Below are 55461 nucleotides of genomic sequence, written 5' to 3'. Positions count from 1 at the left end.
CCAGGCGCTCGTAGTTGGCAAACCAGGGGTTGGCTTCCTCCAGCTGGGCGGCCAGTTGCAGCAAGCCGCCTTCGCCGCCGTGGGCCGCACCGAACTGAACGCCCACCGGCAGCCCGTCGCGGGTCCAGTGCATGGGCACCGATATCGCCGGGGTTCCGGTCAGGTTGGCCAGCTGGGTGAAGGGGGTTCGGGCGAGGCTTTCCAGGGCCATCTGGTCTACCTGTCCTGAACGGTGTACCAGTTTGCCGGCTTTCAGGCCCAGCATCAGCCGGGCGACCAGCTTCAGGTGCGCCGGGGTGTCCATCTGGCCAATCTGTGCCGGCAACTGGCCGGTGGTGGGACAGAGGTACAGGTCAAAGCGGTCGAAGAACGCCCCCAGGGCCCGGGCAAAGTCATTCCACTGCTGGCGCCTCCGAACGTAGTCCGGCAGCGGCATGTTGCGGCCGAGCATTCCCAGCAGGCGGGTTTCCAGTTCAAAGTCTTTATCCGTGGCGCCGAAACGTTCCCGGGCGCTGTCCATCAGGGCCGAGACTTCCCCGAAATACAGGGACAGGTAGCACCGGGCCAGGGCCATGCCGTCAAAGTCCGGACGGGCGTATTCCACCTCATGCCCGAGCCCCTCCAGCATTCTCGCGGTTTCTTCCACCGCCGCCACGCACTCAGGGGCCACTTCGGTGTCGTAGGGTGAGGAGGTGAATACTCCGATTTTCAGCTTACCGGGGGATTGCTGCATTTGTTCGAGAAACGACGATTCGGGCGCAGGAATGCGGAACGGGTCACCGCTGGCGGGGCCGGACAGCACATCCAGCATGGCCGCGCTGTCTCGCACGGTGCGGGACACCACGTGATCGGTGGAGGCGCCTGTCCAGGCCTCACCCATGTGCGGGCCCACCGAGATGCGGCCCCGGGATGGTTTCAGGCCGAACAGGCCGTTGTAGGCCGCCGGAATACGGATGGAACCGCCGCCATCATTGGCACCGGCCATGGGCACAATGCCGGCTGCCACTGCCGCACCGGAACCACCGCTGGAGCCTCCGGGGGTAAGGTCAGTGTTCCAGGGATTGCGGCTGGGGCCCCAAAGCTCGGATTCCGTCACCGCCTTCAGGCCGAATTCCGGCGTGGCCGTGCGCCCCAGAAACACCAGCCCGGCATTTCGGGCCCGGCGCACGAATTCCGAATCCCGGGTTGGCACATTGGTGCTCAGAGCCCTGCTGCCATAGCTGCAGGGATGGCCGGCCTGCTCCTGGGCCAGGTCTTTCAGCAGTATCGGCACGCCGGCAAAGGGCCCGTCTTCAGGGAAACCCTGTTCCATGGCTTCGGTGAACTGCGGATGGCATATCGCGTTGAGTTTGCCATTCACCCGGTTGGCCCGGTCAATGGCCGCTTCAGTCGCTTCCCGGGCGCTGACGTCGCCCCGGCGAATCAGGTCAGCCAGTGCGGTGGCATCAAAGCTCAGATATTCAGACTGTTTCATCGGCAACCCTGCTTGTTGTTTTGTGGTGCAATCCGGCTGGACATTTCGGGTGTAATCCGGAAACTCCGGAGCTTACGACAATCGTTAGGTGAGTGCCATGGATCTGCTGTTCCCGGAAGCCCTGAGCACGGGCGCGGGATTATTCCTGCTGGCGGCCTCCGCCGTTACCTCCATGCTGACTGCCGTGCTGGGCGCCGGTGGCGGTGTATTGCTGCTGGTGCTGATGGCCACCTGGATGCCGCCAGCGGCGATTATTCCTGTCCACGGCATGATCCAGCTGGGCTCCAACACCGGCAGGGCAGTACTGACTTTTCGCCATATCGACTGGCGAGTGATTCTGGCCTTTGCGCCGGGTGTTGTGGCAGGGGCTGCCCTGGGCGCCTGGTTGCTGGTCAACCTGCCCGCTCACCTGTGGCAACTGACCATTGCCGGCTTCGTGCTGTATCTGTGCTGGGGCCCGAAACTGCCCAAGGCCTATTTCGGGCCGGCCGGTATATTCCTGGCCTCGGCTATCACCAGTTTTATCAGCCTGTTTGTCGGCGCCACCGGTCCTTTGGTAGCCGCATTCATCAAGCAGATCCACACCGACCGTTTCAAAACCGTATCCACCTTTGCCGCCGCCATGACCCTGCAGCATGCGCCCAAAGCCCTGGTGTTCGGCTTTGCTGGCTTTGTGTTCTCGGAATGGCTGCTGTTCATTGTCGCCATGATCGCCTGCGGCTTTGCCGGCACCTGGCTGGGGCTGCGCCTGCTGAACACCATGACCAACCGCTGGTTCAGCCTGGCGTTCAACGTGGTGCTGACCCTGCTGGCGCTGCGGCTGTTGTGGCAGGCGGCGCAGTCAGCCGGCTGGTTCGGCTGACACACCTCCGCACTGTTTCGAAAGCAGCCAGCCCGTCGCAACACATTCGCATTCCCACTTGTAATTCTAGTGATAATCGTTATTATTTAGTTCTGTTTTCATTCTTCCGAGTGTTGCTTCATGGACCCCATCAGCGCCGTACCCGAGACCCTTACCGAACTCAGCCCGTTAAACCAGCTGGTCGACATGGGCGGCCCGATCATGGTTGTGCTGATTGCCCTGGCGGTGATCGGTACCGTTACCTTTGTCTACCTGATGCTGTACGGCAGCTTCTACGCCCCGCGACACACCCGCAAGCTGCGCACCCTGGTAGACCAGTGGCAATCTGCGCCGTCGGACACCCGCCCGGAACAGGTGCGCCAGCAAGCCGGCTTTTTCGGTCGCGGCAACCCGCTGATGCACCTGCTGGTGAATACCATGAGCGCCTGCCAGACCAACCCCAACACCCCGGCCGTGCGCGAGACCGCCGTGCGGGATGCCCAGGGTGCACTGGAACCCTTTGAAGCACCGCTGAAAATCATCGAAGTGATTGCCGCCCTGGCTCCGCTGCTGGGCCTGCTGGGCACCGTCATGGGCATGATGGAAGCCTTCAGCGCCATGGCCGCCACCGAAGGCCGGGCCAACGCCAGCCAGCTCAGTGGCGGTATCTACGAAGCCCTGATGACCACCGCTGCAGGCCTGATAGTCGCCATTCCCTTTGCCGCCCTGGCCGCCTGGATCGAATTCCGCCTGCGCCGGATTCACAAGACCATCAACAGCGCACTGGTCAGTGTGTTCAATGTGGTGCCGTCGGGTGAGGCCGCCGGCGCGCCGCAGGCTGTCCCAGCGGATGAACCCTCAAAAGCCGCTGACACCCGTAATTATTCCGGCAACGATAGCCCGCGCTTCGCCCATGCAGCTGGTTGAACCCCGGCCGAACCGGCCCCTACCGATCCGGATTACACCGCTGATTGATGTGGTGTTTATTTTGCTGGTGTTTTTCATGCTGACCACCCGCTTGCTGCCCGTGGACTACCTGGAACTGGGCAATAACACTGAAAGCCGCAGCAGCGTGACCGGCGAGCCCCTGCCTGAGCTGCAGGTAACCGCCAGCGGTCAGGTAGTGTGGCAGGACAACCGCTACAGCCTCGGGGAATTACTGGAAGCACTGAAGGCAGCCGGCATCCGGGAAGCCAACCTGGGCACCAGCGCCGATAGCCGCCTGGCGGATTTCACCCGCACCCTGAGCGCCCTGGACAACGCCGGCGTGGAAGCGCACTGGAATCGCCAAAGCACCAACGACCTATGACAGAACTGGTTCCTCCTCCATCAACCTCCGGAAAAGGCCTGCTGGACCGGGTTGAAGATGCCCTGCTGCCGCTGATCAACCTGGTGTTCCTGCTGCTGATCTTCTTTATCGTGGCCGGCCAGCTGACCAACGAGCCCCTGCCCGAGCTGCCCGGTGCAGCCCGACAGCAACAGGAACGTGCCCCCGAAGCCGACCTGATGGTCGCGGCCGATGGCCAGTGGAAAGTACAGGGCAAGGTGCTGGGCGAAGAACAGCTGCTGGCCGCCCTGCCGCAACCCGATGACAACAATCCCCTGAGAATTGCCGCAGACCAGTCGCTTACCATGTCCGACCTGGAAGCGCTGCTGTCCGTCCTGGAGCAGGGCGGCTACACCGAGGTTCTGCTGCTGACGGAGCCCGGACAATGATGCCGGAACACAAGGGCCCCAAGTTGTTGTTTCTGGTGCTGGCCATAGCTGCTACTGGCTTCGGGCTGACGCTGGCGGCACCGGACAAGCCCGTGCAGCTGGCTACCCTGGGCGACAGCGCTGTGAACACCGCACCGGCTATCAAGATCAGCCTGGCTGGCCGGAAAACGCCTGCGCCGGTGGAAAAGCCCGCGGCTCCCCCTGCCAAGCCAGAGCCCGCGCCGGAACCGAAACCCGAACCCAAGCCAAAACCCAAGCCAAAACCCAAGCCAAAACCCAAGCCAAAACCCAAGCCAGAGCCCAAACCCGATCCCAAGCCCGAACCGGCTCCGGAACCCGAACCTCAGCCAGAACCTGAACCCGAGCCAACACCGGAGCCTGCTGCGGAACCGGCACCCGCGCCGGCAGAGCCTGCCCCTGCGGCCGATATTTCAGAAGCTACGGAGACATCCGGGGAAGAGGGCGATGCCTCGGAAAACCAGGATGCCGTGCCTCTGCAGACCGCCGGCAACTCCGCCGACGTGAACAGCTATCTGAGCAAACTCAGCCGCCACCTGGCACGCTACTACGACTACCCGCGCCGGGCGCGACGGCTGGGCCAGCAGGGCACGCCGGTGATCGTGTTCGAGTTCACCCGCGACGGCGAGCTTCTGGGCCACTCACTTCGGGACAGCTCCGGCCACCGCCTGCTGGACGATGCCGCCCTACAAATGCTGGAACAAGCTGCACCGCTGCCCGCCGTGCCGCCGGAAATGCGGGGCCGAACCTTTGCCTACGCCCTTCCGGTTCGGTTCAGTTTGCGCTGAAAATGCACCAGTGCCACGCAGGCTGCACTGCATCGGTGCTGCCGGCCGCGCCAGAAATAACCGGCCAACCTCGATCACACGTCCGCTTTATTATTGAAATCACTACCTTTTCTTAAAAACTGCCAGAGCTGGCACGAACCCTGCTGAGAACCCTTCAGCAGACCAGCACTCTGCCACACCGAAAATGAACAACTTCAGGCGACGGCGTCTGCTCACCTTTGCTTTCAAAGCGAATCGTGAGCGGCGCCTTTTTTTTGGCGCCGGCAACCGCGCCAAAAAATCAGGAGGAATCCCTTATGTCTTACATTCTGCCTTCCGAGTTCGTCACCAAGATGGTCGACGCCGGAGAAGCGAAAATCTATATGGCCACCCGGGATGTCCTGATCCGGGCCTTCATGGCCGGTGCCATCCTGGCCCTGGCCGCGGTCTTTGCCATCACCGTCACCGTCCAGACCGGCAGCCCCCTGGCTGGTGCGATGCTGTTCCCGGTCGGCTTCTGCATGCTCTACCTGATGGGCTTCGACCTGCTCACCGGCGTCTTCATGCTCACGCCCCTGGCCCTTCTGGACCGGCGCCCGGGCGTGGATACCCGGGGCATTCTCCGCAACTGGGGCTGGGTGTTCCTGGGTAACTTCGGCGGCGCCCTCACCGTGGCCGCCATCATGGCCTTCGTCTTCACCTACGGCTTCAACACCGAGCCAGGCGTGGTAGGCGAAAAGATCGCCTCCATCGGCAAAGCCCGCACCCTGGGTTACGCCGAACACGGCGTAGCGGGCTGGTTTACCATCTTTCTGCGGGGCGTGCTGTGTAACTGGATGGTGTCGATGGGCGTGGTCGGTGCGATGATCTCCACCACGGTGCAGGGCAAGGTACTGGCCATGTGGATGCCGATCATGCTGTTCTTCTACATGGGCTTCGAGCATTCCATTGTGAACATGTTCCTGTTCCCGTTTGCCCTGCTGATGGGCGGCGAGTTCGGCATCATGGATTACTTCGTCTGGAACGAAATTCCCACCGTACTGGGCAACCTGGTGGGCGGTTTGTCCTTCACCGGCCTGACCCTGTACGCCACCCATATACGCACTGCGCCCAAGCGCACGCTGGCAGCGGACTACCGCGCACCAGCCAGCACCCGCAGCGCCTGATCACGGCTGAAGCCCCCGGTGCCGCACACACCGGGGGCTTCACTGGTTCATATCCATGTCCAGCACCCAACAGCTCACGATAGAAGCCGGACAGTTCAGCAGCGCCGGCCGGAAACCGGTCAACCAGGATTTCCACGGCCTGTTGATACCAGACAATCATCAGCGCCACAGCAAAGGCATTGCGGCGGTGATCGCCGACGGCATCAGCTCCAGCAATGTCAGCCAGGAGGCCAGTGAAGCGGCGGTGGCAGGCTTCCTGAGCGACTACTACTCGACCCCCGAGAGCTGGTCGGTGAAACAGTCGGCCGAACGGGTAGTTCGGGCCACCAATGCCTGGCTGCACGCCCAGACCCGGCAAAGCCGTTATCGCTACGACCAGGACCGGGGCTACGTCTGCACCTTCAGTGCCCTGGTGCTGAAATCCGCAACGGCGCACCTGTTTCATGTAGGAGACGCCCGGATTTACCGGCTTCAGGGCAACACCCTGGAACAATTCACGACCGACCACCGGGTCTGGCTTTCGGCCGACGAAAGCTGCCTGAACCGGGCTCTGGGGCTGAGCCCGCAACTGGACATCGAATATCGCAGTGTCACCCTGCACCGGAGCGACGTATTTCTGATGATGACCGATGGTGTATACGAACAACTGTCTGCAGGGGATATCACCAGATGCCTTGCAGACTGCGGGGACAATCTGTATCACGCTGCCCGGGCATTGGCCAACCTGGCACTGGAGCGGGGAAGTGAGGATAACCTGACCGTTCAGGTACTGCGCGTACTCCAGTTACCCTCTCGGACACAGGACGTCAGCGCCCAGGAGGCCTATCGCGAACTGCCCTTCGCGCCCGAGGCCGCACCCGGACAGGTGCTGGACGGGTACCGGATCATCCGGGCCCTGCACATCAGTAGCCGAAGCCACGTTTACCTGGCCGTGGATGAAAGTTCCGGGAAGCAAGTCGCAATCAAGTTTCCCGCCATGGAGTTACGACAGTACCCGGACGAACTGGAGCGATTTGCCACCGAACGCTGGATTGCCCAGCGCGTGCAGAGCCCCCATGTGGTCGCCATCTTTGCCCCGGAGCGCCCGCAAAGTTGCCTGTACCTGGCCACTGACTATGTGGAAGGCTGTACCTTGCGGCAATGGATGCTTGACCACCCTCAGCCAGACCTGGAAACCGTGCGACAACTGGCCGAGCAGATTATCCGGGGACTCAGGGCCTTTCACCGGCTGGAAATGGTGCATCAGGACCTGAAACCGGAAAATGTCCTGATCACACCCGATGGCCAGGCCATGCTGGTCGATTTCGGAGCTACCCGGGTCGCCGGTCTTGAAGAAGCCGGCAAACCTGCCACCGACTATCCGGTTGGCGCAGCCCTCTACTCGGCCCCGGAACTGTTTCTCGGCGAGCCGGGCACCTGGCAGTCGGATCAGTACGCCCTTGGCGTGATTGTCTATCAGCTGTTGACCGGGCACCTGCCCTACCACACCGATGTACCCCGAATCCGCACTCGCAAACAACTGCGGGCCCTGACATACCGGCCAGCCAGGGCCTGGCGCGAAGACCTGCCACCGTGGCTGGACGCCACCCTGGCCCGGGCCACCCACCCGGAACCCCATCGTCGCTACCCGGCGTTATCGGAACTGCTCTATGAACTCCGACACCCCGGGCAGGACTGGCACGCCCGACACCATCCTCCTCTCATGGAACGGCACCCGGTACGTTTCTGGCAAGGCGTCTCAGCCCTGCTTCTGCTGGCGCTATTAACTTCCCTGGCCGGAGGCTCCTGGATCTGAGCTCCGGGCCATTTCTTGCCCGGCCAGCAAAAGCTCGCCCGTACGCCAGGCAACGCGTTGCCCGAAGGCACTCAGGAAACGCCATAAAAACACATAACTATATGTTTTATATAAGAATTAAAAAACTGGCACGGGGATTGTTACCAGTTACGCCGTCCAGGGAACAACCTTGGGACACTCACTCACACATTGTCATGGAGCAGACTATGCCAACTCCTTGTTATATCAGCATCGAAGGTAAAACTCAGGGCAACATCACCGCCGGCGCATTCACTTCCGATTCCGTAGGCAACATCTACGTTGAAGGCCACGAAGACGAAGTGCTGGTTCAGGAATTCAGCCACGTTGTCACCGTTCCGACTGATCCCCAGTCCGGCCAGCCTTCCGGCCAGCGCGTTCACAAGCCGTTCAAGTTCACTTCCGCCCTGAACAAATCCACCCCGCTGATGTACAACGCCCTGGCTTCCGGCGAAATGCTGCCGAAAGTAGAGCTCAAGTGGTACCGCACTTCCGTGGAAGGCAAACAGGAGCACTTCTTCTCCACCATCCTGGAAGATGCCACCATCATCGACATCGACTGCAACATGCCCCACTGCCAGGACGCTGCCAACGCTGACTTCACCCAGCTGGTAACCGTTTCCCTGTCCTACCGCAAGGTAACCTGGGAGCATGCCGTTGCCGGCACTTCCGGTGCAGACGACTGGCGCTCGCCAATCGAAGCCTGATTTTTCAGGTTCGATCCTCGGAAAACGGCTGGCCTTCGGGCCGGCCGTTTTTGTTTCCGGGCTTCATTGTCAGGAACAAACCATTGTGTAAACATACACAACAAAATCGCTAACACTCTGTGTGGCATTTATCGTCAGGCCGGGTGGGACTTGGAGGTAAACGTGCTTTATCCCGTATACGTACACAAGGGCGACGACGAGCACGCCCACGGCGCCGAAATTCCGGACTTCCCCGGCTGTTTTTCCGCTGCCGACCAATGGCAGGAGTTGCCGGGAAAAATACAGGAGGCCATTGAGCTTTACTGCGAAGACGAAGACATGGAGCTTCCCTCGCCATCCTCCCTGGACGACCTGATGAATAACCGTGACTATCAGGGTGGTCTCTGGATGATGGTGGATATAGACGTTAACCGCTTGAAAACCCGATCTGTCCGCCTTAACGTCAGCCTTCCGGAAGGCCTGTTGCGTCGCATTGACGAGGAGGCCCGGAGCAGACATATGAGCCGGTCAGCCTTTTTGGCAATGACAGCTCGCAAAGAACTGGAAGCCCGTTAACTCGTGACATCTTCACTCCCCGAATTTACAAAGACACTCGGCACTCTCATGTGCCAGGCCACCCGGGACATTCTATGGGCGCCGGCTGCAAGCTGGGTTCGAAAACAGAACCAGTGTGCAGGACTGGTGCTGCGCGTAGGCTCCGGGCAAGCCACTTACCACCGTTATGATCCCCGCAAGAAGCAACACTTGATCACCTACGGGGCCAGGATGATTGCCGCCAAGCATCAACCGGAAACCGCCCAGGGCTGGTTATCCACCCGGGAAATCCGGAGCCGCGGCTATTTTGAGGGGGAAGTGAGTGTGCTGAACCTGCTGGCGCACACCTGCTGCCATGAGTTCGCCCATTTGCTGCAGCACAGCGCCGGGCAACGGCATTACGGCTCGGTGCATAACCGGCATTTCTATGAAGCGCTGGATGAGTTGCATAACAGCGGCGCCGCCGGGGCTACCCGACAGTATCTGAGTGAACAGGCAACGTTGGCCGGTATCGAACTTTCGGGCGCAGCCTTTGAACTGCCGAGCCCGAAGCAGGCCCGGCAGCAGTGGCAGGTCGGGGATGCCGTGCGTTTTGGTGACGGGCGCAGCGAGAAGAAAGGTGAGGTCATCCGGGTTAACCGCAAAACCTGCACCGTTCTGGTCAGCCACCAATCCCGCCTGTTGCGCTATCGCGTGCCTCTGCAGCTTTTGAGCCCGGCGGCTTGATTGCCAATCACGGCGGACATGGACATCAACGCCCGGGCCACTTCTGGCAAGCGTTTACCCTGATCCATCGCCAGTTTCCTCAGTAACCGGTGGGCTTCGTCGTTGCTGATGTTGCGGTGTTCCATCAGCAGCAACACAGCTTTTTCCTGGATACGGCGGTCTTCCAGGGCTTCTTTGGCACTTTGGAGTTCTTCGGACATCTGGCGCAGTCGGCGGGTTTGCGCCTGAACCAGGTCAAAGATCGACCGGCCTGCCTGTTGCCCAACGCCATCGCCGGCCCAGGCATCCACCGTGCGTGCGTCCACGCCATTATCACAGACCACCAACACCGGAGTTGCCGGGGAGCTTCGTTGTTCCAGTGAGGCCAGCAAGGTTTCCTGGTGAGCCAGTGTTCGACGGGCTTCGGTGTAGCGTTCCACGCAGCGATGATGAAAGGCGCTTTCGATCGAGTCTTCAATTTTCTTGAGATCGTCCATACGCTCAGTCATCAGATGGAACCAGTGGTCCGCCAATCCTTCATCCAGCGTTTTAAAGCGCCCGACAGACACTGCCTTCTGCCGCATCCGTTCAATCTCCAGCTCCCGAGGGTGAGCGCGAAGGGTTTGCCAGAGCCCAAGGCTCTCTTCGTGGGCGAAGTTTACAAACACCTCAAAACACCGTTCCTGCGCCTCAACCAGGTGCATCATGCGCCGTGACAGTGCACTATCGAACTGGCCGCTGGAGAACCCGGCCGAGCCCGTGGCCCGTTCCTGGCCACAGTATTCCTTGCCATTCATTACGTGCACCATGGCCACCAGCAAGCCGGCGATAGAGGGTTCAGCCACGGTTTCAGCGGCTTCAAATACCACTGTGATCAACTTATGGATGGTGTCGCAGTACCAGTCCGTGGCATCCGCCACGCTGGCAGACTGCTCTGCTACCCGGCGCCGCATTTCTGGAAGTTGATCGAGGCAGTGCAGGGCACCAGCAATGTGTCCAAGCAACGGACTGCTGACCGGGTGGTCGGTCAGGTCATGCTGGATGTCCGCCAGCGCCTCCCGGAAGATTGAGGCCAGCTGTTCGTTCTGTTTCAGCACCAAGTCCCGCTGCCTAGCGAAGCGCTGACACCCGGAACCCAGAAACAGGTTGGTAGCACCCCGCTCCCGTTGCAGCCCGTGCACCAGGTTGCCCACGCTTTGCACCAGCCGGCCCATCCGCAGAAAGTGCTCCAGGTTGCGGATCTCGCACTGCCGGGAGGCGATAAGGAAATCCGCGGCAGTCGCCGCCGCGGTCACGTGGGGGTGGCGTTGGGTATTCATGGTGCAGCTCCTTGTGTCAGCACACAGCGTGTTCGGTCTAACCGGTGTGCAGCAATTAACAGGCCAGAACCGCCAGCCTCAACATCGGGCATGTCGCCCCATCCCGGGGCACCTTTTCGCCTGCTACGAGCTGGGGCAAACGGCCAGAACCGCTAACCCGCTGAATTTAAACGCTTTGAAAAGTTGGCACGGAGATCGCTTTGGCCTAACCAAGGACGACTGTCCCGGCCAAGGAATCAGGCCGGACCATCAGATCATTGTTGTTGGCATTGGCGCCGGACCATCTGTTCTCCTCGGAGGACATGATGCTCCGGCTTTTTTCGTTTGGAGAGGCAGCCCATGAGCAAACAAACCCTGATCGTGATCGGCAACGGCATGGTTGGCCATCACTTCCTGGAGCAATTCACCCAGTCGCCGGCTGCCGGGAGTTTTAACATTCTGGTGTTCGGGGAAGAGAAGCAACTGGCCTACGACCGGGTGCATCTGTCGGAGTACTTCAGCGGCTCCAGCCATGCGGATCTCGCGATGGGCACGGCAGACTGGTATGCGGAGCAGGGCGTTGATCTGCACCTGAACGAGCCGGTTACCGCCGTCGACCGGGACGCCCGGGTGATAACCACCGCCAAGGGCGTCTATCCCTATGACGAACTGGTACTGGCCACCGGCTCCTATCCGTTTGTACCGCCGATTGAAGGCAACGACCGGGACGGATGCTTCGTGTACCGCACCCTGGACGACCTGGACGCCATTCAGGCCAGCGCCCAATCGGCAAAAACCGGCGTGGTGGTGGGCGGCGGTCTGCTGGGGCTGGAAGCAGCCAATGCCCTGAAAAGCCTCGGCCTGCAGGCCCATGTGGTGGAATTCGCCCCGCGCCTGATGCCGGTGCAGCTGGACGACCAGGGCGGCGCCCTGTTGCGTCAGAAAATCGAAGACCTGGATGTGCAGGTGCACACCAAGAAAGCCACCACCGCCATTGTGCCGGGCAGCAGCGCCCGGTTGCGGATGAATTTCTCGGATGAGAGCCACCTGGAAACCGACCTGATTGTGTTCTCCGCCGGCATCCGCCCCCAGGATACCCTGGCCCGGGCCTGTGGCCTGGAGGTGGGCGAGCGCGGTGGCATTGTGGTCAACAATCAATGCACCACTTCCGACCCGAATATCCACGCCATCGGTGAATGCGCACTCTGGAACAATCGCATCTTCGGACTGGTGGCTCCGGGTTACACCATGGCGCGCACCCTGTCGGCCGCTTTGAACAAAGACACCGGCGCGGCCTTTACCGGTGCCGATATGAGCACCAAGCTCAAGCTGCTGGGGGTGGATGTGGGTTCCATCGGCGATGCCCACGGCCAGACCCCGGGTGTACGCAATATCCGTTTTCACGATGAGCAGGCCGGCCTCTACCGGCGCATGGTGGTGAGCCAGGACGGCAAGACCCTGCTGGGCGCCATTCTGGTGGGCGACAACGGCCCCTACGACACCCTGCTGCAATACGCCCTCAATGGCATTGAGTTGCCGGCGAACCCGGAAGCGTTGATTCTGCCGGAGAGCGAAGGCGGTGCCCCGGCCTTAGGTGCCGACGCCCTGCCGGATACCGCGTCCATCTGCTCCTGCCACAACGTCACCAAGGGAGATATCTGTGGCGCCATTGACGCCGGCTGCACTGATCTGGGCGGAGTGAAGGCCGAAACCAGGGCCAGCACCGGCTGTGGTGGCTGTGCCGCTTTGCTCAAAAAGGTGGTGGACAGCGAGCTGGAAAAGCGTGGCGTAGAGGTGTGCACCGACCTTTGCGAACACTTCCCCTACACCCGCCAGGAGTTGTTCCACCTGGTGAAAGTGAACGGCATCCGCACCTTCCGGGGCCTGCTCAAACAATACGGCAAAGGCCAGGGCTGTGACATCTGCAAGCCGACCGTGGGTTCGATTCTCGCCACCTGCTGGAACGAACACATCCTGGCCACCGACCACGTGCCGCTGCAGGACACCAACGATACCTTCATGGCCAATATGCAGAAGAACGGCACCTATTCCATCGTGCCACGCATTCCCGGTGGCGAGATCACGCCGGACAAGCTGATTGTGCTGGGCGAAGTGGCCAAGGAATACAACCTGTACACCAAGATTACCGGCGGCCAGCGGGTGGATCTGTTCGGCGCCACCCTGAGTGAGCTGCCGGAGATCTGGGAGAAGCTGATCGCCGCCGGGTTCGAGACCGGCCACGCCTACGGTAAGTCGCTGCGCACGGTGAAGTCCTGTGTGGGCAGCACCTGGTGCCGTTACGGCGTGCAGGACAGCGTGGGTATGGCGATCACTCTGGAGAATCGCTACAAGGGCCTGCGGGCGCCCCACAAGGTGAAGATGGCGGTGTCCGGCTGTACCCGGGAATGCGCGGAGGCCCAGTGCAAGGATTTCGGGGTGATTGCCACGGAGAAGGGCTGGAATCTGTACGTGTGTGGTAATGGCGGGATGCGGCCGCGCCATGCGGATCTGTTTGCCACCGATCTGTCGGATGAAGAGCTGATCCGCACCATCGACCGGGTGGTGATGTTCTATGTGCGCACGGCGGACCGGCTGCAGCGGACGTCGGTGTGGATGGAAAACCTGGAGGGTGGTCTGGCGTATCTGAAGCAGGTGGTGTTGGAGGACAGCCTGGGTATTGGTGAGGAGCTGGAGCAGCATATGGCGGATCTGGTGGATACCTATCAGTGCGAGTGGAAGACCGCCGTTGAGGATCCTGAGAAGCGCAAGCGGTTCCGGGAGTTTGTGAATGCGCCGTTGCAGAAGGACCCGGTGCAGCGTTGGACTTCTGAGCGGGGGCAGCGTAGGCCTGTCTTGGAGGTGGCTTCTTCGTAGCCTTCTGGCTTGGGGCTGAGCACGGGGGCCGGGGTAATTTTCTTCTGGAAAAAATAACTCGCTTTGCTCAGACATCTTTTTTCCTGCCAGAAAATTACCCCGACCCCCGCGCTCACAGACATAAGTGGGATAGGCAAGTTAAAGACATTGGGATTCAGGAGAACGTTATGAAAGCTCGGACTTGTTGGGAAGCGGTTTGTACGGTGGATGATCTGGTGGCGGATTCCGGCATTGCCGTCTGGACGGAGGACGGGCCGGTGGCGGTGTTTTATCTGCCGCATCGGTTGCCGGCGTTGTTTGCCATCAGCCATACCGATCCGTTCAGTGGTTCGAACGTGCTGGCCCGGGGGATTACGGGGGATTTGAACGGGGAGCCGGTGGTGGCTTCGCCGTTGTACAAGCAGCATTTCAGTTTGCGTACCGGGCGGTGTCTGGAGGATGCGGGTGTGCAGGTGAAAACCTATCCGGTGCTGTTGGATGGCAACCGGATACGGCTGGAGGTGCCGGTGGCTCAGGCGGCGTCGGTGGCGGCCTGAGCCCCTGGGGTCGCTGAACGGGCGTCAGCCGGGTTTGTTTGGGTCAATCCGGTGTCGGGCAAGTTGCGGTAGTATCATCTCTATCCTCAACAACACGAGATGCACCGTGACACCTCTCAGCCCCACCGACCAATTGTTCCTCTGGCTGGAAAAGCGCCAACAACCCATGCACGTGGGCGGGCTTCAGCTGTTTTCCTTTCCCGAAAACGCCCCGGACGATTACGTTGCCCGGCTGGCGGAGCAGTTGCGGCAGCAGCATCAGGTAACCGCGCCGTTCAACCGCCGGCTGAGCTACCGGCTGGGCCAGCCGGTGTGGGTGGAAGACGATCAGCTGGACCTGGAGCACCACTTCCGCTTTGAAGCCCTGCCAACGCCGGGACGTATCCGGGAGCTGCTGTCGTTTGTGTCGGCCGAGCACTCGCACCTGATGGACCGGGAGCGACCGATGTGGGAAGTGCACCTGATTGAAGGGCTGAAAGACCGGCAGTTTGCCCTGTACACCAAGGTGCATCACTCGCTGATCGACGGGGTTTCCGCGATGCGCCTGGCCACCCGGATGCTGAGCGAAAACCCGCACGAAACTGGCATGCCGCCGATCTGGGATATGACACCAAGGGCGCGTTCCGGTGGCGATGATGGCAGCCTGTCACTCTGGCGCAGCGTTGCCCACCTGCTGGGCAGCTCCGGCAAACAGCTGGGCACCATTCCCACGGTAGCGAAGGAGCTGCTGAAAACCATCAACCAGGCCCGCAAAGACCCGGCCTACCACTCCATCTTCCACGCCCCGCGCAGCGTTCTGAACCAGAAAATTACCGGTTCCCGCCGCTTCGCCGCCCAGTCTTACTGCCTGAAACGCATCAAGGCGGTGTGTGAAGCCTACGGCACCACCGTGAACGACGTGGTCACCGCCATGTGTGCCTCAGCCCTGCGCACCTACTTGATGAACCAGGATGCCCTGCCGGCGAAACCGCTGATCGCCTTCGTACCCGTCTCCCTGCGCCGGGACGACAGCTCCGAAGGCAACCAGGTCGGTGTGATCCTGGCCAACCTGCACACCGATGAAAACAATGCCGGCCAGCGCCTGATGAAAATCCACCAGAGCATGGAGGAAGCCAAGGACCGCTACCGGAACATGTCCTCAGAGGAAATCGTCAACTACACCGCCCTGACCCTGGCCCCGGCGGCCTTCCACCTGCTCACCGGCATGGCGCCAAACTGGCAGACCTTCAACGTGGTGATCTCCAACGTACCGGGCCCCTCCGAGCCCCGCTACTGGAACGGAGCCAGGCTCGAAGGCATGTACCCGGTCTCCATCGCCATGGACCGCCTGGCCCTGAACATGACCCTGACCAGCTACAACGGCCAGGTAGAATTCGGCCTCATCGGCTGCCGCCGGACATTGCCCAGCATGCAACGAATGCTCGACCACCTGGAAGAAGGCCTGGCCGAACTGGAAACCGCCGCCAGCCTGTAATCAGCCGAAACGGACTTCGTGGTTACGTTCGGAAACCTGGTTATTCAGGGTCCAGAAGTCGTACAGCACGCCGATGAAGAACAAGCCGCCAGTCAGCAGGTAGATCAGCCCGGTAATCCACTTGCCCATGTACATGCGATGGATGCCGAACACCCCCAGGAAGGTGAGCAGAATCCAGCTGATATTGTAGCTGACCTCGCCTTCCTGAAAACGCCGGTCGGCCTGTCGGTCCATACTCGGGATCAGAAACAGGTCGATTATCCAGCCGATGAAGAACAGCCCTAACGTGAAGAACCAGATGGTGCCGGTGATCGGTTTACCATAATAAAACCGGTGCGAGCCCAGGAATCCGAAGATCCAGAGCAGGTAGCCTATGACTTTGCTGTGGGTGTCTGGTTGTCCGTTCATCCTGGTTCCTTTTTTTGAGTTTGGGTTCGGCTTGGGCCCTAGCCTGTTGGTTTTGGGGGCGGGACTGGGGAGGTTGGATTATTTTTCCCTTGGAAAAAACAACTCGCTTCGCTCAGACATATTTTTTCTGGCGGGAAAAATAATCCAACCTCCCCGTCCGTCACAATATCGGGGCATAGGCGGGGAAGACAACTGCCAAAAACGGCAAAGAACAATGAAAATAATGTTCAGAAACAGTCCTGTCCCCTGTATTAACGGGTACGCCATCTAAAAGGCCAGCAGGGCGTGGGGTGGTGCCAGAGTTTTTTCTCTGAAAAAGATGTCTGAGCGCAGCGAGTTGTTTTTCAGAGAAAAAACTCTGGCGCCACCCTGCGACCAAGCTCCCAACCCAGAGGCGCAACAAACCAACTATCAAGGCCCAACATCAGGCGCCGGATCCACCCCACCTTCCCGAAATTCAGATGCAGACTTGCCGGTCCACTTGCGAAACGCCCGGCTGAAGTTGGACAGGTCGGCGTAGCCCAGTTCATAGGCGATCTCGCTGACGGACTGGGTGGTATAGCGTAACAGCTGGATGGCCCGGTCTTTCAGGACGGCTTCTACGATTTCCCGGTAACTGGTATCCCGGTCCGCCAGCCGGCGCTTGAGGGTTCGGGATGAGACGTGGAATCGCTCGGCCATGGCTTCCAGGGACGGTAGCGGCCCCGGGGTCATTCTAAGCATGTTGCGGATGGCCAGTACGATGTCGCCTTGTTCTTTCAGGGCCTTTTGCAGCTCGAACTCGCATTGGTCCCGGGCCATTTGGGAGGCTTCGGCGTCGGCCAGGCGCATTCTTACATCCAGCATCTGGCGCGGGAAGATCAGCATTTCTTCCGGCTGGCCGTAGTCGAACCGCACCGGCAGCTGGCTGGCAAACGCTGGGTAATAGCCGGGTTCCGGGGCGCTCAGGCGTACCGAGACGCCGGGCAGTTTGCCGTCGGACAGGGCAAAGCCTTTGGCCTCGGCGTCGCTGCGGTCCAGTAGCTGCTCGGTCAGCAGAATCAGGGTGGCGCTGACAGTTTCGGCCAGGAAGTTGTACAACCCGGGCACATCGAATTCGGTGCACAGCTGCACCAGTACCTGATCGCCAGCAACGGACTGTTTCATGCTCAGGAACGGCGCCCGCAGTTGCAGGTAGCGACGGACGGAATCCAGGGCGCCTTCAAAGGTGGGGCTGGTGAGGGCGGCAAAGCCGAGGGTACCGTGAATGGTTACCCGCAGCTCCCGCGCCAGCTGGAAGCTCAGGCCATCCTTTCCGGCCAGTTCCAGTGCCCGCTGGGCCATGAGGATGGCGTCGGTGACAAACACGCGGCTGTCGTTGGCTTTCAGGTCTTCAGCGGTGAAGGCCAGCCCCTGATACAGGGAGCGGTCGTTATGGCCCAGCTTGCGTACGGTTTCTGCCAGTACCCGCAGGTAAACGCCCGGCACCAGAAACAGCCCTAACATCTGCTTCTCGGTGTCCGCTCCCGTTGCTGCCATAGTCTGTTCCTGAATTGATAAATGTCTGGTTACTGACTGTACCAGAACCCCATCAAAGCAACAGTGGGGCTGCGGGCCGCATGTTTGCCGTCATACCGGTCAATGCGGGGCTCCGGTGGCCCATTGTGAACGATGGCCGGCCCGTTTGCGCATTCAGCTTGTTGGTTGACTGGCCCACACTGGAGCCATGACATCAGCCAAAGCGTTCAAACGCACAGGAGTAACAACATGCTGACCACCGCACACGCCAACGGCCAGGCCAAGGCCTCACATACCCCGGACAACGTCGCCATCAAGCCCCAGCGCATGGGCTTCGAGTTCGATGAGAAGGTGCCCCGCTACTGGCTGGACAATAACTATCTGATCAGCCACACCATGAATGCGCTGTCTGTGCTGTTTCCGGAAGGCGAGCAGTTCTTTGTGGATTCTGTGCGGGCGTTCCGCGACCAGATCAACGATCCGAAGCTGAAAGCCGAGGTTCGGGGTTTTATTGGCCAGGAGGCCATGCATTCCCTGGAGCACATCACCATGAACCAGCATGTTCGCGATCAGGGCATGCCGGTGGAGGAGATGGAGAAGGATCTGAAGGTGATTCTGGACCTGGCCCGCAAGCTGCCCAAGCGGCACCAGCTGGCGGTGACCTGTGCCCTGGAGCATATCACGGCGATGATGGCGGATATGCTGCTGGAGCGGGACGATGTGCGTGAGGATATGCACGAAACCATGCGCCCGTTGTGGGTGTGGCATGCCATTGAGGAAACCGAACACAAGGCGGTGGCCTATGATGTGTTCCAGCAGGTGGGCGGCACCTATGCCGAGCGGGCTTTCTACCAGTTGTTCGCGACGGCTGCACTGGGCGTGGTGGCGACCTGGTTCACCGGGCGGATGGTGATGAAGGATCGCAAGCACTTTTCGGTGAAGGGTGCGGCGAAGGGGATGTGGCGCATGTGGGGTAAGGATGGCGCTTTCTCTAGCCTGATTCCGGCCTGGGCGGAGTATTTCAAGCCGGATTTCCATCCCTGGGATAAGGACAATAGCGAGCTGATCGGGCGGTTCAAGGCGCAGATTCAGCAGTACATTGCGCCGCAGTATAAGAGTGGGAATCGGCGGACTCTTCAGTAAGCCCTGGTTCTGGGTATGTTGGGAGTTACGCGGGCGATCGGGTGGGGAGGCCTTTCTTCCGGAAAAAACAACTCGCTTCGCTCAGACATCTTTTTTCCTGCAGAAAGGCCTCCCCACCCGCTCACCTGCTTGATCTGACTGACGAATTGTCTCCGACTGAACTGATGTGTGTTCTCCGGGCCCTTTGGGGCCGGAGTTATCTTACCTGGGCCTGCTTTGTCAGGCCTGACATCACCACCTCTCCTTTTTTCCACAGCCTCCATTCGCCGGGCTGGTAGACATCCCATTTTTCATCAGTGGTCAGGGGTTCTGTCACGATCACGCTGACGATGTCGTTGGGGGTGGTTTCGGATTCAAAATCGACGGTGACGTCGGCGTCTTTCAGCCGGGCCGGGCCGAACGGGGCCCGGCGGGTGATGCTGGCCATTTTGGTGGTGCAGTAGGTGAACAGCCAGTCGCCGTTGCTGAGCAGCAGGTTGAAGACGCCTTCGCTGGCGTAGGCCTGGGACAGGCTCACGAGTCTGGCGACGACGTCTTCGAGCGGGGTGTCGCGGCTGCAGTGGCTGCGCAGGTGGTTGAGGATGTCGCAGAACAGGGCTTCGCTGTCGGTGTCGCCGACGGGTTCGTAGAAGCCCGGTTCGGGGCGGAAGCCAGTGAGTTGGCCGTTGTGGGCGAAGACCCAGTATCTGCCCCAGAGTTCGCGGATAAACGGATGGGTGTTGGCCAGGCAGATTTCGCCGACGTTGGCCTGGCGGATGTGGCAGATGGCGACTTCGCTTTTGATGGGGTGGGTCTGGACCACTTCGGCGATGCGGGAGTTGGCGCTGGCGTCGGCGTCGTGGAAGCTACGCACGCCCTTGCCTTCGTAGAAGGCCACGCCCCAGCCGTCTTTGTGGGGGCCGGTGTCGCCACCGCGGCGGGTCAGGCCGGTGAAGCTGAAGCACAGGTCGGTGGGGGTGTTGGCGCTCATGGCCAGCAGTTCGCACATGGCAAAGCGATCCTTGGCTGATGGTAATTCAGCCAAGGATACCGCAATTTGACGGCAGCTCCAGTGCTGCCGGGGGCTTGTCAGGTCAGATGTACAGGTTCTTGCGGGAGAAGCGTTCTACCAGCGGCTGGTAGGCAGAGCCGAGCAGGCGGTTGATGGCGTCGATGCCCCAGGCATCCGGGCCCACGAGGATGCGGGATTCGTTTTTCAGGATGCCTTTCACGATGATTTCCGCAGCCTTGTCCGGGGTGGTCATGGCAATCTTGTCGAAGCCTTTGCGCTGGGCTTCACCGTTTTCGGATTTACCCATGCGGGCGGAGTTGGCGATGTTGGTGCGGATTCCGCCGGGGTGCACACAACTGACCTGCACCGGCTGGTTTTCCAGTTTCATTTCCTGGCGCAGGGATTCGGTGAAGCCCCGAACGGCAAACTTGGCCGCGTTGTAGGCGCTCTGCTTGGGCACGCCGATCAGGCCAAATACGCTGGAGACGTTCACCACATGGCCCTCACCGGATTCGATCAGGTGGGGCAGGAAGGCGCGGGTACCGTGGGCCACGCCCCAGAAGTCGATATCCATCACCCATTTGAAGTCTTCGTCGGTCATCTCGCGAACGGAGGCCGACAGCGCCACGCCGGCGTTGTTGATGACCAGGTTAACCTTGCCGAAGTCCGCCCGTACCTGTTCGGCGTGGGCGTAGATGGCTTCGCGGTCAGAGACATCGAGAAGGTACGAACGCACGTCGGCACCACCGCAGGCGGCCACGGTTTCCGCCAGCCCGGCTTCGTTAACATCAGACAGCGCCAGCCGGCAGCCTTTAGCGGCCAATACACTGGCAAGGGCCCGGCCGATTCCGGAGCCGGCTCCGGTTACCACAGCCACTTTGTTCTTGAGATCCTTCATGATTACGACCCTCTGTCTTGTTTTTGCTACTGATGCAGGTACTTTAGAACTCCGGTACTGTAACAGCTGGGCCGCCATGCAAAATGGCATCACACGCCCCCTGAAACGGGCGCTCCGGCCACTTGATTCGACGACGGGATAAAACTGACTATGGAATGGAGTCTTACCCACTTCTGGCTGATTCTGGCCCTGGCCCTCAGCCTGGCCGAACTCACCTCCGGCGTACTGCTGTTGCTCGCCCTCGGCGTGGCGGCCGCACTGACCGCACTAGTGGCGTCTCTCGGCGCACCGTTTGAATGGCAACTGGTAGCGATGGGGGTTCTGTCCGGCATTCTGGTTCCGGTGGCCATTCTCTGGATACGCCCCAGGTTCTCCCCCAAAGGGGTCGCCTACGGCACCACCGGCACCGGCGTGGAACACGGCAAGCTCTACCACTCTCAATTACGTGACTTTGACGGCGCCACCGGCATTGAGGTCAATGGCGACTTCTACCGCCTGAAACTCGCGGGCGGCAGCAGCCCTGCACTGCCGGAAGGCACGCCAGTGATTTTTGAAACCTTTGATGGCACAACCGCCATCGTGCACCTCGCACATCCCAACAAGGAGCAGTAAACATGGAAGCATTGATTACCCCGGGGCTGGTCATCAGCCTTATCGTTGTCGCTGTTGGCGTTTTCGTTATTGCCAAGGGGCTGGTCATTATCCGGCAGTCCGAAGTCATGGTGATCGAGCGCCTGGGCTCGTTTAACCGGGTGCTGGAGAGCGGCATCAACATCATCATTCCGTTCATCGAGAAACCCCGCCCGATCAGCATGATCCGCTACATGCGCATGGGCGATGAGTATCACCCGGTCACCACTGACGAAGTCCGCATTGACCGTCGCGAAACCGTGATGGACTTTCCCGGCCAGCCGGTGGTCACCACCGACAACGTTACGGTGAAAATCAACGGGGCGCTTTACTACCAGATCATCGACCCCCGCCGGGCCGTATACGAAGTCGCCAATATGAGCCAGGCGGTGGAGGTGCTGGCCAAGACCACGCTGCGTTCGGTGGTGGGCAAGATGGAGCTGGACAAGCTGTTCGAATCCCGCAGCGAGGTCAACAATGCCATCCAGGCGGAAATGGAAGATGCCGCTTCGAAATGGGGCATCAAGCTGACCCGGGTGGAAGTGCAGGACATCAGCATGCCCGAAGAAGTGGAAGAAGCCATGCGCCTGCAAATGGCCGCTGAGCGTAAGCGCCGGGCCACCGTAACCGAGGCGGAAGGCGAGAAATCCGCCGCCATTGCCATGGCCCAAGGCCAGCGCGAGTCCGCGATCCTGAACGCCCAGGGCGACAAAGAATCCGCGATTCTGCGCGCCCAGGGTGAGCAGGAGTCGATCCGCCTGGTACTCAACGCCATTGGCGATTCGGAGGAAAACAAGCGCACCGTTGTCGGCTACCTGCTGGGCCAGAGCTACATCAAAGCCCTGCCCACCATGGCGAAAGACGGCGAGCGGGTCTTCGTACCTTACGAATCCTCCGCCCTGCTGGGCTCCATGGGCATGTTCCGGGAACTGGCCGGCAGCCCTGAAGATGCCGTTCGGGACGCTCTGAGCCGGGACGGCCTGCGTGGTGGCATGGTGGCCTCAGCCGGCAACAGCTAAGCCATAAACCCGGTTACGGCACTCGCTAGCCCAGCAAATGGTCCAGCGGGCGCTCGTAACTGGGTGCAAACACCTCCAGAAAGTACAGCACTTCCGGCAGGGCCTGCTGTTGCAGGCCATGGAGTATCTGCTCAGCCGCCGGCTCGAATTCCTTGTTGCCGGTCTGGATCTCGGCCCGGCATTTCAGCAGGGCTGACAGCCGGTCTGCTGCCTTGATCAGCTCTTTCTCCACCTGGCCCAGCTGCGACTCCCGCACGTAGGGAGCGAAATCCTCCCGCAAGTCATCGGGTAGCAGTGCCAGCAGTTCCGCTTCGGCCTTGTGTTCAATATCCCCGAAGGCTTCCCGCATCACTTTCGAGTGGTACTTCACCGGGGTCGGCATATCACCGGTAATTACCTCGGTAGCATCGTGGTACAGCGCGGCAGCGGCGATGCGGTCGGCATTCACCGCCCCGTCAAAGTGCCGGTTGCGGATCAGCGCCAGGGCGTGGGCGATAGTGGCCACTTCCCAGGAATGGGTGGCCACGTTTTCTTCGATGGCATTGCGCATCAGGCCCCAGCGCTTGATCCAGCGAAGGCGCGACACATAGGCAAAGAAATGACTGGCAGCACGTGCCTTTAGACTGGCCATAAGCCTTCCTGATCCGGTGGTTGTTCAGCGTACATCCAGGTTGAACGGTACGGTCACCTGGCCCTGATCATCCACGGCCGCCTGCCGGGACGGCTCCAGGGTGAACAGCTGGTCAGAGGGCACACCATGGGTGTCCTGCAGCAGGCGGCGCACCGCCACCCCCCGGTCTGTGGCCAGTTTGCCCAGTGTCTCCGGTGGCAGCGACAGCTCACCATTGCGATAAGCCTGCTGCGCCTGCTCCCAGGCTTCACCGGTTACCGGTTCACCCTGGGCTTCACGCTCGGCTTTGAGCAGGGCCAGGCCATCGGCTTCGGCGGCTACGGCGCCACGGATGTTCAACAGCAGGTCCGGCCGGTCATTGAGGGCGCCTGCCAGGGCAGACAGCTTTTCCGCTTCGCCACCGGCCAGCTGCACACTGCCCGGCACAAAGCTCACCTGCCCCAGCTCTTCGCTGCTGAAACCGGCCAGGTCCGCCAGGGAGCCGAGCATGCTGAACGGCGAGGCCGCCGCTTTCACCAAGAGGTTCACAAAGGCCCGCATGACAATCTGGCCCACGCTGAATTGCGGGTCCGACAGGTCACCCTCGATGGGCAGGTCCACTTCAATCACGCCCTGGCGATCGGTCAGCAGGGCGAGCCCGAGCTTTACCGGGGCGTTGACCGCCTCCTCACTGGCCACCGCCTGGCCCAGTTCCATTCGGTCCAGCACCACCTGGTTCGAAGCTTTCAGCCGGGTTCCGGTGAATTCGTAGTCCAGGTCCAGTTTCAGTTTGCCGCTGTCCACGCCGTAGCCCAGAAAGCGGCCAAAGTAGGGAGACAGCACCGGCAGGGCCAGGTCGTCCATATTCAGTTGCAGCTCGCTGGGGTCTTCCGTACCCAGGGCGCCCAGGGTGCCTTTGAAGGTGACCGGCGCCACGCCCGCCAGCCGGCCCTGCAAGTTCACCGAGCCCTGCTGGGGTGGCACGTTGCTGATGCCGGTTACGCTGCCGCTCAGGGTGTCGAAGGTGGTGTTAAACACCGGCTCCATGGTGCGGTCGGTATAGGCTACGGAGCCTTCCTCCACCAGCAGCTCGCCAATGCGGAAGATAAACCCTGGCTCGCCGGATTGTTCGGCTGCGCTATCATCTTGCGCCGCCCCGGCTTGTTCCGTGCCGGCATCGGCGCCGGTTTTGACAATGCGCTCCACGTTATGGGCACCGCCGGTATCCCGCACCAGGTTAAAGGCCGGTTGTGCCAGGGTTACTGTGCCGATTTCCAGCCGGGCCGGGTTGACGTTGAATTCCACCGGCGCCAGTCGCAGCAACTGCCAGGACACCAGTTGCCCGTCCTGGTCCGCCAGCCGCAGGTCCAGGTCGGCAATTTGCGCGGTACCGCTGAAGGTACCGGTCATGGGGTCATCCTGGCTGTCCAGGTCCAGGTTGCCGTCAAAGCCGAGCCGGCCTTCGTTTACCGCCAGGTTGGCGCCCAGCTGCAGATAGGGTTCTACCGCCGCCAGCGCGATGTCTGTGCCGGCCAGGGCCCCTTCAAAATTGAACGGTGCGGGTGTCACCTGGCCGTCTGCACGCAGGCTGCCACCGCTGGCTAATCCCGCCGACAGGCTGTAGGGCACAGGCTTATCCATCTGCTGGGACAGCCCGCCCAGAGTGACCGCCAGGTCAGTCAGGGCCAGTTCCGCCGGGGTTTCCGGAACCCGGTCACGCCATCGAACGCCACCTTCGGTCAGTTCCACACCCTCAACAGACCAGCGGAAAGCCGAGGCGGAGCTTGCGGGTTCTTCCCCGGCGGCCTCCGCCGCTTGCTCACCGGCCGGCAGCGAGGTTACCCAGTCGACCATACCTTCGGCATCACGGCTGGCGGCCACGAACGGTGCCTCGATGGTCACCATGCCCACAGAAGCTTCCCGGGCGGTGAGATCAAAGCCAATATCATTCACGGTCAGGGCCCGGGTTGTGAGGGCCGGCTCGTCGTCACCTTCGTTCAGGGCCAGGGCCAGGTCACGGATCGACAACGTGCCACCGGAGGTAATCAGTTCAAACTGGTCACCACCGGCCAGCTGGTAGCGGGATTCCACGGTGACGGCGCCATCCCTCAGTTGCCAGGGCAAATAGGGAGCCAGGAAGTGGGCCAGGGTGTCGTGGCGAACATCGGCAATACGCAACCGGCCTTCGGAATACAGCGGCGTTACGCTCAGGTCGCCCTGCCAGTCGACGTGCTGGTCCCCGATAGCGGCGGTGACAGAGTACTGGCTGTCAGACCCTTCCCTCTGCCAGGTGGCCAGGTCGTTCAGGGCAAGATCCAGAGGTTCGATGAGGAATTCGGCCGCTTCCGGCTGGGAGAAATCCCGGAACAGCAGCTGGCCACCTTCAATGGCGATCTGCCGGAAAAACAGCCTGGGTGGTTCCGAAGGCTCCGACGGCTCCTGAACCGGCTCAGGTTCGCTGGCGGGCGGGTTGGCGTTTTGCCAGTCCCGGGCGTAGTTCACCGAGTAGTCTTCCAGCAGATCCAGGCGGATATCCGGTTCGGTCAGGCGGATTTCCTCGAAGCCGATAATGCCCCGCACCAGCTGGAGGAAACTCACATCCACACGCAGTTTTTCAAAGGCCGTGACCGGTTCGTCTGCCTGGTCACGGGCGGCAAAGCCATCGGCTTCCATGCTCAGGGCAAACGGATTAACCCGAATGCTTTCCACCTGCGCCTGCCAGCCCATACGCTGTTCCAGCTGTTCGGGCAGGGCTTTTTCCAGCCACCAGGGCAGCAACAGGAACCCCGCCAGTGCGTACAACCCCACCAACACCGCCAGCACGATGGCACTATTTCGCGCCAGATGACGTTCTGCCTTTTGCTCGGCCACAGACCACTCCCTCTGAAACAGCACTGAAATTCCGGATACTCCTTCAAGCATACCGCCGGGCGCCAGTCTTTGTCAGCCAGACCTGACAGCCGGCACTGAACCCGATATCCTCGCAAGACGTAACACTCCCTGTGCAACCCAACGGAGAGAGCAGTATGGACATCGGCGATATGCGTCGGGATTTTGAAAGTGAAGGGCTGGATCGCGAACACCTGAGCGACGACCCGGTTTTGCAGTTCCAGGCCTGGTTTGAAGATGCCCGCACCGCAGGCATTCTTGAGCCCAACGCCATGTCGCTGGCCACCGCCGGTACCGACCAGATGCCGGACCTGCGCACCGTGCTGCTGAAATACTTCGATAACCGGGGCTTTGTGTTCTACACCAATTACGGCAGCCGCAAGGCGCTGGAACTGGAGCAGAACCCCAAGGCAGCGCTGCTGTTTCCCTGGATCGGCCTGAACCGTCAGGTACGTGTTCAGGGGCCGGTGGAAAAGGTCAGCAAGTCGGAATCCCTGAAATACTTCGCCTCCCGGCCACGGGGCAGCCAGATTGGCGCCTGGGTATCGGAGCAGAGCAAGGCGATTACTTCCCGGGGCCTGCTGGAACAGAAAGTGGCGGAGATGAAACGCAAGTTCAGCTCCGGCGAAATTCCCCTGCCCAGTTTCTGGGGCGGTTACCGGGTGGTTCCGGAGCGGATTGAATTCTGGCAGGGGCGGCCAAGCCGGCTGCACGATCGCTTCGAATACGTGAGAGAGGGTGATGGCTGGACCATCCAACGCCTGCAGCCCTGACCGGCCCCAGATCTGGCTGTGTCACCAGATCCAGCGGGACCTGCCCGCACCGCCGGAGTGGATGACCCGTTTTGAGGCCGACACCATGGCCCGGCTAGAGGGTGTCCGCAGGCGGGAATTCCTGGCCAGCCGCTGGCTGATGCGACAGGGTATCAGCCAGGCCAGCGGCACGGCTCCCGAGCATTGCCAGCCCGTGGACGGACGCCCGGTGGCGACCGTTTCTCCCCCGCACTGGTGCCTCAGCCTCAGCCACAGCCGGGAGCTGGCGGCCGTGGCCACGGCTGGCCGGCCACTGGGCATTGATATTGAACCGGGCCAGCGCAAGCCGGACTGGACCGGCGTGGCCAGGCGCTGGTTTTCGCCGGTGGAGCAGGAGTGGCTGTTCCGGGCCGATGATCCTTTTTCTTTCCTGCAGGTCTGGACTCTCAAGGAAGCCTGGCTGAAAGCCACAGGGCGGGGCATTGCCGGCAACCTGCAAACCCTGGAAGTACGCAAGAACTTCGAACTCTACGGCGACCAGCCTGATGGCCTCTGGCAGGCCAGCTGTTTCTCTGCCGAAGGCTTTGTGATTACTCTGGTGCACCAGGCGTCCACCGATGGCAACCGCACGCTGTGGCCGGACATCACCCTGCTGGAGCCGCCGGCGGACGACTTTGCACTGACCCCGGCGCGGCCAACAGACACCAGTTGGGAACCCCTGTTCCAACGCATAATCCGCGCCAGGCGCTGACCCGGAGGCCCAATGAGCACAACCCGCGAACGCTGTCCCTGGTGCGGAACCGACCCGCTCTATGTGCACTACCACGACACCGTCTGGGGTCGCCCGGAATATGATGACCAGGCGCTGTTCGAAAAGCTGTGCCTGGACGGCCAACAGGCCGGCCTGAGCTGGATCACCATTCTGCGCAAGCAGGAAAGCTACCGCGCCGCCTTCGCCGGCTTTGATCCGGAACAGATCGTGCGCTTCACCGAGCAGGACCAGGCCCGGCTGCTGGAGAACCCCGGTATTATCCGCAACCGCCTGAAAGTGCAGTCCATTATCCGCAATGCCCGCAGCTACCTGGCGCTGAAGGAGCAAGGCATCGGCTTTGCCGATTTTCTCTGGCAGTTCGTGGAGCACCAACCCCGGCAAAACCACTGGCAAACCATCGAACAGGTACCGGCCACCACCGCAGAATCCGAGGCCATGTCCCGGGCCCTGAAAAAAGCCGGTTTCAATTTTGTCGGCCCAACCATCGTGTACGCCTTTATGCAGGCTACCGGTATGGTGAACGATCACCTGGTCACCTGCCCGGCCCATCGGGAATGTCTCGAACTGGCCCGATGATCCCGACGGGCATGGCAAGCGTAAATCTCCCTGTATCGCAATTCAGGGAGCTATACCGTGCGAATAATTCTCAATGAACTGAAACCGAGGCAGCGGTCGTGATCGCCGTTGCCCGCCTTGCCATTCTGGTCGGCATTGCCGGCCTGGTTCCGTTTATTACAGGGGTTGTCGGCCTGTTTGCCCTGCCCGCCAACAGTGTCGCTATTCTCGGTTGGTTCTATCTTTACAGCGCCGGGATACTTGCCTTCATGGGAGGCATTTACTGGACCATGGCGTTGCAGCTGGAGAACCGCTCCTACCCGCAATCGCCACTGGTAACCATGTTGCTAAGCCAGGTCTTCTTTGTGGGCGCGGGGCTGGGACTGTTGTTGCCCACACCCCAGAAAATCCTGCTCTACACCGTGGCCTTCGCCTTACTGTATTTGGTGGATGCGCGCTGGATGCGCCAGTACTGGCCGGCCTGGTACCTGAAATTGCGACTGCTGCTGACGGTGGTGGTATTGCTCTGCCAACTGACGGTCGGCGCCTGGTTCTGGCTGTTGCACGGCGGCTGAAGGGAAAGAAAACGGGGGAAGGAAAGGTGATCGGCCACGCCCGGCCATAATAACTCGCCAGAGGCGAGACGGCCGACCGGGCGCCCGATCAGGAGGCAAGACGTCCTCCATCACCCGCAAGCGAAGCGACCGGTTCCGCTTGCGGGCAATTCTTCAGGCGGTGGTTGCCGCCACGATAGCGTATTCGTGGTTGTGGGGCTCGATGAGCGCCCCGTGCAGGGCCACAATCGCCTGGTTGTAATGGTCTTCGTCAATCACGAACTGGATATCCACCTGGCGCATGCACTGGTGAATGGCCAGCACGCTGATTTCCTTGTCTGCCAGCGCCTTCACAGAGCGGGCCAGGATGCCGGGCACCTTCATATCACTGCCACAGGCTGACACCAGGGCCACCTTGCGGGTGCTGACTTCGGCATTCGGAAACTCTTCTTCCAGCGCCTTGACCACTCGCTTCACATGCTTGAGCGTGGTGCCCACATAGTGGGTGATGGTGTTGGCGTTGGTGTCCTTCGACATGAAGCGCACCTTGAAGCGGGTCAGCACGTCCAGGATCTTGCGATCCGAGCCGGGCTCGCCCTGCATGTCCTGGTCGAACACTTCGATGGCAAACACACCCTTGGCGCCGGCAATGATTTCAACCTGCGGTTTCTCGCTGATGTAATCACCGGTAATCAGGGTGCCGGTATGCTCCGGCTCGAAGGTGTTCATCACCCGCAATGGAATCTCGTTCTGGCGCAAGCCCTTACCGGCCCGGGGGTGGATGGCTTCCATACCCAGGTTGGCCAGCTGATCCGCCACGTCGTAGTTGGTACGACCCAGGGGAACTACCTTGTCTTCACCCACCACTTTCGGGTCGGCGGAGCTCAGGTGATATTCCTTGTGGATGATGGCTTCGCGAGCGTTGGTCATCACAGCCACCCTGCTGAACGTCATCTCGCTGTAGCCACGATCGAAGGTGCGCATCAGACCTTCCTTGCACTGGGCGTAGCCGGTCACAATCGGCAGTTCACGGCTCAGGTCGATGCTGTCGAACGCCTGCTTCAGCTTTTCGTCCAGCGGCAGCAGCTCGGCATCACGCCAACCGGTCAGGTCGACAAAGCGGGCATTAATGCCCTCCTGCTGCAGCTTCAGGGTGGTGTTGAACGCACTGTGCGCTTCGCCGATACCCGCCAGCATTTCCCGGACAGTCAGCAGATGCTCTTCAAGCTGGAACTGACCGTAGGAACACAGACGCTGCAAGTCGATCAGGCAGCCCCGAACACCTTCGATACGGTCGGTGATGAACTGGTCCGCCTGCTGCTTGAGCATCGGGTCTCTGAACAGCTCGCCGTTGATGTCGGTCAGCAACTGGATCAGCTTGGTGAGGTCGTCACCCCAGGCCCAGTCCGATTCGGCATCGGCAAACAGGGCGTAAACGCCCGGCTCGCCGGTTTTCTTGTGTTCCAGCAGTTCGTTGGTTACGCCGCCATAGGCTGAAACCACGAAAATCCGCTGGTAGAGGTCGCTCTTATTGCGCTCGCCAATAATGATATTGTCGCGCACGGCCTCGTAATTACTCATTGATGTACCGCCAATTTTCTCGACGGTGTGCTGTGCCGTAGTCATATCCTTGCCTTCGTAATCTGCGTTTTGGAAAGGTGGGGGAAACGGGCGTCTTACGACGCCTCGTTCACACCTTCCTGCATGATCTCGTCAACAGACTCGGCCAGCAGTTTCGCGCCCAGACGCAGGTCATCTTCGCTGGTGGTCAGCGGCATCAGGCACTTGACCACTTCATCGTTCGGACCACTGGTCTCGATGATCAGGCCCTTCTCGAAGCAGCGCTTGGTGATCGGACCGGTCACGTCTGCATGCTTGGCTTCGATACCACGCATCAGGCCACGGCCTTTCATCGAGAACTCACCCGGGTACTTGTCGCAGATCGCCTGCAGGGCATCGCCCAGCACCTTGGTCTTGGCCTTCACTTCGTTGGCGAAGGCATCGTCTTTCCAGTAGGTTTCTACCGCAGCGCGGGCCGTTACGAACGCCATGTTGTTACCACGGAAAGTACCGTTGTGCTCACCGGATTCCCACACGTCCAGCTCCGGCTTGAACAGCACCAGCGCCATCGGCAGGCCATAGCCACTCAAGGACTTGGATACCGTCACGATGTCCGGCTTGATGCCAGCGAATTCAAAGCTGAAGAACTCGCCGGTCCGGCCGTTACCCGCCTGGATGTCATCCACAATCAGCAGGATGTCGTGCTTCTTGCACAGCTCGGACAAGCCTTTCAGCCATTCAGCGCGGGCCGCATTCAGACCGCCTTCACCCTGAACGGCCTCAACGATAGCCGCCGCCGGCTTTTCAACACCGGAGGAGCTGTCAGACAGCACCTTGTCCATGATGTCCAGGGTGTCTACGTCTTCACCCAGGTAGCCGTCGTAGAACATGAAGTCCACGTGGCCCAGGGGTACGCCTACACCACCACGGTGATGTTCGTTACCAGTGGCGGCAACGGCACCGGCCGTTACGCCGTGGAAACCGTTAGTGAAAGAAATGATGTTGGTACGGCCTTTCACCTTCCGGGCCAGCTTCATGGCCGCTTCCACACAGTTGGTACCGGTGGGGCCGGTGAACTGCATCTTGTAGTTCAGGCCACGGGGATCAAGGATGTACTTCTTGTACGATTCCATGAAGTCGTGCTTGGCGGTGGTGAACAGGTCCAGGCCCTGGCTCACACCGTCTGCCTCGATGTACTCGAGCAGTGCTTTCTTCAGGACATCGTTGTTGTGGCCGTAGTTCAGGGAACCGGCACCGGCCAGGAAGTCCAGGTACTGTTTGCCGTCTTCGGTGTACAGGTGCGCGTTCTTGGCACGGTTGAAAATCACCGGAAAGGCACGGGAATAAACACGAACTTCGGATTCAGTAGACTTAAAAATTTCCATTGTCTTGCCTCTTAGCATGTCAGGTTCGAGGTAAATGCGCGGTGGCCTGCTGGTAAAACGTGTCGGTCGCAACAGGCCCGCCGTGCGTTGATGTCAGCCATCTGGCAGGCCCACCTCGGGTGGCCTGCCGGCTGTTCAGATTCGCAGTCAGCGATTCACATGTTGTGAATCAGGGCTCTCAGACAGGCTTCGTGAAAGGCCCGATGCGCAGCAGGAACTCAGAATCGTGCTTGCCGCCAAAGTGGGTCTCTTTCTCGAAGTGCTCGTGATAGGTGAGCTCGGCTCCCAGATCACGGGCAAATGAGCGGAACAGCGCCCAGGAAGCCTCGTTGTCTTCGGTAATCGTGGTTTCCAGGTGCGTGACGTTCTTGCACGCGTCCCGGCCTACGATTTCCTTAAGCATCCGCTTGGCAAGGCCCTGGCCACGACCTTTCTCGTGTACCGCCACCTGCCAGACAAACACGGTCTCGGGCTGTTGGGGAGGGATGTATCCGGAGATAAAGCCGACCAGATCGCCGTCCTTCTCCGCCGCCACGCCGGTCTCGGCAAAGTGGCTGCACTGCAACAGGTTGCAGTAAATCGAGTTGGGGTCCAGCGGCGGACATTCCGCAACCAGCTGGTGGAGCCTGAAGCCATCATCCTTGGTAGGTTTGCGCAAGGTGATGGCGGTGGTATTCGATCCTTCTGATGTCATAACGTGATCAATTCGCTTCGAAAGTTAGGGCTGAATTATATAGACCACAAAATATATTTCAAGTCGGCCCTCTCTGGCTACCGCCCTCCCTGGCGCTGAAAGGTGCCAATAGCCTCTTGGCCAAACTCTTTTAACCTGATGTTTTTTATAGATTACTTTGACAATTTACCGTAAAACCCCGAATGAGTGCCCACCCAAAGCTAAAGAGCCGAAACCAAATTGTTTAGGCCTCCAAACATCAGCGCTGCTAACCGGCAATTCGGTTAACCTGTTCGATGAACGACGGCGTCAGCACGTCCACCACTGGGCGATCCCCTTCCCGGCCCGCCACCGCGGGCGCATCCTGCTCGGTCATGACAATCACCGGCTGATCAGACCACTGCAGCAACTGCAGTTCGCCATCGGTTGTTTCCACCAGGGCCGAGCAGTGCTCAACCCAGTCACCATCATTGCAGTATAGACCGTCCTCGCCACGCAAGAAGCCGGCAGAATGAATATGTCCGCAAATAAAACCATCGAAATCGCCCTTCTCCGCGGCCGTCAGTGCTGCCAGTTCAAACCGGCGAATAAAGGTTCTGGCCTTACCTATGCGGCTTTTGATCCAGGCCGCCAGCGACCAGTAGGGTTTGCCCTGCAAACGGCGCAGGGCATTGAACCAGCGGTTCAACCGCAGCAGCAGGCCGTGGGCATGGTCACCCACCAGCAACATCAGGGGGCTGCATCGCACTACCTGGTCGAACTGGTCACCGTGGCATACCAGGAAACGCCGCCCATCCGCGGTGGTATGCACGGCCTTGTAGAGAAGCTCCACACCGGAGAGGGTCTGGCCACAGAAGCGGCGGAAGAATTCATCGTGGTTACCGGGCACATAGACAACGCGGGTGCCGGTGGCGGCCAGCTCCAACAGTTTGTGAACAACCTGCCGATGGCTTTCCGGAAAGTGGGCCCGGCGCTGCATGGCAATCAGGTCGACGATGTCGCCTACCAGGTACAGGGTGTCGCACCGGATGGTATTGAGGAAATCCAGCAGTTGCCCGGCCTGGCAATCCGCTGTGCCAAGATGGACATCCGAGATGAAGACGCTGCGATAATTGCCCATGGTGCCTCCTGCATTGTCACGCCAGCCGTCAGAGTGCAGGAAAAACTCTGACAAGGCCGGGTGACACGCAGGTGACAACCACGAGACAGTTAGATGAAGGCCGGCGCGGAGCTGCTGAAGCCCCGCACCGTCAGAACCCGCTCAGCGCAGATCCGGATTGAGGGTGTAGGTACCGGTTACCCGGGCACTGGCCAGCACATGCCCGGCCATGGCCTGGCGCACGTCGTTGCCGTCAAATTCGCCATCCAGGCCCAGCGTTTCCACATCCAGCGCATGCACTTCGTAGTGGTAATGGTGGATGATCTCATCGTTCCAGGGCGGGCAGGGGCCGTCGTAACCGGCGTAGGTACCGGCCATGTCCGGATTGCCGGCCAGGAACTGGGTGTAGTTATTCACACCGCGCACCCCGATCGGGCCGGGGCCGTGATCCTTGCCCTTGGGGCTGACGCCGTCACTGTCCTCACCTTCCGGGATGCGAGCAACGCTGGCCGGGATGTCCACCAGCAGCCAGTGGAAGAAGTCTACCCGGGGCAGGTCCGCCGCTACGGTCTTGCCTTCCTGGTTCACATCGTCGGCCACGCTGGGCACATCCGGGTCAAACATCACTACCACAAAGCTTTTGGTGCCCTCCGGCGCGCCTTCCCACACCAGTTCCGGGTTCCGGTTGGGGCCAAAACTCATGTGGTCCTGTTCACTGAACACACCAAACGCGAACTTTTCGGGAATCGGCTGGCCGTCCGCAATGCCTTTGACTTCCAGTTTCACAGTGGTTCTCCTGTTAGCAGGGTTATGGTCCAAGCCTCTGTGGGCGTTTACCCTAAAGTGCCGCATGGCATCGGATTAATCAATCGCGACCAGGCCCAACGAGGCAGCAAAAAGCCACTTTCGTTGAATTGTCATGCCGGAACTACGACGTTAGTATTAGCCGCCTCCAGTCAGGGACTGGACAAAGTCAGTGAGGACAGCCAAGCGTTTTTCGCCGAAAGAGCGCTTGGCTCTCTTCACTTCAAGGCGATCGTTATGGAAAACCTGCACCACATCGTAGTTGTCGGCGGTGGCGCCGGCGGCCTGGAACTGGTCACCCGGCTGGGCAACAAACTGGGCAAGAAACACAAAGCCCGCATTTCCCTGGTCGATGCCGGCCTGACCCACGTCTGGAAACCCCTGCTGCACGAGGTCGCGTCCGGTTCCCTCGACGCCAGCGCCAACGAAATCAACTACCGCGCCCACGCCCGCAAGCACCATTACGAATTCCAGCTTGGCCGGATGAGCGGGCTCGACCGCTCAGCCAAGGAAATCGTCATTGCGGCCTTCCACGATGACGAAGGCAATGAAGTGGTGCCGGAACGCCGCATCCCGTACGACACCCTGGTGATTGCGGTAGGCAGCACCGCGAACGATTTCGGCACTCCGGGTGCCCAGGAGCACTGCCTGTTCCTGGACAGCCTGCGCCAAGCACGGCGCTTCCATAACCTGATGCTCAATGCCTTCCTGCGCAAGAATCATGAAGCCTTGCAGGGCAAGCCCCACAGCCTGAACATCAGCATCATCGGGGCCGGCGCCACGGGTGTGGAACTGGCTGCGGAGCTGCGGCTGGCATCGAGGGAACTACCGGTATACGGCATGAACCACCTGAAGTCATCAGACGTTTCCATCAGTGTGATCGAAGCGGCTGACCGCATTCTGCCGGCACTGCCTGGCCGGCTGTCTGCCGCCGCAACCCGGGAACTGCAGCGCCAGAAAGTGCAGGTATTGACCGGCCAGCCGGTCAGCGAAGTACGGGAGAACAGCCTGGTGATGAAAGACGGCACTGAACTGCCGTCCGAGATGACCATCTGGGCCGCCGGTATCAAGGCTCCGGGTTTTCTGGCCGACCTGGACGGGCTGGAGGCCAACCGCGGCAACCAGCTGATGGTAGAACAGACCCTGAAAACCACCCGGGACGACCACATCTTCGCCTTCGGTGATTGCGCAGCCTGCCCGCAACCGGATTCTGACCGACCGGTGCCTCCACGGGCCCAGGCCGCCCACCAGCAGGCAGATACCCTGTTCGAAACCCTGTGTAACCGGCTTGAAGGCAAGGAAGCGGTACCCTTTGTCTATAACGACCACGGCTCACTGATCAACTTCAGCAAATACACCACCGTTGGCAACCTGATGGGCAACCTGTCTGGCCGCAGCATGTACATTGAAGGCAAGGTGGCCAGGCTGTTTTACGTGTCCCTGTACCGGATGCACCAGGTCGCGCTGCACGGGTTTGTGCGTACGGGCATTATCTGGCTCATGGACAAGATCAGCCGGGCCATGCACCCGCGCCTGAAGCTGCACTGAGGGGAAATTGCCGTACTGGAGCGGGCGATGGGAATCGAGCCCACGTCACCAGGTTGGGAACCTGAAGCTCTACCATTGAGCTACGCCCGCCGGCATAATGTCTGTTCAAGCAATATAAGCCCGCCGCCATGGCCGGGCAAGCCCCTTTAGTTGGAGTCTGATGGATCCCACCTTCACCCTGATCGGCGCCCTGATGCTGGTTTTCAGCATCGTGCTCAGCCCCCTTTCCAGCCGCGTTGGCATGCCTGTGCTGCTGGTCTTCCTGGTGGTGGGCATGCTGATGGGCGAGGACGGGCCCGGGGGTATCGAGTTCGATAATGTCGAACTCGCCTTCCTGATCGCCAACCTGGCCCTGGGTGTCATCCTGCTGGACGGCGGTATGCGCACCCGGGTGGACACCTTCCGGGTTGGCCTGAAACCCGCCATGATGCTGGCCACCGTGGGTGTCGCCCTGACGGCGGGCGGAGCGGCAATCGTTGCCTGGTGGGTGTTTGACCTGCACTGGCTGATCGCCTTGCTGATCGGTGCCATTATCTCCTCCACCGATGCCGCTGCGGTTTTCTCCCTGCTTCAGGGCCGGGGACTGCACCTTAACGAACGGGTCAGCGCCACCCTGGAAATCGAATCGGGCAGCAACGACCCGATGGCTATTTTCCTGACCCTGATGCTGGTTACCCTGATCAGCCAGCACCAGGACGGTGCCTTTGCCTCCGGCCTGCTGATGCTGGTCCAGCAATTCGGTATCGGAGCGCCGGCGGGCATTCTGGGCGGCTTTGCCATCGTCGCCCTGACCAACCGGATGCGCCTGACGCCCGCCCTTTACCCCCTGTTAGTGGCCGCAGCCGGCATCGCCGTGTTTTCTGCCACCAACGCCATTGGCGGTAGCGGTTTTCTCGCCATATATCTGAGTGGCGTGGTGATCGGTAATCGCCACGTGCGAATGATGCCCATGATCCTGCAGGTACACGATGGCCTGGCCTGGCTGGCCCAGCTGTGTCTGTTCCTGATGCTGGGGCTGCTGGTGAACCCGTCTGACCTGGTACCCCTGGCTGGGGGCGGCCTGATTCTGGCCTTTACACTGATCTTCGTGATTCGCCCGCTGACGGTTCTGCTGACGCTCTGGCCCTTCGGCTTCAACCGCCGGGAACTGGGCTTTATCAGCTGGGTGGGCCTGCGGGGCGCGGTACCAATTGTCCTGGCCCTGTTCCCGATCATCGCCGGTCTGCCGGATGCCCAGCTGGTGTTCCATGCCGCGTTCTTCATCGTGCTTGTGTCGCTTGTGGTACAGGGCACAACCATGGCGCCGCTGGCCCGCAAACTGAAGCTGGAAGTTCCAGCCGGCGAAGACCCTTACCGGCGCCTGCCCCTGGATGCCCCCGCGGCGGGCGACCACGAGCTGATGCTGTTCCCGCTCCGGGGCCAGAACTGGGAATCACCGAAACGGCTCGGGCAGCTGCGGCTTCCGGACAACACCGCCGTTGCCGGGGTCTTCCGGAATCGCCAGTGCCTGCAGCCCACCAAAGACCTGGAAGTCTCGACCGGAGACGTCGTCGCCATGTTCGCCACACCTGCGGTACTTCCGGAACTTGGCAAGGCCCTGAGTGGCCGGCAGGCACCGAAGCACCTGGCCGAGCGTGCCTTCTTCGGTGACTTCGTGCTCAATGGCGACGCCTTGCTGGGGGACGTAGAGCAGGTGTACGGCATCGAATTCGATGAATTTCCACCGGATCTTTCGCTCGCAGAATGCTTTGCCAAGCGCACCAAGGGCCACCCGGTAGTGGGCGACAAGGTCATTCTGGGCCCGGTCACCCTGGTAGCCCGTGCCACCGAGGCAGACCGGGTAACCAAGGTGGGCCTGAAGATGGATACATCACAAAATGACTAAGCAGGCACCCCGGCGCCAAAAAATGTAACAAAACCCCTTATCAATCCGCCTGCCCGCTGTGTTATAAACTGCATGAACAATGTTTAACCATTGGATATCCATCGCCGGCGCCATGATTTTTCGAGCTTTTCTGATCGTTTTTGTAGCACTCCTTACCCCCTTTGCCGGGGCTACCGAGCTGTTAGCCCGGGCCGACACCCGGATGACTCCGGCTATCCCGGAACCCGGGCTGGCTGACCACTTCGAAATTACCCAGGTGGTAGTGAATAAAGGCGAGCGCCGCCTGCACCTGCTCAGTGGCGATCGCAAGGTGCGCAGTTACCGGATTTCCCTGGGCGACAACCCGGTCGGCCACAAGCTTTATGAAGGCGACTCACGCACTCCGGAAGGCGACTACACCCTTGACTGGCGCAACCCGGAGAGCGATTTCTACAAATCCATCCATATTTCCTATCCGAGCCCGAAAGACCGGGAGCTGGCACAGGCCTGGGGGCTCGACCCGGGTGGCAGCATCATGATTCACGGCCTGCCCAACGATGTCGGCGACATGGCCTTTGCCTATGTGGGGCTGGACTGGACAGAGGGCTGCATTGCCGTGACCAATGAAGAGATGGATGAGATCTGGGCCCTGGTTAACGACGGCACCCCCATCCGGATCATGCCCTGACCCCGGTACGTTCATGACACGCCGATTAAGTTGTTGTCATAAGCTAAGAATTTTTACCTATCCTCAGTTAACATTTTGCTTCATAGTGTTTTACACTGTTTAACGACTCCGGTAGTCACTGCCTATCGGGCATAGCTGACAGGAAGTCGTCTATACTGACTTCTGGATCACAGGAAATAAAACGACCAATAAGGGGATTTACCATGCGTAAACTGACGATCGCTGGGTTTGCACTGGCCACTGCTCTGACTGCAGGTTGTGCCACCACTGACCAGGCTGCTATCGACGAAGCCAATGCAACTGCAAGCTCCGCTGAGCAGACTGCCAACAACGCTCTGAACACTGCTAACAGCGCTGCAAGCGATGCTCGCACTGCTCAGCAGACTGCTGAAGAAGCCCTGGCTGCTGCCCGCGCTGCTCAGAAGTCCGCTGACGAAGCGAACGAGCGCGCCAAGCGTATGCTGGAGCGTGCCAGCCAGAAGTAAGGCTGACGCAAAGCAGAAAAAGGCCGGTTCAACCGGCCTTTTTTGTGGGCGATTGAAAAGTCAGGAAGTTACTGATCCAGCTTGCCAGGTGCCTTGCTTCCGGACTGATTGTCCAGAAAATTCTTGATCATATCCATCGGCAGCGGGAACACGATGGTGGACGAGTTGTTATTGCTCATATCCGCCAGCGTTTGCAAGTACCGCAGCTGCATGGCCCCCGAGTTGGCCGACATCACTTCTGCCGCCTCAACCAGTTTCTTTGAAGCCTGCAATTCACCTTCGGCATGAATAACCTTGGCCCGCCGCTCCCGCTCAGCCTCGGCCTGCCGGGCGATGGCGCGTATCATCGATTCGTTCAGGTCTACGTGCTTGATTTCCACGTTGGCCACCTTGATACCCCATTCCTCGGTCTGGGCATCGATGATCTCCTGGATATCCGCATTCAGCTTGTCACGTTCTGACAACATCTCGTCCAGGTCGTGTTTACCCAGCACCGAACGCAGAGTAGTCTGGGCCAGCTGGCTGGTCGCCGCGCCATAGTCTTCCACCCGGATAATCGCCTTTTCCGGATCCACTACCCGGAAATACAGCACGGCGTTTACCCGCACGGTCACGTTATCCTTGGAGATCACATCCTGGCTGGGCACATCCAGCGTGATCACCCGCAGGTCTACCCGAACGATCTGCTGGATACCGGGAATCACGATAATCAGGCCAGGCCCTTTTACGCCCTGGAAGCGCCCCAGGAAGAACACCACGCCACGCTCGTATTCGGGCAGGATCTTGATCGCTGACCCGAGGATCAGCAACAGCACCACGGTGGGTGCGAGATAGGGAATGAAATCACCCAGATTCATACGGCCTCCTTGTATTGCCTGTGATTGTTCTACCTTGCGTCAGACCCGGGCTCTACCTGCAGGGTCAGCCCGTCGATGCCGGTTACCCTGACTTCCATGCCGTCCGTAATGGCCGAATCGCTGCGGGCATTCCAGCGCTCGCCACTGACCCGCACATGGCCAAGGAACTGGTCATGCTCCGGCTTGAAATCGTCCAGCGCCAGGCCATGTTCATGGACAATCTGCTCGCTGCCGCTAACCGGGTGCCGGCGCCGCAGGCCGATAAAGCGGGTGACTGTCCACAGCATAAAGCCGCCAGCCACCACCGCTGTTCCGCCAATGGTGGGCAGGGAAATCTGCCGGTGGCTGCCATCCATCAGGATCACCGAACCGGTCACAAAGGCGACAATGCCGCCAATACCCAGTATCCCGAAGCTGGGCACAAAGGCTTCCCCCACAATGAATGCCAACCCCAGCATAATCAGCGCCAGGCCGGCGTAATTCACCGACAGTACCTGGAAGGCAAACAGTGCCAGCACCAGGCTGATGGCGCCGATCACGCCCGGCACCACGGCCCCCGGGTTAGCCAACTCAAAAATAATGCCGTAGAAGCCGATGATCATCAGGAAGTAGGCCACGTTGGGATCGGTGATCACCGACAACAGGCGGGTGCGCCAGTCCGGCTCGGCCCGAACCAGTTGCAGCCCGGCGGTTTCAAGGGTGCGCGGGCCAGAGGCCATCTGCACGGTGCGACCGTCAACGGCGGACAACAGGGCTGCCAGGTCCGGAGCCACCACATCGATCACGTTGAGCTCAAGCGCCTCACTGGACCCCAGGTTTACCGCCTCGCGCACAGCCTCTTCCGCCCAGTCACCGTTGCGGCCGTGGCGCTCGGCCAGGCCACGGATATAGCTGACGGCATCCTCCAACACCTTGCGTTCCATAGCGGTGTCACCACGGCGTTTTTCCGGTTCAGCGCTGGTGTCTTCGGTTTCGCCGGCGTCTTCAGGTGCATCGTCTGCAGGGGAAGGAGATTCTGGTTCCGGAGAGCCGGGCAGGCCGCCCATCTGTACCGGCGTGGCAGAGCCCAGGTTGGTGGCGGGCGCCATGGCCGCGATGTGGCTGCCGTAGAGGATATAGGTGCCGGCGCTGGCTGCGCGGGCGCCCTGGGGCGAAACGTAGGTGGCAACGGGCACGCCGGAGGCAAGGATGGCCTTGATGATCTCCCGCATGGAGTCCATCAGGCCACCCGGGGTGTCCAGCTCCAGGATGACCAGCCCGGCATTATCCTGCTCGGCCCGGCGAAGACCCCGGGTTACGTAATCCATGGTGGCGGGGCCAATGGCACCTTCCACGGTCAGCACCAGGGCAGTTCCGCGCCGTTCCTGCTGGGCCAGTACCTGCCATGACAGGCTGACCAGTAACAGCAGGGCTCCGGCCAGGAACACCAGCCCCCAGAAGGTTGCCCTCCGGTGGCTGGATCGACTCTGGAATGGCGGTGCGTGCATCATGCCCTCCGGTCGGGATGGTCAGAACATGCGCGCCAGAACGGCCTCCGGCAAGCGCCTGATAATGAAACCCAGCGGTGCCCAGGGCCAGGTCGGCACAAAGTGCTCGGCCTTTCCGGCTTCTATGGCTTTCACCATAGCACGGCACCCGGTCTGTGCATCCACAATAAACGGTGTGTTCTTCACCTTTTCGTTGATCTCCGTGCGAATGTATCCCGGGTACAGGGTGAGAAGGGGCCTTGTTCGATCCCGCCACGCTATCAGAAGTACAGCGTCTGTCCGGGGTCGGTTTTTTGTTCTTGTGGCGGTTCGGCGCTCTTCTCAGCGGCCATCTGCGTGAGCTTTTCGCCAATCATGGTGGGAATGCCATCGGCCTGGTCTACGGCAATCTCTATAGACTGTCGCCGAACCTGCACGTCCGGATGTTCCTCAACAAAGGTTTCGACTTTTTCGAACACCTGCTGCCAGAGCTTGTCGCGATCCTCGGCGGTGTAATCTTCCCGGGGCCGGTGCACTTCCAGCCAGACCTCGCCACCCGACAGGCCGACCTTCACCGATTCACGGATCACCCGCACCGGAGTGCCTTTCTCCACCTGGTAGACAAAGCGGGAGATATCCTCGTTGTACATGCGAAAGCAGCCATGGCTGACCGCCATGCCGACACCGAACTGCTTGTTGGTGCCGTGAATCAGGTAGCCTTTCTCACTCAACAACAGGGCATGGGAACCCAGCGGATTACCCGGGCCCGGGGGAATCATCCGGGGCAGGAAATCGCCGGAGGCTTCGTACTCGGCCCGGATACTGGCCGGCGGATACCAGGCCGGAGACTCCAGCGGCATGGTCACTTCGGCGTTGGTCAGCGGTGAGGGATTTTCCTCGGTACCCACGCCTACCGGATACACCTGCACGCCATCTTCCGCAAAGTAGTAAAGACGGTATTCGGCCAGGTTGATCACGATGCCCTTGCGCGGCACATCCGGCAGCACATACATACGGGGCAGGGTAATTACCGAGCCGTCCCCCGGTAGCCAGGGATCCACGCCGGGATTGGCTTTAACCAGTTCCAGGTAGCCCAGCGCCAGTTCGTTACCAATGCCGGCAAAGGTGTCTTCATAGGCGGTGGTGAATACCTGCAGCTCCCCCGCCAGGTCACCGTTCAGGGGAAAGGTTGGCACCCGCGGAGACCGGTCGATTTCTTCCATTGCATCTTCCTGCTCCCCGGGCCCGGGTTCCGGCGCAGGCTGGGCACTGGCCTGCATGCCAAGGCTGGCAAGCAACAGCACCAGCAGCCACGAGAAACGGTACTTCAACTGCATCATCTTTGTTTCCTGTTCAAAATCCTGCCACACCAGAAGACCGGCGAAGGCGTCAGGAGTTCATCAAGGTTGTCCAAATGGTAACCGCCGCCAGCGCCACAAACAGAATACTGGCGCTGATCCGCGCGGTGGCCAGGGGCAGGCGCTCCATCAGCCAGCGACCTGCCAGAATAACCGGTACATTGGCAATCAGCATACCAACGGTGGTTCCGATAATAACCCAGAATGTCTCGGTATACCTTGCCGCCAGTACCACCGTGGCGATCTGGGTTTTGTCACCGATTTCGGCCAGGAAGAACATGATGGTGGTGGCCATGAAGGCCCCCATGCCCAGAAACTTCGAGTCGTCGCTGTCGTCTTTATCCGGCACCAGCAGCCACAGGGCAATGGCAATAAAGCTCACGGCAAGAATCCAGGGTAGCCAGGCTGCCGGAATCTGTGCCGCCACCCAGGCGCCAATCCACGCGGACAGCGCATGGTTAAGCACCGTAGCAACCAGGATGCCCAGGATGATCGGGGTACGGGTGGCGTAGCGGGCAACCAGGAACAGCGACAACAGCTGGGTTTTGTCACCAATCTCGGCAATGGCTACGGCAAGGGTCGATGCGAGAAAAGCATCCATTCAGAAAGGCCTCCGGTGGGTAAATTTATATGAAAACTCAGCTGCGCATCTTCCAGACCGGGATGGCGGCTACCGCTACGAATACTGCTACCAGCCACCAGGCCGACTGGAACGCGGAAAAGGTAGGAAGCCCACCCTGATGCTCCCCGAATTCGATGGTCAGCGCCACGATGTTAACACCCAACGCGCCGCCCAGTTGCCGGGCAAAGTTGATGGTGCTGGAACCCGCCCCCATCAGCTCCGGCGGCAGGGGATTCATCGCCCCGGTAGACAGCGCCGGCAGCATGAAGCCGATGCCGATCCGGCCCAGAATGGCCCAGAATGCCAGCCAGCCAAAGCCCACCAGGTGCCCGGTGACCGCAAACAGCACCGCCGACAGGGCAAACACTACAATACCAAACAACACCAGGCTGCGGGCACTGCGCCGGTCAGCCAGCCGCCCGGCCAGCGGGAAGGTCATGCCCAGCACGATACCGGCCGGCAACATCAGCAGGCCAGCCTCGGTTGCGGAGAAGCCGAGCGTGGTCTGTACAAACAGCGGAATCAGGTATGTAGAGCCAAACAGCGCCAGGCCCAGTGCCATGGCACCCAGGGTGGCAAACAGGAATACCGGACGGCGCAGCAAGTCCAGTTTTATCAGAGGATAACGGGCCGTGCGGGCACGGAACAGGAATGCCGCCAGCAGGGCAACCGCGACCATGCCCTGAACCAGCACCCGGACTTCCTGGCCTGTCAGTTCCTGCAGGCGGGTCAGGGTGTCCAGGGTCAGCGCGATCAGGCTGCCCAGCAATGCCAGGCCGAGAAAATCGAAGGGATAATTGGCCGGCCGGGAGCGGGGTAATGGCAGAAAACGCCAGGCCATCCACACCCCGAGCAGGGTTACCGGGGCCGGGGCGTACATTACATAGCGCCAGTTGAACTGGTCCACCAGAAAACCGCCCAGTACCGGGCCCAGGGCGGGAGCCAGGATCACACCCATGCCATAGATACCCATGGCCTGGCCACGCTGTTCAGGCGGGAAGATACGGAACACCAGGAACATGCCCATTGGCTGCATCAGGCCCGCCATCGCGCCCTGGCCCACCCGCGCGGCGATCAGCTGGCCGGGAGTTTCGGCAAAGCCACCGATCACCGAAATGACGGTGAACATGGCCATGGCACAGGCCAGGGTGAGCCGCACACCGAACCGATCCAGCAACCAGGTGGAAGCCAGCATGGTGGTGGTCATGGCGGCGATAAAGCCGGTCGCCAGCCAGTGCACCTGCCCCTGACGGATTCCGAACTCCATCATGATGTCGTGCAGGGCAACGTTGACCACTGTGGCGCTGAGCACCGTGGCCATGGTACCCATCACAACCGTGATGACCGCCAGCCAGCGCCAGCGGTCGCCGTATCGAGCCTTCAGGCCCTCGACCGAATTATCCGCCAAGGGTTACTTCTGCTTTTCAGCGTTTTCCATGATCTTGTGGAACACCTTCAGGGTGCACTCGAGATCCTTGTCGGAAATCCCTTCAAGCATCTCCTCCCGAAGGTCGGAGGCTCTCTGGGTCAGCTCTTCCATAAAGTCCACACCGGCCTTGGTCAGGTGCAGGCGACGGGCCCGGCGGTCGTTCGGGCAAGGGCGGCGCTCAATCAGGCTCTGCTGTTCCAGGCTGTCGAGCAGGCGCACCAGGGTCGGGTTCTCGATGGCCATGAGGCTCGCCAGTTCGCGCTGGGTCAGGCCTTCGCCACCTTCCTGCAGGTAGAACATGGTGCTCCAGCGGGCCTGGGTAACACCGAGGTCTTTCAGGCGTTCATCAAGCATTTTACGCCAGCGGCGGGTAACCCGGGCAACGGCAAAGGGGAACTGTTCTCTCATGACAATCTACTCCTGAGGCTGATCTGCTCCGGGGCAAACCACGCCCGGGCAAGAACTGACGAAAACTTACTATTGCTGAATATTCACCAATAGTATGCTAATCGTTGATTTAAATACAGATACCGAAGTGAAAATATAATCGGTGATAACCGAAAGTTTCAGCAAGTTGCGTCAGCCAGCCTGGCGCAACTCTTCCTGCATCTCTTCCACTTCCGGAGATTCGTGGAAATCCTCGTTCCGCGGATCCAGCTCGGCCAGTACCGGCGAAGCCTCCGGCATGGCGGGCACAAAGTGCTCCTGATCCTCGACCGGAACATCCTCGGTGTGAGTAATGCGGTAGCTGGTGATTACAGCCAGGACCAACAGGAAACCGGCATTGCCGTAGAACAGGCCCGACGGCCCCAGCTGGTTGATCAGCTCGGCCATGGCGATGGGCCCGATGACACTGCCAATGCCATAGCTCAGCAGCAGGGTGGCACTGGCAGCCACGATACGGTTGCTGTCCATACGGTCGTTGGCAATAGCCACAGCAATCGGGTACAGGGTGGCAGACAGCCCGGTAAACAGCCCCACCAACAGGGTCAGCAAGGCCAGGTTGCCGGCGCCCAGCACCGCCACACCGCCCGCCGAACTGGCAGCCGCCAGGGCCACCCAGAACATCACGCGACGACGGTCAAAGCGGTCGCACACCCGGCCCAGCGGCCAGGCCAGCAGCATGGCGGCAACAATGGCACTGGCCATAAAGGTGGACGTTTTCGCCACATCCAGCCCCACCAGCGTGGCGTAGACCGGCCCGAGGGCATAGAAGCCACCTATCAGCACCCCGCTGACCAGCGCCCCGGCAACCCCGGAGAAAGATTCCCGGGCCAGCTTGAACACCGACATCCGGGCAGTTTGCTCGATCACCGGCGCTTCCATACGGGTCAGGGACAGCGGAATCAGGGCCAGGGCCAGTAAAATAGCGGCCAGTGAAAACGGCAGGAAGTTGGCCGGGTCACCCACATTCACGATCAGCTGGCCGCCGGCGGCGGACAGGTAGAACACAATCTGGTACACGGCAAACATGGCGCCGCGATTACTGTTGGTGGCGCGGCTGGAGAACCAGCTTTCGATCACCACCAGAACGCCGGCCACGCTGAAACCGGACAATACCCGCAACACCGCCCAGAACAGGGTGGATACCGCCATCGGATACAACAGTGCGGCCACCGCAGCCATCGCCGCAAACACCGCAAACGCACGGATATGGCCGACCCGGCCAATAATCTTGTGCACATACAATGTGCCCAGCACAAAGCCGATGGAATAGCACACCAGTACCCAGCCGATCACGTCCGGAGACACCTGCTCGATACTCAGCCGGATACCCAGCAGAGTCATAAGGAAGGCGTTGCCGCTGACCAGGAGCACAATGCTCATGATCAAGGCAGACAAAGAAACGACCATTCGGGTCATCGGCAACTCCGGCTGGGAAATCTGGATTGGAATCAATAAAAGATAGCAGCCTTAAAAGTTGCTGCAGACAGGTATTTAACCAGCCACACCAGGCCGGCACCACTAGGCACTTGCCGAAACCGAAGGCGCTGCTGGCGCCCCGTTTGACAATGTTTTACATTAATGGGCCGTAACACACCCCGGTGACGGGAGCGGGTAACATGAATGCCACGCAAATTACTGGATCGTGAGCGCCTGGTTATGAAGAAAACGGACTGGCCCATTCGCTGGGATCTGCTGCTTCGCTATCGACTCATCGAAACCATCGCACTGTGGGAAGGTCGGCTGACCACCAACCACATCTGCCACAGTTTCGGAATCGGCCGGCAGCAGGCTTCCAAAGACATCAATACCTACCTGCGGGAGCTGGCACCGGGCAACCTGGTCTACGACCGGCACCTTAAAGGCTATGTCCCCGCCCGGGATTTCAAACCGGTGGTCACCCATGGCCAGGTCAGCGAATACCATGACCTGCTGGCCCGCCAGCAAAGGCTCGGGGCCACCTTCTCAGAGCTGGATCTGGGCCTGCCCGGCAACACCGTGGTCGTGGAGCCCTGCCGCCACGTTGCGCCGGAAACCATGCGTGCGGTGGTAACCGCAACCCGTTACCGCCGCCAGCTGCGCGCCAGCTATATTTCCCTGAGCCGCCCAGAAGCCGCTGAAAGCCTGCTGGAACCCCATACCCTGGTGTGTACCGGCAATAACTGGCACGTTCGCGCCTGGTGCCATGCCAACCGCGAGTTCCGGGACTTTGCCCTGAGCCGTTTCCAGGGGCACCCGGAAGCCCTGCGCCAGAAAGCCCGGCAAACCGCCGGCCAGGATGACGACTGGCAGCGCATGGTAAGCCTGGAAATTACCCCCGACCAGCGGCTGACCGAAGCCCAGCAGCAGATCATTGCCAATGACTACGGCATGGAACAGGGCAGGCTGCACCTTGAAACCCGCGCCGCCCTGGCACCCTATGTGCTGGCACGCATGGGCATTACGCTGGATAACCTGCACCCGGACCCGCTGGTGCAACAGGTGGAACTGGCCAATCCCGACCAACTCGGTTTTGGCAGCAAACGGGAACGGGCACTCAAAGCGGTTGCCGGTCTCTGCTAGACTGGCCCGGTGACCAAGCCAGAACGAATACCCCTTATCAGCCTGATCCTCGCCGCCCTGCTTCCTGCAGCGGCGGCGGCCTCCTGTGGCGATCCGGCAACCCCCATCCATCGCATCCAGTCTGATGGCACCCGCTCTCCCCTGGCCGGACAAACCGTTACTGTAGAAGGCATAGTTACCCGGGACGCCCGGGAACCCGGAGGCTTCAACGGTTTTTACCTGCAACAGGCCGACCACGAAACCGATAACAACCCCGCCACCTCCGAAGCCCTGTTTATCTACACCCGCAAAAAAACCGGCAAGCCCGGGCAACGGCTGCGGGTGACCGGCACCGTCAAGGAGTTCCACGGGCTGACCGAGCTGGTGGCTGTGCGGAATCTTAAGGTCTGCGGTACCGCGCCACTCCCGGAACCCGTTGAGGTCAGCCTGCCCTGGCCCGAGGCACCGGAACACCTGGAAAACATGCGCGTGAGGTTCAGCCAGCCCCTGACCATCATCGACCACTACAACCTGGCCCGCTATGGCGAACTCACCCTGGCCAGTTCCGATCAGGTTACGCCCACCGAATACCTGCCCCCGGGCCCCAAAGCCGCTGCCCAAAGCAAACGTAACCAACTCCACCGGGTACTTCTGGACGACGGCAAAAGCCAGCGCCAGCCCAACCCCGTGCCCTGGCTGAACAACCTTGCCGGCGATGTACCCCTGCGCGCCGGCGACCGGGTAACCCGGCTTGAAGGCGTTCTGGATTTCCGGTTCAGCCAGTGGCGCCTGCAACCGTCCGTGATGCCCCGGTTCCAGCGCAACAATCCCCGCCCAGACGCACCACCGGCTCCGGCCCGGGACCACGTCCGGGTCATGGCCCTGAACCTGCAGAACTTCTTTAACGGCAATGGCCGGGGCAACGGCTTCCCGACACCCAGAGGTGCCGAATCCCTTCAGCAACTGGATGTACAGGCGTTGCGGCTGCGCAGTGCCATCCTGCAGGCCAAACCGGACATCCTGGCGGTCAGTGAGCTGGAAAACGACGGTTACGGCCCGGACAGCGCTATCACGCAACTGGCAGAGACGCTCGGAGAACCATGGGCATTCATCAGGACCCCGGGGCAGGACGGCTCCGATGCCATTCGTACCGCACTGCTGTACCGCACAGACCGGGTTGTACCGGCCGGTCAGCCGCACCGGCTGCGCTCCGGTACGTTCCGGCACCAGGGCCGGCCGCCGCTGGCACAGGCGTTTCGCCCCGCAGCCGGTGGCGCTGCTTTACAGGTAGTGGTGCCGCACCTGAAATCCAAATCCTGCCGAAAAGCCTCCGGCCAGGATACTGACCGGCAAGACGGTCAGGGCTGCTACAGCCATCGCCGCAGCGAAGAAGCCGGGGCGCTGATCCGCTGGCTGGATTCCTTGCCCGCTCCCGCCCGATTCACCGGCACCCTGATTACCGGCGACCTCAACAGCTATGCCATGGAAACACCGGTTCAGAGATTCCGACAGGCCGGATACCATAGCCAGGTACATCGCTTTTACCCCTGCGGGCCGGAGGCTTGCGCCTACCACAGCTATCGTTACCGGGGTGAGAAAGGCTCGCTCGATTACAGCCTGGCCGACAGGCACTTGCAGCCCCGGGTCCGCCACGCGCAAACCTGGAACATCAATGCCGATGAAGCCCGGGCACTTGCCTACAACCAGCGCTCCGCCCTGTCAGGCCCTCAGCCGTGGCGGGCCTCGGACCACAATCCGGTGATCACCGACATCCATCTGGGCAATAACTGACCCGACCGACCGCCAGCACAGGCAACCCGGCAATAGCTCCCCGGCCACAGCCCGTTACACTGGGAGCCGGTTTGTTGTTACGAGGTTGTCCCCATGAGAATTCCTGCCCCCAATCTGTGGCCTGCCGCCCGCACCGGCCAGCGCTGGTTACTGCGCGCCCGCCGCAAGGAGGCCCTGGTCGACGGACACCGGCTGGTGTTTCTGGAGCGGGGCCGGCCGACACCGGGCAAACCGACCCTGGTGCTGATTCACGGCTTTGCCGCCATGAAAGAAAACTGGGCCCTGTGGATGCAGATGCTACCCGCAGACTGGCACCTGCTGGTGCCGGATGTGCCCGGCCTGGGAGAAAGCCAGTACCGGCCAGACGCCTGTTATCGCTATGAAAGCCAGGCCCGGCGGCTCGGACAATGGCTGTCAGGCTATGCCACCGACAACCTGCACATTGCCGGCAGTTCCATGGGCGGCGCCATTGCCTCGGTGATGGCGCACACGCTCGACCGGCCACCGCGTACCGTCACCCTGCTGAACAGTGCCGGCATACCGGAACAGCCGGATGCCGACCTCAACGCACCGTTCAAAACCGACCGGGATGCCATCCTCATTCCCCGGGACTGGAGCGGGGTCTACCGAATGTTCAACAGCGTCGGCGACGGCAAACCGACCCTGCGGGGCCTGGCCATGACCGGCCTGCTGGGGCCAGACCTGCTGCAGCGCCGGGATTCCCTGCGCCATATTTTCAACGACATGCTGGCAGACCAGCTGGCACCGGCCCGCTATCTGGGAACCGGAACCCCGCCGCTGCAGGTGCAATGGGGCGACAAAGACGTTATCACGCCCACCCGCTGCGTGGACTGGTTCGGAACCGCCACGCCCCATGCCGAAGTACACGTATTCCGGGGCGTGGGCCACCTGCCCATGCTGGAGAAACCCGGCCGCTCGGCCCGGGTACTGGAAGACTTTATTCGCCGGCACAGTCAGTGACAGGACCGGCATACCGGCAATTGGCCTCTCCGGCCCGTTGACCCGTCACTGGAGTCATGGGGTCGGGCACGGCAAAAGGCCATAATCTGTGACTGACTCCCTTGCATAACAACAACAGACACTGACGAGGAAACCCATGCGCGCCTCCGTTTCTACCGCACAGGACCTGGGTATGCCGGCCATCTACCTGCATACCCTGGCCGAGCTGCTCCGCACCATTGGCGTCGACGAGCGGGATCTGATCCTCCGGGTCGGCCTGGACCCGGCCCGCCTGAACTCCACCGATCTCCGGGTCAGCCAGGCCCAGGCCAGTGAATTTGTTACCCGGGCGATCATCGAAAGCGGCGAACCTGGCCTGGGCATCATGCTGGCGAGGGAACTCCGGTTGCCCCTGCACGGAGCCCTGGGTACTGCGGTGATGAGCAGCCGTACCCTGGAAGAAGCGCTGGAGCTGATGACCCGTTATCTGACACTGCGGGCACCGCACCTGAAAGTGGAAAAGCACCTGAGTGGCCAGAACGCCCGTTACACCGTGTCCTGTGATGTCGAACTGGGGCCGCTGCAGGGCTTTGTGCTGGATGCTGTGCTGTACGGCTGCGTATCCATGGGAGCCCAGCTGACCGGGGCTGCGGTGCCCGGTACCCGGATTCTCCGGCGCGGCCCGGAGCCGAATCATTTCCACCGATTCCGTCGCGTGGTGGGCGTGCCGGTAGAGTATGGCGCCCATGAGGATGCCCTGGTAATTCCCGTCAGCCAGCTTGCACAGCCGGTCCGGTTCAGCAATGAACAGCTGGCAGAGAGCTCGCGGGAACAGTGTGAAGAAGCGCTGAAACAACTCACGGAAGACGCCGGCTTTGCCTGCCGGGTGCGCAGGGTGATCGAAACCAGCCATCCGTTCCCGCCGAAACTGGCCCGGGTGGCCAGTACCCTGTTTGTCTCGGAACGGACGCTCAAGCGCCGGCTGCAGGAAGAAGACGCCAGTTTCCAGAACCTGGTCGACCAGGTTCGGCTGGAGCGGGCACAGGACTTGCTCGGCACCACGGGCATGAACCTGAGCCAGATTGCCGATGCCCTGGGCTACGCCGATGCCGCCAACTTTACCCGTGCCTTCAAACGCTGGACCGGCCTGAGCCCGAGCCACTTCCGTGCCCGGGAAACCGGTTTCCGGAAAACCGCCTGAGTCAGTCGATGCCCAGAATCTTGTGCATCTGCAGGGTCAGGCGCCATTGCGGATGGGCCAGGCAGTAATCGGTCGCCTTGCGGGTATTGCTCTGTTTGACCGGATCATTGCCCTGGTCCGGCACCGAGGGCGAAGCCATCGGAGACAAAAAGTAATGCCGGGCCCGGATGCCCAGAAAGCGCTCCGGGGGGGCCAGCGGTTGAGGAAAGACCAGCTTCAGTTCATCACACTCGGTTATCACCACCTCGGCGTCCGCCTTGGGGCTCACACACAGCCAGTCGATACCGTCCGGCGCCGGCAGGGTGCCATTGGTTTCCACCCCCACTTCGAAGCCCTCGGCATGGAAGGCTGCAATCAGCGGCTCATCCAGCTGCAACAACGGTTCGCCCCCGGTGCACACCACGTAGGGTCTGCCAGGGGCATCCGGCCACAGGCTGCGGATATGGGCCGCCAGCGCCTCGGCGGTTTCAAAGCGGCCGCCGTTCTGGCCATCGGTACCAACAAAGTCGGTATCGCAGAAATTGCACACCGCCGTCGCTCGGTCCTGCTCCCGGCCATTCCACAGATTGCATTTGCTGAACCGGCAGAACACCGCCGCCCGGCCCGCCTGGGCGCCCTCGCCCTGCAAGGTGTAAAAGGCTTCTTTCACCCGGTACATCAGGCATTGCCCTCGTAGGCCAGCGGATCGTCCAGGCCGTGGGCGGCGAACGCTTCCAGCCGCTCGACACAGGAGCCGCAACGGCCGCAGGCTTTATCCCGGCCGTTGTAGCAGGTCCAGGTCTGGCTGTAATCCAGGCCAAGCTTCAGGCCTTCAGCCAGGATTTCGCCCTTGTCCATGGCCATGAACGGCGCTTCGATACCCACCGGCTCGTAATTGGCGATGCGGCATACAGCGTCCATTTTCTCCACAAATTCGGGCCGGCAGTCCGGATAGATGGCGTGATCGCCGCCGTGGGCGCCATACCAGACAGCCCCCGCGCCCACGGTTACCGCGTAGCCGGTGGCCAGGGACAGCAGAATCATGTTGCGGTTGGGCACCACAGTGGACTTCATGGAGTCTTCTTCATAGTGCCCTTCCGGCACCTCGGCGTCAGAGGTCAGGGAAGAACCGGCCATCACCTCGCTCATGGCGCGGATATCAATCACCTTGTGGGGAATACCCTCGGCCTGGCACACGGCGCGCGCCGCCTCCAGCTCCCGTACATGGCGCTGGCCGTAATTGAACGACAGCGCATGGACCTTCAGACCCCGGGAACGGGCCAGGTGGAGCAGGGTAAACGAGTCCATGCCTCCGGAATAAATAACGACAACAGTGTCAGTCATGGGAATCTCACCACAATAGCAGGGGGTGTGTCACAGGGCGTTCAAAGCTGAGCGGTATTGTAACAGCGCAAACACCGGTTGGGTTCGCGTCAACTCAGGATCGGCGGTAAACTCGGGAGAAAACGACAATGAACCAGAACCGACACCTGATGCAACCGGATTCCTGCCCAGCGTTTATCGACTTCGAGGCCTCCAGCCTTGACCTGATCGCCAGTTACCCGATCGAGGTTGGCCTGTGCCTGCCTGACGGCACCCTGCACAGCTGGCTGATCCGCCCCAACAGGCAATGGCAGGACTGGTCCGACAGTGCCGAGGCCATTCACGGTATCACCCGCAGCCGGCTGGAGCAGGACGGCCGGCCGGTAGCCGAGGTTGTCGAACAGCTGAACGGGTTGCTGTCAGGGCAGGTGTTCTGTGATGCCTGGACCTTCGACAGCTTCTGGCTGCATCGCCTGTACCGGGCCGCCGGAGAAACACCGGCCTTCCAGCTGGAGTCCATCTCCATGCTGCTCGACCAGACCCAGGTCCGGCACTGGTCCGGCGTGCGCCAGCAGGTGATTGCCGAACTGGGCCTGCCGGTTCACCGGGCCGCCAACGACGCCCTGATCCTGCACCACACCTGGCAAAAACTTACTTGCCGGGGCGAAGCCTCAGTGCAATAACTTCCAGGCCATCCCGGGCTGTATGCAGGGTCCAGTAAGTGGCCAGGGCCATCAGGCTGGCGCCCACAACGGTGAAGCTCAGGTTGTCTCCCACAGACTGCCCCTGGGCGATCACCAGGTAAACGGCAACGGCGGCGAGCAGTGCGATTTCAACGATAAAATCAGAACGGAACTTGTTGCGGGCGGGGGCAGGGTCTTCGGGCATTTTCTTCGGTTTCAACCTCTGTATTCGGTTTAAGTGTACCACTTGATTGGTGTGCAAATTATCGCCAATCCGGCCGGAATTGGCTGTAGGGACTAGTGGCTACGAAGTTTCCGAAGGCGAAAAAAAACGCAGCCCATGGGGCTGCGTAGAAAGGAGAGATCCATCCGATACCTGATACGGAGGCATCGAGGATTGCACAACGTAAAAACACGTGACGGAACAAATTATGGCCCCGAGAGCCCACGGCGTCTGTACGGGTTTGCCGAATGGCGGAGGCTATTGCAAACCGGCCAATTGCCGATACACTGATACCGAACCGAAATCACAGAGCCGATAGGTCCAGAATGATTACCAAGTACACCGTTATTACCACCGCCGGTTGCCAAGCAGGGCAATCCGTGCGCGCCATGGTGAAAGACATCTAACGGCTTTCGGTCAGTCCCGGGAGCCATTGCAGCGACCGGGGCAGCTTCTCTGCCAGACCCCGGTTGCCTCAGGCCCCGGGGTTTTCTGTTTTTGCAGCCGCAAAACGACAAGGAGAAGATCATGAGAAGACATCCGACTACACGGGCAGCCAACCAGCCAATGACCAACCGGCAGGCACCGATCAAACGTCCGGAAAAGCTGCCGCTGCTGGATGCGATTTGCAAGAAACTGAATCAGCGCGTCAACCTGGATGACGAGCAGCGGGTGCTGGGTCTGTACGAGCGTGGCTGGATTTTCAAGGGCGTGCTGAGCAACCTGGACGGCGCCGAGGCCCGCTATGTGCGTGCACTGGCCACCCGTTACAACTCCTGGATTGCCCGCCAGGTGGCCTGAGCCAACGCAGGCTGGACCGGTCAGTGGTGCCGGTTCAGCCCCTGCATCTGCGCCATGTTGCCACCGTGGACCATGGCGTAGTTACTCACCACATCGTGAATTTTTTCCTGGGAATAGGGCTTGACCACGTAGCCGTTGGCGCCGGCACTGATTGCCCGCTGGATACTCTCAATCGAATCATCCGCCGTTACCAGCACGATGTGCTGCTCCTTGCGAACCTCCTTGAAGCGGGTCATCAACTCGTGGCCGTTGCCGTCCGGCAGCCCCAGGTCCAGCAGAATGATCTGGTATTCACTGGCGTCGAACGCTGCCCTGGCCGAAGCCGCATCACTGCATTCCATCACCAGCGTTGCGCCCGCCTTGTACAGCAGCTGTACCAGCCGCTCGCGCATGACCGGCTCGTCTTCAACCACCAGTACTCTCAGATCCGTCATCCATTCTCTCCTGTTGTGTCCCGTTACTCAGAATGAGTCATTGCCGGTTTTGCGCGGCAGCTCCAGCGGTGCCGGGCCCGGCCGGCCCTGTTCCCGCTCGCCGGCTGGCCGGCTGTCGGCACCCTCGCCGGCTCCGGCCCCTTCCCGCACCAGTATATTGCTGATGCTGACCGCCGTTGTGTACAACGAAATGGCCACAATCAGCAGCACCGGCTGCACAAAGGCCACAAACCCCGGGACTTCGGTATTGCCCACGATACTCAACATCAGAATGATGGACGGCCCCAGCACCACAAACAAGGTCAGGGCAATGAAAAAGACAATGCGCTCCTTGTACCGGCCCAGATCGCGGTTGGTCACCAGCCCCAGCACAAACTTGCCGATGGCCAGGCCTGCCATGATGGTCGCGGCAATGCTCAGGTCCGCCCGCATCAGGGTTTCATAGACATTGCCATTCCACAGCCGCTGCATGGCAATGACAAGAAACGGAAACAGCACAAACAGCACGTCTGCGTAGGTGCCGTACATCATGCTCAGTGAATTGTGTTCCTGGGGGCGATTCTGGTCACTCATGGGTCTGTTCCTGTCGGGTACCGGTGGTT

The 55461-nt window shown here is 60.7% G+C and carries 57 protein-coding genes and 1 tRNA gene (2 of these 58 cut by a window edge); 30 read left to right on the top strand and 28 right to left on the bottom strand.

What is annotated here, in order from left to right; all coding sequences use genetic code 11:
* Positions 1–1474, bottom strand: partial view of an amidase gene (locus tag B9Q17_RS05285; RefSeq protein ID WP_094624404.1) — the 5' portion only. The gene continues 14 nt to the left of window position 1, outside the view; only the first 1474 of its 1488 coding nucleotides appear in the window; the start codon lies at positions 1472–1474; its stop codon lies beyond the left edge, outside the window.
* A gap of 97 nt (positions 1475–1571) precedes the next feature.
* Between B9Q17_RS05285 and B9Q17_RS05280 the strand changes: the two genes are divergently transcribed.
* From B9Q17_RS05280 to B9Q17_RS05235, 10 genes are all read left to right on the top strand, one after another.
* A complete protein-coding gene (locus tag B9Q17_RS05280) occupies positions 1572–2336 on the top strand; it encodes a sulfite exporter TauE/SafE family protein (RefSeq protein WP_208618755.1) in 765 nt (254 codons plus the stop codon).
* A gap of 120 nt (positions 2337–2456) precedes the next feature.
* On the top strand, positions 2457–3242 hold the full coding sequence (locus tag B9Q17_RS05275; protein WP_094624402.1) for a MotA/TolQ/ExbB proton channel family protein: 786 nt from the start codon (positions 2457–2459) through the stop codon (positions 3240–3242).
* Entirely contained in the window at positions 3229–3624 is a 396-nt protein-coding gene (locus tag B9Q17_RS05270; protein ID WP_094624401.1) for an ExbD/TolR family protein, read from the top strand. Before B9Q17_RS05275 ends, B9Q17_RS05270 begins: the two co-directional genes overlap by 14 nt.
* Positions 3621–4031 carry an ExbD/TolR family protein gene (locus B9Q17_RS05265; RefSeq protein WP_094624400.1) on the top strand — a complete coding sequence of 137 codons (411 nt, stop codon included), beginning with the start codon at positions 3621–3623 and terminating at the stop codon, positions 4029–4031. The genes B9Q17_RS05270 and B9Q17_RS05265 overlap by 4 nt, the downstream gene beginning before the upstream one ends.
* Positions 4028–4837 carry an energy transducer TonB gene (locus tag B9Q17_RS05260; protein WP_094624399.1) on the top strand — a complete coding sequence of 270 codons (810 nt, stop codon included), beginning with the start codon at positions 4028–4030 and terminating at the stop codon, positions 4835–4837. The genes B9Q17_RS05265 and B9Q17_RS05260 overlap by 4 nt, the downstream gene beginning before the upstream one ends.
* Positions 4838–5133: 296 nt before the next feature.
* Positions 5134–5982, top strand: a complete 849-nt coding sequence (locus B9Q17_RS05255) for a formate/nitrite transporter family protein (protein WP_094624398.1) — start codon at positions 5134–5136, stop codon at positions 5980–5982.
* Positions 5983–6037: 55 nt separating this feature from the next.
* On the top strand, positions 6038–7777 hold the full coding sequence (locus B9Q17_RS05250) for a bifunctional protein-serine/threonine kinase/phosphatase (RefSeq protein ID WP_094624397.1): 1740 nt from the start codon (positions 6038–6040) through the stop codon (positions 7775–7777).
* A gap of 206 nt (positions 7778–7983) precedes the next feature.
* The gene (locus B9Q17_RS05245; protein WP_058342275.1) at positions 7984–8502 is read left to right on the top strand and encodes an Hcp family type VI secretion system effector; all 519 of its coding nucleotides are present in this window, start codon (positions 7984–7986) and stop codon (positions 8500–8502) included.
* A gap of 162 nt (positions 8503–8664) precedes the next feature.
* Positions 8665–9057, top strand: a complete 393-nt coding sequence (locus tag B9Q17_RS05240; RefSeq protein WP_094624551.1) for a type II toxin-antitoxin system HicB family antitoxin — start codon at positions 8665–8667, stop codon at positions 9055–9057.
* A gap of 48 nt (positions 9058–9105) precedes the next feature.
* The gene (locus B9Q17_RS05235; protein ID WP_094624396.1) at positions 9106–9762 is read left to right on the top strand and encodes a hypothetical protein; all 657 of its coding nucleotides are present in this window, start codon (positions 9106–9108) and stop codon (positions 9760–9762) included.
* Here B9Q17_RS05235 and B9Q17_RS05230 read toward each other — a convergent pair.
* Positions 9723–11060, bottom strand: coding sequence for a nitrate regulatory protein (locus tag B9Q17_RS05230; RefSeq protein ID WP_094624395.1), 1338 nt, complete (start codon positions 11058–11060; stop codon positions 9723–9725). The genes B9Q17_RS05235 and B9Q17_RS05230 overlap by 40 nt on opposite strands.
* Before the next feature lie 339 nt (positions 11061–11399).
* On the opposite strand from B9Q17_RS05230, the gene nirB reads away from it, so the two are divergent.
* From nirB to B9Q17_RS05215, 3 genes are all read left to right on the top strand, one after another.
* Positions 11400–13913 carry a nitrite reductase large subunit NirB gene (gene nirB / locus B9Q17_RS05225; protein ID WP_094624394.1) on the top strand — a complete coding sequence of 838 codons (2514 nt, stop codon included), beginning with the start codon at positions 11400–11402 and terminating at the stop codon, positions 13911–13913.
* 167 nt (positions 13914–14080) lie between these two features.
* Positions 14081–14449, top strand: coding sequence for a nitrite reductase small subunit NirD (gene nirD / locus B9Q17_RS05220; RefSeq protein ID WP_094624393.1), 369 nt, complete (start codon positions 14081–14083; stop codon positions 14447–14449).
* A 106-nt stretch (positions 14450–14555) separates the two neighbouring features.
* Positions 14556–15923 (top strand): WS/DGAT/MGAT family O-acyltransferase, encoded by a 1368-nt coding sequence (locus tag B9Q17_RS05215; RefSeq protein ID WP_094624392.1) that lies wholly within the window; start codon positions 14556–14558, stop codon positions 15921–15923.
* Here the strand turns inward: B9Q17_RS05215 and B9Q17_RS05210 are convergent, their stop codons facing one another.
* Positions 15924–16331 (bottom strand): NINE protein, encoded by a 408-nt coding sequence (locus B9Q17_RS05210; RefSeq protein ID WP_094624391.1) that lies wholly within the window; start codon positions 16329–16331, stop codon positions 15924–15926.
* A 411-nt stretch (positions 16332–16742) separates the two neighbouring features.
* Positions 16743–17849 (bottom strand): AraC family transcriptional regulator, encoded by a 1107-nt coding sequence (locus B9Q17_RS05205; protein WP_094624390.1) that lies wholly within the window; start codon positions 17847–17849, stop codon positions 16743–16745.
* Positions 17850–18077: 228 nt separating this feature from the next.
* Here B9Q17_RS05205 and B9Q17_RS05200 point away from each other — a divergent pair, with 228 nt between their 5' ends.
* Positions 18078–18971, top strand: a complete 894-nt coding sequence (locus B9Q17_RS05200; protein WP_094624389.1) for a metal-dependent hydrolase — start codon at positions 18078–18080, stop codon at positions 18969–18971.
* Positions 18972–19167: 196 nt separating this feature from the next.
* Here the strand turns inward: B9Q17_RS05200 and B9Q17_RS05195 are convergent, their stop codons facing one another.
* Together B9Q17_RS05195 and B9Q17_RS05190 are read right to left on the bottom strand one after the other, a co-directional pair.
* Complete coding sequence (locus B9Q17_RS05195) at positions 19168–19959, bottom strand: class II glutamine amidotransferase (RefSeq protein WP_094624388.1); 792 nt, start codon at positions 19957–19959, stop codon at positions 19168–19170.
* Between the two features lie 85 nt (positions 19960–20044).
* Complete coding sequence (locus B9Q17_RS05190; protein WP_058342263.1) at positions 20045–20860, bottom strand: SDR family NAD(P)-dependent oxidoreductase; 816 nt, start codon at positions 20858–20860, stop codon at positions 20045–20047.
* A 150-nt stretch (positions 20861–21010) separates the two neighbouring features.
* Between B9Q17_RS05190 and B9Q17_RS05185 the strand changes: the two genes are divergently transcribed.
* Positions 21011–21472: an NfeD family protein gene (locus B9Q17_RS05185; protein ID WP_094624387.1), complete on the top strand. Its 462-nt coding sequence runs from the start codon at positions 21011–21013 to the stop codon at positions 21470–21472.
* 2 nt (positions 21473–21474) lie between these two features.
* Complete coding sequence (locus B9Q17_RS05180; protein WP_094624386.1) at positions 21475–22509, top strand: SPFH domain-containing protein; 1035 nt, start codon at positions 21475–21477, stop codon at positions 22507–22509.
* A 25-nt stretch (positions 22510–22534) separates the two neighbouring features.
* Here the strand turns inward: B9Q17_RS05180 and yfbR are convergent, their stop codons facing one another.
* Both yfbR and B9Q17_RS05170 read right to left on the bottom strand, forming a co-directional pair.
* Positions 22535–23140 carry a 5'-deoxynucleotidase gene (gene yfbR / locus B9Q17_RS05175; protein WP_094624385.1) on the bottom strand — a complete coding sequence of 202 codons (606 nt, stop codon included), beginning with the start codon at positions 23138–23140 and terminating at the stop codon, positions 22535–22537.
* A gap of 24 nt (positions 23141–23164) precedes the next feature.
* The gene (locus B9Q17_RS05170) at positions 23165–25990 is read right to left on the bottom strand and encodes a DUF748 domain-containing protein (RefSeq protein WP_244177318.1); all 2826 of its coding nucleotides are present in this window, start codon (positions 25988–25990) and stop codon (positions 23165–23167) included.
* 155 nt (positions 25991–26145) lie between these two features.
* Between B9Q17_RS05170 and pdxH the strand changes: the two genes are divergently transcribed.
* From pdxH to B9Q17_RS05150, 4 genes are all read left to right on the top strand, one after another.
* On the top strand, positions 26146–26781 hold the full coding sequence (gene pdxH / locus B9Q17_RS05165; RefSeq protein ID WP_094624383.1) for a pyridoxamine 5'-phosphate oxidase: 636 nt from the start codon (positions 26146–26148) through the stop codon (positions 26779–26781).
* Entirely contained in the window at positions 26750–27511 is a 762-nt protein-coding gene (locus B9Q17_RS05160) for a 4'-phosphopantetheinyl transferase family protein (RefSeq protein WP_094624382.1), read from the top strand. The genes pdxH and B9Q17_RS05160 overlap by 32 nt, the downstream gene beginning before the upstream one ends.
* Positions 27512–27523: 12 nt before the next feature.
* The gene (locus tag B9Q17_RS05155) at positions 27524–28108 is read left to right on the top strand and encodes a DNA-3-methyladenine glycosylase I (RefSeq protein WP_094624381.1); all 585 of its coding nucleotides are present in this window, start codon (positions 27524–27526) and stop codon (positions 28106–28108) included.
* A gap of 98 nt (positions 28109–28206) precedes the next feature.
* Complete coding sequence (locus B9Q17_RS05150) at positions 28207–28662, top strand: DUF3429 domain-containing protein (RefSeq protein ID WP_094624380.1); 456 nt, start codon at positions 28207–28209, stop codon at positions 28660–28662.
* Positions 28663–28815: 153 nt separating this feature from the next.
* Here the strand turns inward: B9Q17_RS05150 and B9Q17_RS05145 are convergent, their stop codons facing one another.
* The 5 genes from B9Q17_RS05145 to B9Q17_RS05125 all read right to left on the bottom strand — a co-directional run bounded on the left by B9Q17_RS05145 (position 28816) and on the right by B9Q17_RS05125 (position 34144).
* Positions 28816–30267: an aspartate kinase gene (locus B9Q17_RS05145; RefSeq protein ID WP_094624379.1), complete on the bottom strand. Its 1452-nt coding sequence runs from the start codon at positions 30265–30267 to the stop codon at positions 28816–28818.
* 50 nt (positions 30268–30317) lie between these two features.
* Entirely contained in the window at positions 30318–31586 is a 1269-nt protein-coding gene (gene ectB, locus B9Q17_RS05140; protein WP_094624378.1) for a diaminobutyrate--2-oxoglutarate transaminase, read from the bottom strand.
* A gap of 178 nt (positions 31587–31764) precedes the next feature.
* Positions 31765–32280, bottom strand: a complete 516-nt coding sequence (gene ectA / locus B9Q17_RS05135) for a diaminobutyrate acetyltransferase (RefSeq protein ID WP_022990503.1) — start codon at positions 32278–32280, stop codon at positions 31765–31767.
* 247 nt (positions 32281–32527) lie between these two features.
* On the bottom strand, positions 32528–33379 hold the full coding sequence (locus tag B9Q17_RS05130) for a UDP-2,3-diacylglucosamine diphosphatase (RefSeq protein WP_094624377.1): 852 nt from the start codon (positions 33377–33379) through the stop codon (positions 32528–32530).
* Positions 33380–33520: 141 nt separating this feature from the next.
* Positions 33521–34144 carry a YbhB/YbcL family Raf kinase inhibitor-like protein gene (locus tag B9Q17_RS05125; RefSeq protein ID WP_094624376.1) on the bottom strand — a complete coding sequence of 208 codons (624 nt, stop codon included), beginning with the start codon at positions 34142–34144 and terminating at the stop codon, positions 33521–33523.
* Between the two features lie 255 nt (positions 34145–34399).
* Here B9Q17_RS05125 and B9Q17_RS05120 point away from each other — a divergent pair, with 255 nt between their 5' ends.
* On the top strand, positions 34400–35710 hold the full coding sequence (locus tag B9Q17_RS05120; protein ID WP_094624375.1) for an NAD(P)/FAD-dependent oxidoreductase: 1311 nt from the start codon (positions 34400–34402) through the stop codon (positions 35708–35710).
* Positions 35711–35726: 16 nt separating this feature from the next.
* On the opposite strand, the gene B9Q17_RS05115 is transcribed toward B9Q17_RS05120, so the two are convergent.
* Positions 35727–35800, bottom strand: a tRNA-Gly gene (locus tag B9Q17_RS05115).
* A gap of 70 nt (positions 35801–35870) precedes the next feature.
* On the opposite strand from B9Q17_RS05115, the gene B9Q17_RS05110 reads away from it, so the two are divergent.
* The 3 genes from B9Q17_RS05110 (at position 35871) to B9Q17_RS05100 (ending at position 38747) form a co-directional block, all read left to right on the top strand.
* Complete coding sequence (locus B9Q17_RS05110; RefSeq protein WP_094624374.1) at positions 35871–37595, top strand: potassium/proton antiporter; 1725 nt, start codon at positions 35871–35873, stop codon at positions 37593–37595.
* A gap of 112 nt (positions 37596–37707) precedes the next feature.
* Positions 37708–38262 carry a L,D-transpeptidase family protein gene (locus B9Q17_RS05105; RefSeq protein ID WP_094624550.1) on the top strand — a complete coding sequence of 185 codons (555 nt, stop codon included), beginning with the start codon at positions 37708–37710 and terminating at the stop codon, positions 38260–38262.
* Between the two features lie 203 nt (positions 38263–38465).
* A complete protein-coding gene (locus B9Q17_RS05100) occupies positions 38466–38747 on the top strand; it encodes an Lpp/OprI family alanine-zipper lipoprotein (RefSeq protein WP_058342253.1) in 282 nt (93 codons plus the stop codon).
* A gap of 68 nt (positions 38748–38815) precedes the next feature.
* Here B9Q17_RS05100 and B9Q17_RS05095 read toward each other — a convergent pair whose 3' ends face one another.
* The 8 genes from B9Q17_RS05095 to B9Q17_RS05060 all read right to left on the bottom strand — a co-directional run bounded on the left by B9Q17_RS05095 (position 38816) and on the right by B9Q17_RS05060 (position 46342).
* Positions 38816–39604, bottom strand: a complete 789-nt coding sequence (locus tag B9Q17_RS05095; RefSeq protein ID WP_094624373.1) for a slipin family protein — start codon at positions 39602–39604, stop codon at positions 38816–38818.
* A 29-nt stretch (positions 39605–39633) separates the two neighbouring features.
* Positions 39634–41091: an NfeD family protein gene (locus B9Q17_RS05090; protein WP_094624372.1), complete on the bottom strand. Its 1458-nt coding sequence runs from the start codon at positions 41089–41091 to the stop codon at positions 39634–39636.
* Between the two features lie 21 nt (positions 41092–41112).
* Positions 41113–41277, bottom strand: a complete 165-nt coding sequence (locus B9Q17_RS05085; RefSeq protein WP_244177317.1) for an SDR family oxidoreductase — start codon at positions 41275–41277, stop codon at positions 41113–41115.
* Between the two features lie 74 nt (positions 41278–41351).
* The gene (locus B9Q17_RS05080; protein ID WP_094624549.1) at positions 41352–42407 is read right to left on the bottom strand and encodes a L,D-transpeptidase family protein; all 1056 of its coding nucleotides are present in this window, start codon (positions 42405–42407) and stop codon (positions 41352–41354) included.
* 52 nt (positions 42408–42459) lie between these two features.
* Complete coding sequence (locus B9Q17_RS05075; RefSeq protein WP_094624371.1) at positions 42460–43029, bottom strand: TMEM165/GDT1 family protein; 570 nt, start codon at positions 43027–43029, stop codon at positions 42460–42462.
* A gap of 37 nt (positions 43030–43066) precedes the next feature.
* Positions 43067–44458 carry a DHA2 family efflux MFS transporter permease subunit gene (locus B9Q17_RS05070; RefSeq protein WP_094624370.1) on the bottom strand — a complete coding sequence of 464 codons (1392 nt, stop codon included), beginning with the start codon at positions 44456–44458 and terminating at the stop codon, positions 43067–43069.
* A gap of 3 nt (positions 44459–44461) precedes the next feature.
* Positions 44462–44887, bottom strand: coding sequence for a MarR family transcriptional regulator (locus B9Q17_RS05065; RefSeq protein ID WP_058342248.1), 426 nt, complete (start codon positions 44885–44887; stop codon positions 44462–44464).
* Positions 44888–45058: 171 nt separating this feature from the next.
* A complete protein-coding gene (locus B9Q17_RS05060; RefSeq protein ID WP_058342247.1) occupies positions 45059–46342 on the bottom strand; it encodes an MFS transporter in 1284 nt (427 codons plus the stop codon).
* Positions 46343–46546: 204 nt separating this feature from the next.
* On the opposite strand from B9Q17_RS05060, the gene B9Q17_RS05055 reads away from it, so the two are divergent.
* The 4 genes from B9Q17_RS05055 to B9Q17_RS05040 all read left to right on the top strand — a co-directional run bounded on the left by B9Q17_RS05055 (position 46547) and on the right by B9Q17_RS05040 (position 51416).
* The gene (locus B9Q17_RS05055; RefSeq protein WP_474539699.1) at positions 46547–47485 is read left to right on the top strand and encodes a helix-turn-helix transcriptional regulator; all 939 of its coding nucleotides are present in this window, start codon (positions 46547–46549) and stop codon (positions 47483–47485) included.
* A gap of 9 nt (positions 47486–47494) precedes the next feature.
* The gene (locus B9Q17_RS05050) at positions 47495–49255 is read left to right on the top strand and encodes an ExeM/NucH family extracellular endonuclease (RefSeq protein ID WP_094624369.1); all 1761 of its coding nucleotides are present in this window, start codon (positions 47495–47497) and stop codon (positions 49253–49255) included.
* Between the two features lie 93 nt (positions 49256–49348).
* Positions 49349–50236, top strand: a complete 888-nt coding sequence (locus B9Q17_RS05045) for an alpha/beta fold hydrolase (RefSeq protein ID WP_094624368.1) — start codon at positions 49349–49351, stop codon at positions 50234–50236.
* A 136-nt stretch (positions 50237–50372) separates the two neighbouring features.
* Positions 50373–51416 (top strand): AraC family transcriptional regulator, encoded by a 1044-nt coding sequence (locus tag B9Q17_RS05040; protein ID WP_094624367.1) that lies wholly within the window; start codon positions 50373–50375, stop codon positions 51414–51416.
* A gap of 1 nt (position 51417) precedes the next feature.
* Here the strand turns inward: B9Q17_RS05040 and queE are convergent, their stop codons facing one another.
* Together queE and queC are read right to left on the bottom strand one after the other, a co-directional pair.
* Positions 51418–52074: a 7-carboxy-7-deazaguanine synthase gene (queE, locus tag B9Q17_RS05035; protein ID WP_094624366.1), complete on the bottom strand. Its 657-nt coding sequence runs from the start codon at positions 52072–52074 to the stop codon at positions 51418–51420.
* Positions 52074–52739: a 7-cyano-7-deazaguanine synthase QueC gene (queC, locus tag B9Q17_RS05030; RefSeq protein WP_094624365.1), complete on the bottom strand. Its 666-nt coding sequence runs from the start codon at positions 52737–52739 to the stop codon at positions 52074–52076. Before queC ends, queE begins: the two co-directional genes overlap by 1 nt.
* A gap of 149 nt (positions 52740–52888) precedes the next feature.
* Here queC and B9Q17_RS05025 point away from each other — a divergent pair, with 149 nt between their 5' ends.
* Positions 52889–53401, top strand: a complete 513-nt coding sequence (locus B9Q17_RS05025) for a 3'-5' exonuclease (RefSeq protein ID WP_094624547.1) — start codon at positions 52889–52891, stop codon at positions 53399–53401.
* On the opposite strand, the gene B9Q17_RS05020 is transcribed toward B9Q17_RS05025, so the two are convergent.
* A complete protein-coding gene (locus tag B9Q17_RS05020; RefSeq protein WP_036220219.1) occupies positions 53370–53606 on the bottom strand; it encodes a hypothetical protein in 237 nt (78 codons plus the stop codon). The two genes, B9Q17_RS05025 and B9Q17_RS05020, sit on opposite strands and share 32 nt — an antisense overlap.
* 546 nt (positions 53607–54152) lie before the next feature.
* Here B9Q17_RS05020 and B9Q17_RS05015 point away from each other — a divergent pair.
* Positions 54153–54425: a hypothetical protein gene (locus B9Q17_RS05015; RefSeq protein WP_036220218.1), complete on the top strand. Its 273-nt coding sequence runs from the start codon at positions 54153–54155 to the stop codon at positions 54423–54425.
* 20 nt (positions 54426–54445) lie between these two features.
* Here B9Q17_RS05015 and B9Q17_RS05010 read toward each other — a convergent pair whose 3' ends face one another.
* The 3 genes in view from B9Q17_RS05010 to B9Q17_RS05000 are tightly spaced (at most 27 nt apart) and all read right to left on the bottom strand, a layout consistent with a single transcriptional unit that may run on beyond the window.
* Complete coding sequence (locus B9Q17_RS05010; RefSeq protein ID WP_094624364.1) at positions 54446–54859, bottom strand: response regulator; 414 nt, start codon at positions 54857–54859, stop codon at positions 54446–54448.
* A gap of 27 nt (positions 54860–54886) precedes the next feature.
* On the bottom strand, positions 54887–55432 hold the full coding sequence (locus B9Q17_RS05005) for a hypothetical protein (protein WP_022990480.1): 546 nt from the start codon (positions 55430–55432) through the stop codon (positions 54887–54889).
* Positions 55425–55461, bottom strand: partial view of a response regulator gene (locus tag B9Q17_RS05000; protein WP_244177316.1) — the final stretch only. The gene runs 3509 nt beyond the window's last position; 37 of the gene's 3546 nt are visible here — the last part of the coding sequence; its start codon lies beyond the right edge, outside the window; the stop codon is at positions 55425–55427. The genes B9Q17_RS05005 and B9Q17_RS05000 overlap by 8 nt, the downstream gene beginning before the upstream one ends.

Origin of the sequence: Marinobacter vinifirmus (assembly GCF_002258215.1) — a bacterium.
In the GTDB taxonomy this organism is placed as follows: Bacteria; Pseudomonadota; Gammaproteobacteria; order Pseudomonadales; family Oleiphilaceae; genus Marinobacter; species Marinobacter vinifirmus.
The sequence above is the reverse complement of the archived record's forward strand: the minus strand, read 5'-3'. Positions and strand labels throughout refer to the sequence as shown.

What these genes read in the sequence shown, in the direction of transcription:
- B9Q17_RS05280 (WP_208618755.1), top strand. Translation starts at nt 1,572, where the DNA reads ATGGATCTGCTGTTCCCGGAAGCCCTGAGCACGGGCGCGGGATTATTC.
- B9Q17_RS05275 (WP_094624402.1), top strand. Translation starts at nt 2,457, where the DNA reads ATGGACCCCATCAGCGCCGTACCCGAGACCCTTACCGAACTCAGCCCG.
- B9Q17_RS05270 (WP_094624401.1), top strand. Translation starts at nt 3,229, where the DNA reads ATGCAGCTGGTTGAACCCCGGCCGAACCGGCCCCTACCGATCCGGATT.
- B9Q17_RS05265 (WP_094624400.1), top strand. Translation starts at nt 3,621, where the DNA reads ATGACAGAACTGGTTCCTCCTCCATCAACCTCCGGAAAAGGCCTGCTG.
- B9Q17_RS05260 (WP_094624399.1), top strand. Translation starts at nt 4,028, where the DNA reads ATGATGCCGGAACACAAGGGCCCCAAGTTGTTGTTTCTGGTGCTGGCC.
- B9Q17_RS05255 (WP_094624398.1), top strand. Translation starts at nt 5,134, where the DNA reads ATGTCTTACATTCTGCCTTCCGAGTTCGTCACCAAGATGGTCGACGCC.
- B9Q17_RS05250 (WP_094624397.1), top strand. Translation starts at nt 6,038, where the DNA reads ATGTCCAGCACCCAACAGCTCACGATAGAAGCCGGACAGTTCAGCAGC.
- B9Q17_RS05245 (WP_058342275.1), top strand. Translation starts at nt 7,984, where the DNA reads ATGCCAACTCCTTGTTATATCAGCATCGAAGGTAAAACTCAGGGCAAC.
- B9Q17_RS05235 (WP_094624396.1), top strand. Translation starts at nt 9,106, where the DNA reads ATGTGCCAGGCCACCCGGGACATTCTATGGGCGCCGGCTGCAAGCTGG.
- B9Q17_RS05230 (WP_094624395.1), bottom strand. Translation starts at nt 11,060, where the DNA reads ATGAATACCCAACGCCACCCCCACGTGACCGCGGCGGCGACTGCCGCG.
- nirB (WP_094624394.1), top strand. Translation starts at nt 11,400, where the DNA reads ATGAGCAAACAAACCCTGATCGTGATCGGCAACGGCATGGTTGGCCAT.
- nirD (WP_094624393.1), top strand. Translation starts at nt 14,081, where the DNA reads ATGAAAGCTCGGACTTGTTGGGAAGCGGTTTGTACGGTGGATGATCTG.
- B9Q17_RS05210 (WP_094624391.1), bottom strand. Translation starts at nt 16,331, where the DNA reads ATGAACGGACAACCAGACACCCACAGCAAAGTCATAGGCTACCTGCTC.
- B9Q17_RS05205 (WP_094624390.1), bottom strand. Translation starts at nt 17,849, where the DNA reads ATGGCAGCAACGGGAGCGGACACCGAGAAGCAGATGTTAGGGCTGTTT.
- B9Q17_RS05200 (WP_094624389.1), top strand. Translation starts at nt 18,078, where the DNA reads ATGCTGACCACCGCACACGCCAACGGCCAGGCCAAGGCCTCACATACC.
- B9Q17_RS05195 (WP_094624388.1), bottom strand. Translation starts at nt 19,959, where the DNA reads ATGTGCGAACTGCTGGCCATGAGCGCCAACACCCCCACCGACCTGTGC.
- B9Q17_RS05190 (WP_058342263.1), bottom strand. Translation starts at nt 20,860, where the DNA reads ATGAAGGATCTCAAGAACAAAGTGGCTGTGGTAACCGGAGCCGGCTCC.
- B9Q17_RS05185 (WP_094624387.1), top strand. Translation starts at nt 21,011, where the DNA reads ATGGAATGGAGTCTTACCCACTTCTGGCTGATTCTGGCCCTGGCCCTC.
- B9Q17_RS05180 (WP_094624386.1), top strand. Translation starts at nt 21,475, where the DNA reads ATGGAAGCATTGATTACCCCGGGGCTGGTCATCAGCCTTATCGTTGTC.
- yfbR (WP_094624385.1), bottom strand. Translation starts at nt 23,140, where the DNA reads ATGGCCAGTCTAAAGGCACGTGCTGCCAGTCATTTCTTTGCCTATGTG.
- pdxH (WP_094624383.1), top strand. Translation starts at nt 26,146, where the DNA reads ATGGACATCGGCGATATGCGTCGGGATTTTGAAAGTGAAGGGCTGGAT.
- B9Q17_RS05160 (WP_094624382.1), top strand. Translation starts at nt 26,750, where the DNA reads ATGGCTGGACCATCCAACGCCTGCAGCCCTGACCGGCCCCAGATCTGG.
- B9Q17_RS05155 (WP_094624381.1), top strand. Translation starts at nt 27,524, where the DNA reads ATGAGCACAACCCGCGAACGCTGTCCCTGGTGCGGAACCGACCCGCTC.
- B9Q17_RS05145 (WP_094624379.1), bottom strand. Translation starts at nt 30,267, where the DNA reads ATGACTACGGCACAGCACACCGTCGAGAAAATTGGCGGTACATCAATG.
- ectB (WP_094624378.1), bottom strand. Translation starts at nt 31,586, where the DNA reads ATGGAAATTTTTAAGTCTACTGAATCCGAAGTTCGTGTTTATTCCCGT.
- ectA (WP_022990503.1), bottom strand. Translation starts at nt 32,280, where the DNA reads ATGACATCAGAAGGATCGAATACCACCGCCATCACCTTGCGCAAACCT.
- B9Q17_RS05130 (WP_094624377.1), bottom strand. Translation starts at nt 33,379, where the DNA reads ATGGGCAATTATCGCAGCGTCTTCATCTCGGATGTCCATCTTGGCACA.
- B9Q17_RS05120 (WP_094624375.1), top strand. Translation starts at nt 34,400, where the DNA reads ATGGAAAACCTGCACCACATCGTAGTTGTCGGCGGTGGCGCCGGCGGC.
- B9Q17_RS05110 (WP_094624374.1), top strand. Translation starts at nt 35,871, where the DNA reads ATGGATCCCACCTTCACCCTGATCGGCGCCCTGATGCTGGTTTTCAGC.
- B9Q17_RS05105 (WP_094624550.1), top strand. Translation starts at nt 37,708, where the DNA reads ATGATTTTTCGAGCTTTTCTGATCGTTTTTGTAGCACTCCTTACCCCC.
- B9Q17_RS05100 (WP_058342253.1), top strand. Translation starts at nt 38,466, where the DNA reads ATGCGTAAACTGACGATCGCTGGGTTTGCACTGGCCACTGCTCTGACT.
- B9Q17_RS05095 (WP_094624373.1), bottom strand. Translation starts at nt 39,604, where the DNA reads ATGAATCTGGGTGATTTCATTCCCTATCTCGCACCCACCGTGGTGCTG.
- B9Q17_RS05090 (WP_094624372.1), bottom strand. Translation starts at nt 41,091, where the DNA reads ATGCACGCACCGCCATTCCAGAGTCGATCCAGCCACCGGAGGGCAACC.
- B9Q17_RS05080 (WP_094624549.1), bottom strand. Translation starts at nt 42,407, where the DNA reads ATGCAGTTGAAGTACCGTTTCTCGTGGCTGCTGGTGCTGTTGCTTGCC.
- B9Q17_RS05075 (WP_094624371.1), bottom strand. Translation starts at nt 43,029, where the DNA reads ATGGATGCTTTTCTCGCATCGACCCTTGCCGTAGCCATTGCCGAGATT.
- B9Q17_RS05065 (WP_058342248.1), bottom strand. Translation starts at nt 44,887, where the DNA reads ATGAGAGAACAGTTCCCCTTTGCCGTTGCCCGGGTTACCCGCCGCTGG.
- B9Q17_RS05060 (WP_058342247.1), bottom strand. Translation starts at nt 46,342, where the DNA reads ATGACCCGAATGGTCGTTTCTTTGTCTGCCTTGATCATGAGCATTGTG.
- B9Q17_RS05055 (WP_474539699.1), top strand. Translation starts at nt 46,547, where the DNA reads ATGCCACGCAAATTACTGGATCGTGAGCGCCTGGTTATGAAGAAAACG.
- B9Q17_RS05045 (WP_094624368.1), top strand. Translation starts at nt 49,349, where the DNA reads ATGAGAATTCCTGCCCCCAATCTGTGGCCTGCCGCCCGCACCGGCCAG.
- B9Q17_RS05040 (WP_094624367.1), top strand. Translation starts at nt 50,373, where the DNA reads ATGCGCGCCTCCGTTTCTACCGCACAGGACCTGGGTATGCCGGCCATC.
- queE (WP_094624366.1), bottom strand. Translation starts at nt 52,074, where the DNA reads ATGTACCGGGTGAAAGAAGCCTTTTACACCTTGCAGGGCGAGGGCGCC.
- queC (WP_094624365.1), bottom strand. Translation starts at nt 52,739, where the DNA reads ATGACTGACACTGTTGTCGTTATTTATTCCGGAGGCATGGACTCGTTT.
- B9Q17_RS05025 (WP_094624547.1), top strand. Translation starts at nt 52,889, where the DNA reads ATGCAACCGGATTCCTGCCCAGCGTTTATCGACTTCGAGGCCTCCAGC.
- B9Q17_RS05020 (WP_036220219.1), bottom strand. Translation starts at nt 53,606, where the DNA reads ATGCCCGAAGACCCTGCCCCCGCCCGCAACAAGTTCCGTTCTGATTTT.
- B9Q17_RS05015 (WP_036220218.1), top strand. Translation starts at nt 54,153, where the DNA reads ATGAGAAGACATCCGACTACACGGGCAGCCAACCAGCCAATGACCAAC.
- B9Q17_RS05010 (WP_094624364.1), bottom strand. Translation starts at nt 54,859, where the DNA reads ATGACGGATCTGAGAGTACTGGTGGTTGAAGACGAGCCGGTCATGCGC.
- B9Q17_RS05005 (WP_022990480.1), bottom strand. Translation starts at nt 55,432, where the DNA reads ATGAGTGACCAGAATCGCCCCCAGGAACACAATTCACTGAGCATGATG.